We start from the raw sequence: 49658 nt of genomic DNA, 5'->3' as shown, positions 1-49658 counted from the left end.
TCAAATTCATCACTTAAAGCAATCAACCTAATCACAAGTAACTGTTTTTCAAAAAGTTTCTATCTGCATCACCGCCGATGGATGTGCATTATAGATGATTAAGATCCCTTTGCAACCCTTTTTTTAAATCAATATCATCAACTGGATACTTTTTAAGCTTTTTAGCATTTTATCTATATTATTTGATCAATTTTACATTGATAATAGGTTATCAATTTTGTATTAAAACATATCTCCACCCAACTGCACATTTAAGTATTAGCCTGGCTGGCGGTTAAGGAATTATATGAATTATTCTAATTTAATTTTACTAAGCGTATTATCTGTAGGTGTTTGTACCTCTTTATATGCTCAAGAAAATACTATAAGCGAATCTTCTGATGCTAGCTCATTAGAAGAAACAGCACCGACTCATACGCGCTCACAAATTATTAAAGATTTAAAAAATATTAAAGTTAAAGATTTAAAAATTAATGCGAATGCAGCACAACCAGATCCTGTAAAAGATCCATTACAGTCATTAAATCGTCCAATTTACTCATTTAACGACATGTTGGACCGAAACTTTTTACGTCCAGTTGCTGTGCAATATAGAGAAAAGACTCCAGAAGATGTACGTGGTTCTTATCGTCAGTTCCGCAAAAATCTTGGAGAACCTTGGAATGCTGTTAACCAGCTTATTCAAGGTCGCCCTGGTCGTGCGGCAAAAACCCTAGGTCGCTTTACAATTAATACGTTAACAACTCTTGGTTTAGCTGACCCTGCCAGCCGTTTAGGTTTACCGACTGAAGAAGAGAATTTTGGTGTAACTCTCGGTTACTATGGTGTTCCTTCTGGCCCATTCCTGATGTTGCCTTTTTTCGGTCCAAGTACCTTACGTGATGGTTTTGGTTTAGCAGTAGACGCCCAAGCACGTCCACAGAAATATGTTATGGATGATCAAGAGGGTCTTTATTGGTCAAGTAATATGTTACAAGCGGTTGATACACGCGCTCAATATCTGGACCTAGATCAGACCTTACAAGGTGATCAATACGCCATGATTCGAGATTTATATCTGCAACGTAAAGCATTCCAAATTGCAGAGAAAAAGGGCGACTCAGCTGATGTATCTTTCATTGATGATGACTCAGAAGATACGCCAGATGAGAATCAAAACCCTTAAAAGATGAAATCAAGGTATTGCTTGGATTAAGAGTGGGGCAATACCTTGATTTTGATCATACATACTCTATGATGAATAAAGTGATCATATAAAAGGACTACCATCTCTTCTATGTATTTTATTAAACCGACACGCTCTATCCCTTATTTAGAGCAAGCTTTGGATAAATTGCCAGGCTTACAAGTCATTAACATAGATGATTTAGATTTATATGATCCAACCATCATTGCAATAGCAGATGTACAAGATTTCCTGACATATAAATGGAATTTACCAACGATTGTCATTGCTTTTGAACATGAAGGTAGCGCTTTAGCTCAAGCTTGGGAAGCGGGTGCTCTTGCAGGTTGGGTATGGAATCAACTACCTAACGATTTAAATAAAGCATTATCAAGAATTGATGCTCAATATAAGCGTAACCAAGATAGTCGTGACTTACCTTCGGCTGCTGAACTGCAAAAACGATTACTGCCTAATCCAATTGATTTATTAAATTATCAAGTCGAAACTTTCTTCCAACCCTCAGCTTATCTCTCCGGTGATTGGTATGACTACTGGAAATTAAATGATAAGGAAGTTTTATTTTATCTTGCCGATGTTTCAGGACATGGTGTAACCAGTAGTTTATTAACATCATGGATGGCAGCTTTTCATGGCCGTTCTAAAACCCCAAGACAATTAATAAAAAAATTAAATGGGATGCTGGTTCAAGAGAATATTGAAAAGCACATTACGATTGTGGTGGGTATTTTAAACCTTGAAACACATACGCTTCGCTGGTCAAGTGCTGGGCACTACCCCCCTCCTATCATTTTTGAACCTAATCAAGCTCCAAAAATTTTAACAACAAGTAGCTTCCCATTAGGCTTAACTGATGAACTCGAAGTTGAAGAGCATGTTTGTACATTAAATCACCAAGCACGTTTCATTGTTTGCTCAGATGGAGCACTTGAACCTTTTGATGGCGGCTTAAATGATCAGTTCCAACAATTGGTTCATCATTTGCAAAATCAATCATTCCAAGCACCCGATCATGTGGCTGATGACATTGCCATCTTCAGTCTTTGTCGAATGAATTAATTTACGAATCAATTAATTACATAATATACGACTTAAGGACTCTTGAGTCTGCGATGGCACTATGTGATAATTTTTCTATCCTTCTCTGAAAATGGCATTTATATGTCAACAGGTCATGTTGAATATGCAAGTTTAAATGGAACGCATATTTTCAAACTTATTGGTGAAGTGCGAGCCCATTCTTGTATAAGTCTAGACAAACTTTTAAACAGAATTGAACAGCAAGAGAATGTTGTTGGTGCAATCGTTGATTTAACCCAAACAACATTTATTGATAGTACGGTGTTAGGCATCCTAGCTAAGCTAGGTTTAAAGCTTAAACAAACTCATCATATTCAAGCTGTGATGCTATCTACCAATCCAGATATCACAACCTTAGCCAACAGTATGGGGCTAGGGCAGGTTTTTGTCATTTTGAATTACTGTGGCGATCCTAACGTTTGCACATTAACGTTAACTGATGAACAGATCACTCATAATGCAATGCTAAGAACAGTTCTGGATGCACATAAGACATTGATGAAACTCAATGCAAACAATCAGAACATGTTTGAGCCACTTGTGAAGCAGTTACAGAAAGAACAGGATACGCTTGAACAGGTATCAGATAAGCAAAATGCCTGACTTTAATCATTAAGCCGGATTATTAGAATATGACCCTTATTTCTGTTGCTCAAATGAACTCTCAAGATGATATTGAAAATAATTTTCAAGTCATTGAGTCGTTGATTCAACAAAGTAAGGCGCAAAATGCTAGCCTGATTGTTTTCCCCGAAAACTTTGTATGTTTTGCTGCTGGAAAACAACGCGAAACAGCTGAGCAATTTGAGTCTATTCAACAACGGCTTGAGAAACTAGCACATCAATATCAAATCTGGATTGTGGCCGGTACCTTACCATGTCCATTTCGTCCAGATGGATCTACCATTCAAGATGGTCGAGTCCGGACGGTTAGTCTTTGTATTAGTCCTGAGCGTACAGAAGCACGTTATGACAAGATCCATTTATTTGATGTACAAGTGGGTGATGCTGTCGGTGGTTATCAAGAGTCTCGTTTCTTTGAACCTGGAACAGACGTAGTAGTCACATCTACCCCTTTTGGCAATATTGGCTTAATGGTATGTTATGACTTACGTTTTCCAGAGCTTGCTCTAACTCTGAGACAACAAGGCGCTCATCTTCTTACTGCTCCTGCTGCATTTACTTATACAACTGGACAAATGCACTGGCAGCTTTTGCTACAAGCTCGGGCAATGGATAGCCAATGTTATGTTTTAGGCGCAGCACAACAGGGCTGGCATGGTGAAAAACGACAAACCTGGGGACACTCTGGGGCAACAGATAGTCGTGGCCAAATTTTAAGTATGATTGGATATGAGGGGAGTGGTTTAATCACTGTACCCTTTGATTTAACAGCACAAGAACTCGTCCGCTCTTCAATGCCTCTGATGACTCACCGTAAATTGATTCATTATTAAAAGTTTAATTATTCATGTGGAAATACTTATTTAGCATTTTTTGCTTGGGGGCAAATATTCATTGTTATGCAGAGTTTGGTACAACAAACCATTTTGTTTCGCCTGCTGCACAGCTCAACTCAGATATTCTTCCAGCAACTCCTAAAAATATCCCCTTGCCCGCTTTTGGCCAAAGAATTATTGGCTGGGGTACAGGCGCAGAAGGTGCAAGACAACGTTTAGAAAATATTCAGCCAGCAGATGTTTCTGTGATTAAAAAACAAGGAACAACGCTTGAAATGATTACTGCATGGCAAGATTTTTATGAACAAGAGCAGCAACGCAATGCAAATAATCCTACTGCGAAGTATCGTGCGCGTTTAATGAAAAAGATTGCCGATTTGTGGTAAATACTTTCATCTAGAATATTTTTATCTTATGGAATAATTGATGTAATTATTCCATTTTTTATATCCGCTTAATTTACTTTATTCATAACCTATTCTTATGAACATTTAAGAAACTGAATAGAACGCGATATACTACAAAAGCAATATTAGTTTCTTTGAGGAAGATATGGACCAAGACTGTCAAAACTTAAAGCTTGAGAATCAATTATGTTTCCTCATTTATTCAACGAATTTAGCGCTTAATCAACTCTACAGAAAACTTCTAGCACCTTTGGGCATTACCTATCCCCAATATTTAGTTATGTTAGTGTTGTGGGAACAGGATGAAGTGACTGTTTCAGAAATTGGAGCTAAACTTTTTTTAGAATCATCTACACTCACCCCTATCTTGAAAAAGTTAGAAGCCTCGCATTTACTTCATCGTACCCGTTCAACTCAAGATGAGAGACAAGTGATTATTACGCTGAGTGATGAAGGAAAAAAATTAAAAGATCAAGCAATCCATATTCCAGCAGGCGTATTAGAAGCAAGTTCATGTGATATGACAACACTACTAGGCCTTAAAGATCAACTTACTAAACTCCGTACAAACTTAGTCAAATAAACAGCAATTTTTTTAAAAAATATACTTGTCAAAATAATTAAGTCGTGTACGATATATTTGTATTCAATTTATTTTAGGAATAAAAACGATGTCATTAGAAAAAGTTGTTTATCGTGCAAAAGCTAAAGCAACCGGTGGTCGTGATGGCCGTGCGACTTCATCAGACGGCGTATTAGATGTACAGCTTGGTGTACCTAAAGAAATGGGTGGTGCTGGTGGTGCTGTAACAAATCCAGAGCAACTATTCGCAGCTGGTTATTCAGCATGCTTTTTAGGTGCTTTAAAATTTGTTGCAAACCGCGATAAATTTAACATTAGCAAAGACGCTTATGTAGAAGGTGAAGTAGGTATTGGTCCAATTCCTACAGGTTTTAGCATCGAAGTAACTTTAAATGTTTACTTAGTGGGTATGGACCGTGAAGAAGCTGAAAAGTTAGTTGCAGCAGCTCATATTGTTTGCCCATATTCAAATGCAACTCGCAACAATATTGATGTAACCTTTAATATCGTGACTGAATAAGTTTTGATATTTAAAAAATGCCCGAATCAAATCGGGCATTTTTTACAACTTAAATATTATGCTTCACTTGCCTCATTGGTTACACGAAGTACTTCTTCGAGTGTAGTTTTACCTGCAAGTACTTTGCGCAAACCATCATCACGAATAGAACCGGAATACTCACGAGCATGATTTTCTAATTCATATTCAGCTGCATTACCATGAATTAGACGGCGCATAGGTTCATCAACTGGTACGATTTCATAAATCGCTGTACGTCCATTAAAACCTAAATGTGAGCAATGATCGCACCCTTTGGCTTCAGGTAACTGCAACAACGGTTCATTATTAATATGCTGAAAAACCTGTTTCTCAAAAGTATCGGCTTCACGCCATGTCATACAATGTGGACATAAAGTACGAACCAAACGTTGAGCAATCACCCCAATTAAAGAGCTTGATAACAAGAAGGGTTCAATCCCCATATCTTTAAGACGAGTAACTGCACCAATAGCTGTATTGGTATGTAGAGTTGATAAAACCAAATGTCCTGTTAAAGATGCTTGAACCGCAATTTCAGCAGTTTCCAGATCACGAATCTCCCCCACCATCACTACATCAGGATCTTGACGTAACATTGCTTTTAAAGCACGAGCAAATGTCATATCCACTTTGGTATTCACTTGGGTTTGACCAATGCCTTCGAGTTGATATTCGATTGGATCTTCGGCAGTTAAGATATTACGGGTATTGTCATTTAGATCAGATAGAGCTGCGTATAAGGTGGTCGTTTTCCCCGAACCGGTAGGCCCTGTGACCAAAATAATACCGTGTGGACGATGCACCAATTGAGTTAAACGTTCATAGTCACTTGCCATTAAACCCAAGTGAGTCATATTAAGACGACCCGCTTGTTTATCAAGCAAACGCATAACTACTCGCTCGCCATGAGACGAAGGCAAAGTTGATACACGCACATCCACTTCACGTCCAGCAAGACGTAAAGAAATACGTCCATCTTGCGGTACACGCTTTTCGGCAATATCGAGTTTTGCCATAACTTTAATACGTGAAACAAGTAACGGGGCCAGTTCACGGCGGGGCTGTACAATCTCGCGTAATTGACCATCTACCCGTAAACGTACAGATAATTTCTTTTCAAAAGCTTCAATATGAATATCTGAAGCACCTACACGGATTGCCTCAGAGAGAAGTGCATTGATCAGACGCACAATAGGCGCATCATCCTCTTGATCCATTAAGTCTTCTGTTTCAGGCACCTGATCTGCAAGGCTTAATAAATCCGGATGGTCTTCTAAGCCCGCAGCTACTTGTTGAGATTCGCCTGTATCCCCTGCATAACTCGTACTTAATAGGCTATTAAACTCTTGTTCAGTACATAACTGATAATGTGCAGGCTTCCCCAAAATTCGTCTTGCTTCCTGCAATGCAATTTTTTCTGTATTTTGACGTCTAACAATAAAAACTTGATCACCGTCATAACGAAATAAAACACCATGACGCTTGGCAAAACTATATGGAACTTGTATTTGTTTCAATATTTGCATCACAATTTATAATGATGAGTAAGATGATTTTGAGTGTACTCTAAGCAGATTACAGCGTGAAGTCTGTTTAACAACTCGGTAGAGGAATTTTGCGTCTTGTTTGAAAATAATGAATATCAGCCTCGCCCCCAGAATTCTTTAAAGTGGTGGGGTGAACAGCACTTTGAAATTAACCAGTCCAAAGCATGGCAATTCGGTTCAATGCTCTTTCGTTTAACACGTGGCATAAAAGAATGGCGCATCGAATATTATCGTCCATCTCTCCAAGATGATAATGAACAAGATTGGCACCCAATTGCCGATCCACATTTTGCCTTTCCGCATACGGTTCTAGTAGAACGTTACATGTTTCGAAAGACCAATCCAGAATTTTTACTGATGCCACGTCTGGCAGATCGTTCTGTGGTCATTAAACCTGTTGATCCTATTTACATTCCAGCAGGTCAACGTGGGACTCTATATATCAGCACACCATTATGGATTGCAGGCTTAGTTGAAAGTCAGCATGAACCTTTGTTTGAGATTCCTGTGATTCAGCCTAAAGATACGTGGTTTGGTCCAAATGCCCAGCAAGGTGAAATTTGTTATGCCACTTCCGTGGATGGCCGTACTGATTTGAATCTATTAACACCACGCGCTTTCCGTGCTGTTACTCCAATTGACTTTCACAACACAAGTAATCATCAATTACGCTTTGATCGTATGAATGTGCCAGTTACTGCTCTTCCTCTTTTTTATAGTGAAAGTACTGGTCGTTTATGGACTTCTCAAATTAAAGTTTATTATGAGGGTTCTGATCGTCCTGCACGTATTCGTATTGAAAATCGTACGCCACCTCTTGCTGGTGAAGTGACCTATGTTCACCCACCACGCTCACCTGGTGGAGCATTATTCAATATGTTTGATTCATTCTTTTAAGAGGTTTATATGGCTGATTCAAATATTCCAAAAGATATCGCTGATAGCCTCAAAAGTATATTTACCAATATCAATACTGAACGTATTAGTGAAATTTTAGTCGCTGTTGTACTGTGTTTCATTGGCTTTGTTCTTGCTCGTATTATTTCGAATACGTTTATTAGAACCATTGGCTCACGTTTTAATGCTCACCAACGTCTGGTATGGCGCCGTGGTATTTTTTATTTTATTTTTTTACTCTTCATCATGACGAGTTTGAAAGAAGCTGGGTTCAAACTTAGTGTATTCCTCGGTGCAGCCGGGATTTTAACTGTAGCACTCGGTTTTGCATCGCAAACATCTGCCAGTAACTTGATTAGTGGTTTATTTTTGATTGGTGAGGGTTCATTTGAAGTCGGTGATACGATCCAGATTACTCTCATTCGTGGTAATACAATTGAAGGCGAAGTCATCTCAATTGATTTGCTTTCGGTAAAATTACTTACACTCGACAATGTCTATATTCGTTTACCGAACGAACAACTCATTCGTGCGCCTGTACACAACTTATCTAAATATCCAATACGACGTATTCCAATTACTTTGGCAATTAACTTTCACGAAGACATTATTAAAGTCCGTGAGGTTCTACTGAATGTAGCAGCTCATTATCCACTTGTACTGGATGATCCAAAACCTGCAGTTACGGTTACCGCATTCAGGGAATCATCAATTGAGCTTTTATTCACGATGTGGTGTCGACAAGAGAACTCTTTAAAAGTTCGGGATGAAATGCAAGAACGAATCCGAAATGGATTTTTAGATAACCGAATTGAAATTCCTGTTCCTAAAATGGGCTTGATTGATCGACCGTCTATTGGTTTTGCTGAAGACGATATCGATCAATATAGCAATCAAAAAGAATTAAAACGAGAGCCTAAAGCTTAGGCTCTTGATTCTTCTGCGCGGTAGACGACGGGGGTAATGGCGCAAGATAAGCAATAATTAACATTACTCCACCTGCTCCAATAAACGAAATGACTCGGGTTAATGTCGCACTTTGTGATAGATCAAGCAAAATCAACTTTAATACCACAATACCTAAAAGTGCAGCACCTACAAACCAGAGTTGACGAATCATTTTACGGCTTGAGAATGTAGTTAGTACAAATGCCAAAATGACCCAAAGCAATGTCAAACTTAACTGCACTTCACCATTCGTCCAAATTGCTAAGCTCCATAGTGGTGTCCCCCAGTAATGATGTAAGCCCCTAACGACCACACTACTGAATACCAATAACCCAGCTAAAATTGTTGTAATTTTAAAAGTCCACTCTAGTGATTTATCTTGATCAAAAACATGTTGATAAATAATAAAGAGCAGACCTGCAAATACTACAATAGAAAGAAAATCAGTTAAGTTAAATAAAGGAACAAAATAAAGGTACTCAGCAGAGTGGCGATCAACGCTCACAACTAGCAACCAAATTAAGCTTAAACACCAAACCGGAATTTGATGTAACAATGCAGTTTTATGAGCCTTATACACCCAAAGCGAATAAACCACAGGGATAAAAGCCAGAGCAACAACTGGCATTTTTGGAAAGATCGCCAAACCAACTACTGCTAACGCCAACCAGCTGAAACCAGCCCAGACATTTAAGTACCCAGACTCATCCGACTGCGGTTGAGCCATAAGAAATAAGGCACTTAGAATAATGGTAGCGACCAAGAAAGTAGTTTGTTGTAATGAGTCTACCCATTTAAACAACGTAAACACTTGACTCGCAAACGCTTCACCCAAAACTAACAACAGTAACAGGCTAATTAAAATTAACTGCAAACTTTGCCATTGCACACGAAGTTTATAGTGAACAACTGCGCTAAATATTGCGATTAGAACTACGGCGAACATCAAATATGGACTCAAAGCATGATGATGCCATGCCATTATTTCTACACCAGCTACAGCACCCGCATACATCCCTAAACACAAGAAAATGCCACTAAACATACTTGCGCTAAAATAGCGTTGCTCTTTACTGTTGTATTGCAATAAATAAAAGGCAGAAATAAATTGGGCAATTGCATAGATGCTTGTGCTTAGCGTTGGGAACTCTTCATTTGCCCACACCTGATAAAACAGTGCAATAGAGCTAAGTAAAACTAAAACTACACCAATATATCGGCTTAAACGGTAGCGCTCAGTTACTCCCCACACAATTAAAGCCGTACCTTGAGCAACCCAACCAATTGCTGTCCAATGTGCTCCTTTTGCAAGCGGGAAAATTAAGGCAAAAAATGCAACCGCGAGAATGAAAAAGCTTTTTGCAAGGACCGAAAGCTGTGGATGAGTTTTTTTAATCCAGAAAGTTAATACTGCATAGGTACCTGCCAAGACGGCTGCACCAATCGTCAATGCTTGTGTAGACTCATGTACTAAGTAGGCATGAAGGGTAAAGCCCAGTACTGGCACACTAAAAATAAGACCAACATCTAAGAGTGGAGGTAAACGAATGCCTTCTTGTTTTTCACTTGCTGACGTCCGAGATATATTTTGGCTATAACGAACACTAAGCCAAATAAACAGTGCGATATGGCACCACAAAATCCAGTCTAATGTATTAAATTTTGCGGGTTCTGCATAAAATGCGATTGCACTACCACCAATAAACATTGTGGCAAAAAAAGCTATTTGATTTAAGATTTTCCAAGGCTGAATAAAATTAACCGCAGCAACTGCTAAGTTAATTACTAAGTAATAGCTAAATAAGAAGGTTACATCAGGGCGATATTGCGGAATAACTAAAGGAGCCGCATAAGCCATACCAAGTGCTAATATTGCCAAATAAATAGCTTGTTGTTTTAAGCTCAGGAATACCGTAATAGCTAATAAAATCGTAAACAGAATACTCGCTGTAGTTAGGTTGGCAATTACACCAAAATGATGTGAGAACACAAGTGTCAGGAATACAACAGCCAGCCCGACACCTTGCAATGCCACAGCAAAAAGCTGATTTTTCTTTTGCAATGTATACCCAAATGCCGTTAACACACCTCCAGCAATCGCAATAAATCCAAGTTTCACGCCTAAACTAAGTTGCCAATGCTCGCTTGCAAAACGCAATAGCAACACGACCCCAACCATAAGCACAGCAACAGCAACTCTTAAGATTGGATTGCCATGAATCATCCAATCCACGGCTGGTTGCCACCATGCAGTCTGTACATGGGCTGATTGTTCTGTTTGATTTAAAGGTGCCGTTTCTGCTGGGACTAGCGTGTCTGTATTATTGGAACTAACTTGTTCTATTACAGGATTTATAACTTCTGTTTGTATGGTCTCATTTACATGAACAGTTTGTTTTGCTGACTCGAGGTATAATAGTCGAGTATGAAATGCACTGATGGTTTGAATCAAACATAGCAATAAAACCAGTAAAGCCCCACCAGCAATCCACATCCAATGATTTATATAAGCAACTAATGCAACCAAGGCGGCTGCATAAATCACTGTTCTTTGCATGTGAATAGAATAAAGTGGCGTTTTCTGCCGAGAAAACTGCTGTTCTAAATGAGTTAAACGCTCATGCAGATTTGACAGTAATTGAACTAGAATGACAGTAAGTGCAATAGATAAAGCAATAACAGCACTCTGAAATTTAAAACCAATTGAAATGGCTAAAAACAAAGTCAAAGCGATCAAAACAATGATCATTCCCTGTTTGTCTTTTTTATACATGGGCTTAGCAATATGACACCTTCATTACAGGTCATCTTACTTCAAGCCAATACAAGCGTATATTTATACATACAAAATACTGCAAAAATCATAAACCTGCATTCATAGCCGTTTTCACGTAAAATACCCGTAATTCAGATTAAGGAATTGTTCAATGCCACCATTTGTCTTGGTTGATGGGTCCTATTTTTTATTTCGTGCATATCATGCATTACCACCATTGACGACCTCTACAGGGTTACATACCAATGCAATACGTGGGGCAATTTCTGCCATTCAAAAATTAATGCGCCGTATGCAGCCAACACATATGGCCGTCATTTTTGATACGCCTGAGCCAACTTTCCGCCACAAGCTTTCACCTATTTATAAAGGTGATCGCCCAACCATGCCGGAAGAGTTATCTCAACAGATTCCATATTTGCATGCATTGATTAAAGCTCAAGGAATTCCTTTATATAGTCTTCCGGGTGCAGAAGCAGATGATATTATCGGTACGCTCGCTAAACGTGCCGTACTCGAAGGCCATCATGTACTTATCTCAACCGGAGATAAAGACATGGCTCAGCTCGTCAATGACCATGTAAAATTAGAAGACAGCTTCAAAGACCGCGTAATGGATACCGACGGGGTATTTGAAAAATTTGGTGTTTGGCCAAATCAAATTATTGATTACTTAACCCTTATGGGCGATGCGTCTGATGGCATCATGGGTGTACCTGGCGTAGGTGCAAAAACAGCAGCTAAGTTACTAACTGAATATGGCACTTTAGACAATATTATTGCCAATGCAGACCAACTTAAAGGCAAACTTAGCCAAAATATTAAAGATAACTTAGACAATATTAAGCTTGACCACCAGTTAGCTAGTATCGTCTGTGATCTTCCTTTAGAACTCGATTGGCATGAGTTAAAACTTACCGATCCAAATGTAGAAGCTCTACGTAATCTTTATACTGAGCTTGAGTTTAGAAACCAATTACAGTCGCTTGATCATCCAAACAATCCAAATAGCTCAAGCTATAAACAACAAGCTTCACAGACTATTGTGCAAAATGAAGTTAGACCTGCTGAATCTATAGAAACTGAAGATCAAGCAAGCTTAACTAGCCAAGATGACCAGCTTGGAACTGCAAATTATCATACTGTTTTAACCCAAGAAGCATGGGATCAGCTCTGGCAACGTATGCAAAATGCCGATCATTTTGCTATTGATACAGAAACTACAAGTCTGGACTACCGTATTGCCGAGATGGTTGGTTTTTCAATCGCATTTGATGCGAAAGATGCCTACTATGTTCCATTAGCGCATGATTATGAAAATGCGCCGCAGCAACTGGATCGTGATCAAATTCTGGCTCAAATTAAGCCTGTGCTAGAAAATGAAGCACTTAAAAAAATTGGGCATCACCTTAAATATGATGCCCATATCTTTGCCAATCATGGCATAGAACTTAAAGGCTGGTATTTCGATAGCATGCTTGCATCTTATGTATTGAATGCAGCAGCCACTCGTCACGGCATGGATGACGTAGCTCGTGTCTACTTAAGCCACTTAACCACCACCTTTGAACAAATTGCTGGTAAGGGCGCCAAACAAAAGACTTTCAATCAAATTGAGATTGAAGTTGCTGCTCACTATGCTGCAGAAGATGCTCATGTGACTTATCGTCTGTATGAAGTGCTTTCAAACAAACTTAAGCCATTTCCTGAGCTAGAAAATATTTTATATAACATCGAAATGCCAGTTGCCCGTATTTTATCGGGTATGGAAGAAGATGGTATTCGTCTAGATCATGCCTTCTTAGATAAATTAAGCGTTGAATTTGCAAAAACAATGGAAGGGCTTGAAAATCAGGCGATGGAAATTGCAGATGAAACTTTTAATATTGCATCTCCTAAACAAGTAGGTGAAATCCTATTTGATAAATTAGGAATCAAAGGCGGTAAAAAAACTGCAACTGGACAATACAGCACCAGTGAAAGTGTTTTAGAAAAAATTGAACATCCTTTAGCGGAAATTATTCTAGAACATCGTGGTTTGGCAAAGCTAAAAAGTACCTATACAGACCGTCTAGTTGAGCAATCTCATAACGACACGCATCGTGTACATACGAGCTATCATCAAGCACTCACAGCGACAGGTCGCCTTTCCTCTTCTGATCCTAACTTACAAAATATTCCAATTCGTAGACAAATTGGGCGTCAAATTCGTAAAGCATTCATTGCGCCAGAAGACCGAGTACTATTGGCTGCCGATTACTCGCAAATTGAATTACGTTTAATGGCTCATTTTTCTCAAGATGAAGCATTAGTACACGCATTCCAGCATGGACAAGACGTTCACCGCCGTACTGCGGCAGAAGTATTGGGCATTGCAATTGAAGATGTGACCAATGATCAACGTCGTCAAGCGAAAGCAGTTAACTTTGGTCTACTGTATGGTATGTCTGAGTTTGGTTTAATTCGTCAATTAGGCTTTACGCGTCAAGAATCGCAAAACTATATTAAGCAATATTTCCAACGCTATCCTGGCATCTATGAATATATGCAACGCACACGTCAAGTTGCATCAGAGCAAGGTTTTGTTGAAACTATTTTAGGTCGTCGTCTTTATACACCTGATATTGATGCACGAAATGTAATGGTACGTAAGGCTGCCGAACGTGCTGCAATTAATGCACCGTTACAAGGTAGTGCTGCTGATATCATTAAACTCGCAATGATTGAAGTCGATAAAATCTTACCAAAAGATCAAGCCAAACTACTACTTCAAGTACACGATGAATTAGTATTTGAGGCAGATCAAAACATTGCCGAAGAGCTCTCTAAGCAAATCGCGACTGTCATGGAATCTGTAGTAAAAATTTCTGTGCCTTTAGTCGTTGAAGTTGGACAAGGGCAAAACTGGGATGATGCCCATTAATTAGTAGCAATAAAAAAGGGCTGTATTAACAGCCCTTTTTTATTGCGTTAGCTTAAAGTCCCGTTAAAAGAACTTTTGCAACTTCATTCATTAAGATCTCGGCAATATAAAGCGCTAAAAAGGCCAAAATTGGAGATAAATCAATCATCCCCATATTAGGCAATAAACGACGGAATGGTGCGAGTAATGGTTCAGCTAAATCTTGAATCACTTCAATATAAGGTGAACGCGATTGAGTGAACATAACCACCCAACTCAAAATAATTGTCGCGAAAATTAAATAACGGCAGAAACGAATTAGGTCCTGAATCATCGTCACAAATGTCAGAATCACCAAGTGAACTGGGCTATTTGGCATAGAACCGGAAAGATACATTACGCCAAAAATTTTCAGCAAATATAAAATAATTAAAAGAACCAACGCAGCCAAATTAAATCGGCCTTTTGCGACCGTCGGAAAAATTCGGCCAAAAATATCAACAATTTTAGTCGCCTTTACGGTCGATAAAACCACAGGATTATAAGGACTTACTGCCGCCAATTGCATTAAAAAACGGAAAAAGACCAATAAAATCGCGACATTAATTAAAATTCCAAAAATTAGCGCAGAATTTGCACCCATAGTTGTCTTATCCTATTTAAGCTATTTCGCACTGTCACTCAATTCTTGAGCCAATTCTTGACTACGCTTCTGTGCAGCAGCCAATGCAGATTGAATATTTTGGGAGATTTGTGCACGGTCAAAAACTTCAAGTGCAGCTTGAGTTGTGCCATTTGGCGATGTCACATTCTTACGAAGTTCAGAAGGAGTGTTTGAACTCGTAATTGCCATTTGAGCTGCACCTAATGCCGTTTGAAGAGTCAACGCAGTTGCAACTTTTTCATCAAGTCCTAAATTTTTACCCGCACGGATCATACTTTCCATGAGATAGAAGAAATATGCAGGACCTGAGCCAGAAACCGCTGTTACCGCATCAATTTGAGCTTCGGAGTTTACCCAAATTGTTAAGCCTGTGGCTGCTAAAATCTGACTTGTTAATTCACGATCCGAAGTACCTACTACATCATTTGCATAGATACCATGTGCACCCGTCTGAACTAGAGCTGGCGTATTTGGCATAACTCGAACAATTCGATTGCTATCAATTAAGTTTGATATCGTTTGGATTTCAGCACCAGCAATAATTGAAATAACCAATTTATCTGATAACAGTCCTTTTAGAGGACGTAAAACAGTCGCCAAAACTTGTGGTTTTACTGCCAGTACAACGACATCAGCATTTTTAATTGCAACTACATTATCTTGTGTCACATGGACTTCTTTTTCTTGCAATAATTGACGTATTTGCTCAACAGGATCTGAAACGGTAATACGTGTTGGCGGTAAACCTCTTGAAATGAGCCCACCAATCAAAGCTTGGGCCATATTACCACCACCAATAAAACAGATATTACTATTTACTGCACTTGTCATAACCATCTTCGCCATTTACCAGATTACAAGAATAAGAAATTAAATCTGGTTGCCATCCTCCTTGCTCACAATACGGAGACTGAGCCAACCAAAATCCTTTCGGTGTAAAAACCCCAAGCATAACATTATCTATGACTAATATTTGAATTGTATGACGAAGCCAAGGCAAAATATGTGCTTCTTGAATTGCTTTTTTTAGTGGCCATTGCCCAACACGACCATATAAATGGACCTTTTCACCACCTTGGCGTCGAATAATTTTTAATTTTTTATTTAATAAAGATGCAGACAAACCCATATTTTTTTGAGTAATTTGAAAATATCCTGAAGCGCATTCCACTATTTCCCCTAGTTGAAAATAATGCTCCCTCTCGGTTTCAACTGGGTTTAATTTTTCAGCAAGAAAAACTTGTCGACTCAACCTATAAAGATGATATTGATAACGGACATAGTAAAACTGGTTCCAGTGTAAGGCCGCTTGCGCATCAGATTTTGAATCAATTACTTCATTTTTTAAACGCTCAACCATTTCAAATGCAGGTCGATATTGCCCATCACCTTTCATCCAAACCGAAAGCAATTGACGCTGACGGGCAGAAGATAGTTTTAATAGCTGATTTAAGTCCAAACATTCGTCCGTACCACAATTTTGCAAATCAACTTTTAAAACTTCTTCTAAAATTTCAGAAGCATCTTGCATCAGATAGCTGGTACGACTAAGTGCTTGCTGCATTTTTGGAAAACGGTTTTGTAAGAAGGGCCAAAGTTCTTCACGCGACCACGCCCGATCATAATGGATATCGTAATTTGTAGGATCATCTATATACTCAATTTCAAGTTGAGTAGTCCACTCGGCAATCTGCTCACGGGTTAAATCCAAAAAAGGGCGCCAAATTGTCATATCTACACGATGATCAATAGACTGCATAGCAGCAAGCCCATCAACACCCGCACCCGACAATAAACGCAATATTACTGTTTCAGCTTGATCTTGCTGGTGATGAGCAAGCACTAAAATTTCGTTGGCTTGTAAATGTTGTAGATAAGCGTGATAACGTGCCTGACGTGCTTGAGCTTCCAAATTACCGTCAGTAACTTGAACTTTTTGAATGGTATAAGGAATATTTAAACGAGTCGCTTGTTTAGCAACGAGTTCGCCCCACTCTGCACTTTTTGATTGCAGTTGATGATCTATATAAATTATTCGGATCTTATGAGGAAAAATTTGAGACATCAAATGTAGTAGCAGCATTGAATCCATGCCGCCACTACATCCAATAAGAAAAGTACTATTTTCTGAAAACTTTTGAGCCTGTTTTAAGACGCAATGCCTAAATTTTCGCTGCCAAACTTCATTAAACGTTGATAACGTGCTTCGCATCGTTCATTTGCATCCATTGGTAGCAACTCATCCAAAGCTTGCTTCAAAACTACTTTTAGGTTTTGCATGACTTGCTCAGGGTCTAAATGAGCCCCCTCGCCTTCATCTACTACATATTCAACAATACCTAGAGATTGTAATTTATCTGCAGTCAAACCTAAAGCTTCACTTGCTTGAGCCGCTTTTTCAGCAGTTTTCCACAAAATAGATGCACAGCCTTCTGGTGAAATCACAGAATAAATACTATGCGACAACATAATTACTCGGTCAGCAACACCAATACCTAAAGCACCACCAGAACCGCCTTCACCAAGTACTGTTGCGACAACAGGAACTTTCAAACTTGAAAGCTGAGCAAGGCTAGTTGCAATTGCTTCAGCTTGTCCACGTTCTTCAGCACCAACACCTGGATAAGCACCCATAGTATCAATAAATGTGAAGACCGGAAGGTTAAAACGCTCTGCCATATCTAATAGGCGTTGAGATTTACGGTAACCTTCTGGGTTAGCCATACCGAAGTTGTGCTTTAATTTTTCACGGGTACTACGACCACGGTGTTGGCCAATAACCATCACAGGTTGACCATCAAAACGAGCAAGACCACCTACCATCGCACCATCGTCACCAAACAAACGATCACCATGCAAGGCATCAAACTCTGTAAAGATTTCACCGACATAATCTAGAAACTGCGGACGATCAGGATGACGTGCAATTTGAACCGTTGTCCACGCTTTGGACTGAGTAGCTTTTTTCATAGGTCGAATATTATCCCTTTAATCGATAAATTTTTCCGACTGAATATTCAATTCAATGTCCCAATGCTTAAACTGCTCTTGCTCATCATGCAAGTCGGCAACTAACAATGGCCATTGTTTGGCATCACCAGAAACACTAAGTTGCCATTGTTGATCATTTATGATGGTCAGTTCAATGGCAGGAAGCATCTGATCACTTCGACTATGGTTGAGTAAAACTGCTAGGCGAAGTAATAAACATAGATAAAGTAATTTATTACCACCAGTCTTCAAAATTTCATTTTTTACATCATTTCGCAATTTACGACGGTGGTGAGCGACTAAATGTGAAAGGTGATTTTGATCAATTTGTGAGAAGCCCGGAATATCAGAATGCTGCAATAAATAAGCACCATGACGGTGATAACCACCATGGCTAATTGCTAAACCAATTTCATGCAAATAGGCAGCTCGACGCAGTAAGTCGCTGTCTTCACTCGTTAAATTAAGGGACTCTGCAACACCATCAAATAATTGCTGTGCTGTATTTACAACTCGTTCTGCTTGTTTTGGATCTGCGTTATAACGTCCCATTAAGGCCTGTACACTACGATCACGGATATCTTCATGTTTAAAACGACCTAATAGGTCATACATGACTCCTTCACGTAATGCACCATCAGAATATGCCAAACGATCAATTTCTAAAACTTCAAAAACTGCGTACAAAATTGCCAATCCGGCTGGCAAAACTGCTCGTCGGTCTTCTCTTAACCCTTCAAAATCAATTTCAGAAATATTTTTAAACTTAAGTAATTTATCTTTGAGTTTATATAACCCTTCTCGAGTGACGTTTTCTTGTTCATCACTCAAGCCCATATTCACCATAATTTGGCGGCAAGCTTTAATCGTTCCACTAGAACCAACGACAGTATCCCAACCTTCCATTTTATACGTTGTTGCAATAGCTGAAAGTTCTTTACGGGCAGCAACTACTGCTTTATCAAAGGCTTTTTGTGTGATTTCGCCATCGGCAAAGTAGGCTTTTGTATAAGCCACACATCCCATTTGCAATGACTCTGTATAAATAGGCTCAAACTCTTCACCAATAATGAACTCAGTAGAACCACCACCAATATCTACAACTAAACGTCGACCACCATTTGCCATGGTATGCGATACACCAAGATAAATCAGACGCGCTTCTTCTCGCCCAGCAATAATTTCAATAGGTTTAGGCAAAATTTCTGCTGCTTTTTGAATAAATTCATGACCATTTTTTGCCTGACGCAAGGCATTGGTCGCCACAATTCGTAAGCGATTTGGTTGAACAGAACTTAATCTTCCTACAAAACGAGCCAAGCAGGCTAAGCCTCGTTGCTGAGCGGCTTCTGTTAGGTTTTTATTCTCATCTAAACCAGCTGCGAGCTGTACTTTTTCTGACATCGAAGCAACTTTTTTAACTTCGCCATGATCTACCCGTGCAATTGCAAGGTGAAAACTGTTCGACCCCATATCTATGGCGGCAAGTAATTCTTCATCAATCAGAAAATCAGACATTATTGAACTAAACCCATAACAATTCACGCCTAGAGTAATTCACAAGAATGCAATTGAAAAGCCATTTTCATCAACAATTAGCTGTGATTTAAATTTTTCTATTTATAAGTTGATTGTACAAGTCGATGATGAATATCGTGAGCATCCATTAGACAATTTTAGTTAAGCCTTGAATAATAGCATCAAACCCTTACATTGAACTAAGTAGCTATGTAATACTGATAGAGATAATTTTCTCCTGTAATAGCACTTTTTTCTAAAAATTGGAGCCGTACCATGTCTGCGACTATTGTAAATACAACTGATGATAACTTCCAAGCAGATGTTTTAGATGCTGAAACCCCTGTACTTGTTGACTTCTGGGCAGGATGGTGTGCACCTTGTAAAGCAATTGCACCTGTGCTTGAAGACCTATCAAGTGAATATGCTGGTAAAGTAAAAATTGTTAAAGTTGATGTGACTTCTTGCGAAGATACAGCAGTGAAATACAACATCCGTAACATTCCTGCTTTACTACTTTTCAAAAATGGTGAAGTTGTAGCTCAACAAATTGGTGCTGTACCTCGCTCTAAACTTGTTAGCTTTATTGATGAAAACGTTTAAGTCAAAATGCTAAAAAAGAAAATACGCTATACATTTTTATAGCGTATTTTTTTCGCCTATAAATTGACAAATTTGCTAGGCTGGCTTATATTGCATGCTCAAGAGGCACTGAAGGGAATCATCTTCGTCCGGCTTCTTACAAGACACAAACATAAAGATCGCCACTCGGCAACAGAAATTGTTTTTTCACATTTCTCTTCGAAACAATTAATCAGACTTCTGAATTGTTATTGTGTAAATACAATTGCGATAATCTTTTTTGTATGCGAGCGATTTTTCTTCTTTTTAAACCACACTCTACTCTTTCCTAATTCTGACCCTTATGAATTTAACTGAACTCAAGAAAAAACCAATCGGCGAACTAATTAAAATTGCTGAATTTATGGGCCTGGAAGGTATGGCTCGTAACAGAAAGCAAGATATTATTTTTGCCATTTTGAAACGCCATGCGATGAATGGCGAAGAAATTTTTGGTGATGGCGTTCTCGAAATTCTCTCTGATGGTTTTGGTTTTTTGCGTTCTGCCGCAGGTTCGTATTTAGCAGGTCCGGATGATATTTATGTGAGTCCTTCACAGATCCGACGCTTTAACTTGCGTACAGGTGATACCATCACAGGTACTATTCGCCCTCCAAAAGAAGGTGAGCGTTATTTTGCGTTGCTCAAAGTTAACCAGATTAACTATGACACGCCAGAAAATTCTCGAAATAAAATTTTATTTGAAAACTTAACTCCCCTTTTCCCGACCGAACAATTGGTTATGGAATTAGGTAATGGTACGACAGAAGACTTAACTGCTCGTGTCGTTGATTTAGTTGCGCCAATTGGTAAAGGCCAACGTTCTATTATTGTTGCACCGCCGAAAGCGGGTAAAACAATGTTACTTCAGAATATTGCTCAATCGATTGTTAGAAACAATCCCGAAGTATTCTTGATTGTTCTATTAATTGACGAACGTCCAGAAGAAGTAACCGAAATGGAGCGTACTGTTCGCGGTGAAGTTATTGCGTCAACATTTGATGAAGCACCAGCTCGCCATGTACAAGTTGCAGAAATGGTAATTGAAAAAGCTAAACGTCTTGTTGAGCATAAAAAAGATGTTGTGATTCTTCTTGACTCTATTACCCGCCTTGCACGTGCTTACAACACTGTTATTCCGTCATCAGGCAAAGTATTAACTGGTGGTGTAGACGCTCATGCATTAGAGCGCCCTAAGCGTTTCTTCGGTGCAGCACGTAATATCGAAGAAGGTGGCTCACTTACGATCATCTCTACTGCTTTGATTGAAACAGGCAGTAAAATGGATGATGTAATTTATGAAGAATTCAAAGGTACAGGTAACCAAGAGATCACTCTTGATCGCCGTATTGCTGAAAAACGTGTCTTCCCTGCTATGAATATCAAAAAATCTGGCACACGTCGTGAAGAGCGTTTAATGGATGAAGATAAATTACGCAAAGTATGGATCCTCCGTAAGCTACTTCACCCTATGGATGAATTGGCAGCAATGGAATTCTTACTTGACCGCATGAAAGAAACCAAAACAAATGATGATTTCTTTGATCAAATGAAACGTAAAGCTTCAACTTAAGTAATTAAGCCTTCAAAAAAGCCACTCCTTTGAGTGGTTTTTTATTTGGTTGACAAGCTTTACACAAAAATACATTTTGCTGATTTTTATGTAAAATTATTTATAAGCTTTTGATAATAAATATTTTTGCATAAAAAAGCTTAGTTTTTTTAGTAGCTTACCTCTACCTTTTCCAATATATACGAGCTGATTAATTGTTTTTTTCTGTTAAAAAACAGTCTGTTTTTCTCTTTTTCATACGTTTTTTTGATAGACGACAGTAGTATTTCAGCATTTGCAGTGATAGCATAGCGGCAGACCAGTTAGACTGCTCCATGCGTTGTTACCTAGCTACGTTTTAGGAATAATAAAAGCAAAACAGTCCAACTTAGGTTTTTTTAATCTCAAATCTTTTTTGTGAGAGTGATGCCATGTTATTCAAAAAATTTGCTGTTGCCGCTGCCGTTGCTGCTACTTTAGCTTTCGTTGGTTGTTCTAAGAAAGAAGAAGCTCCTGCTGCTGCTGCTTCTGAAGCTACTGCTGCTGCTTCTACTGCCGCTACTGCTGCTTCTGAAGCTGCTACTGCTGCTTCTCAAGCTGTTGATGCTGCCGCTGCTGCTTCTGCACCTGCTGCTTCTGCACCTGCTGCTTCTGAAGCTGCTGCTTCTGCACCTGCTTCTGCTGCACACTAATCTATATTTTAGATTAGATAAAAAAGAGGACATTTTGTCCTCTTTTTTTATGTGTAAATTTTGAGTTCTCAATATTAATTTCTTTTATTTATCAACATTGCCACCAATTAAAACTATATAAAGCTATTTAAAATATAAAAAAAAGCAGATCAATCGATCTGCTCATTTCCAACGCGTTGTCTAAACTTCTGACCCGCTCTAAAGGTCACTACCCTACGTGCTGAAATTGGAATTTCTTCACCTGTCTTAGGGTTACGTCCTGGACGTTCGCGTTTATCTCTTAATTCGAAATTACCAAAACCAGAAAGCTTAACCTGCTCCCCTGCAATAAGCGCTTGGCTAATCTCGTCGAAGAACAACTCGACCATTTGTTTTGCTTCACGGCGATTTAAGCTGGTTAACTCACTTAAATGATCAGCCATGTCTGCTTTAGTTAATGCTGTCATGAGGCCCTCAATGTCGCTTGATAAGTGTTTTCCAACACTTGGATTATATTGTCCATACCAGATTTAATTTCAGCATCTTCAAGCGTACGTGAAGGATGTTGCCATAATAATGCAAACGCCAATGAGCGCTTACCTTCTTCAACACCCTGCCCCGTATACACATCGAATAACCATGTAGAGTCTAAAAGCTCTCCACCAGTTTTTTCGATTAACTGCTGAATATCTCTAACATTTATATTATCAGAGATTAAAAGCGCAATATCACGTCTAATCGAAGGAAAACGTGATAATTCTGTAAAATTAGATACATAAGATTGCAAAATGGCTATTTGATCAAGTTCAGCAACCCAAGTTGTGCTTAAATCTAGCTCATTTTCTAAAGATGGGTGTAGACGGCCTAAGTAACCAATTGATTGCCCATCAACTAAAATTTCAGCAGACTGCCCTGGATGCAACCATTCACGCTCTGAACGTACATATTCAACTTTGACACGACCAGCAGCTAAAATCTCTTCAATCTCTCCCTTGAAGTCAAAGAAATCCATTGGTTGAGGCTTCACATGCCAAGATTCTGGTTGTTGCGAGCCAACGGCCACTAGAGCTAAAGTTGGAATCTGTTTTAGATCTTCAATACTCTTAGCATCTTGATAATCAAAACGAAGTCCTAATTCAAAGAAACGAACACGACTTTGTTGACGGTTGAGATTATATTGTACGCACGGGATTAAACTTGAAAGCAAAGTACTACGCATCGCAGCCAAATCACTTGAAATTGGATTTGCTAGCATTAACGGGTTTACTTGCGGGTTCAATTGTTTTTCAAGTTTTGCATCAGCAAAGCTAAAACTAATTGCTTCTTGATAGCCTAAAGTCACGATAGTTTGGCGTAACTCTGCAATTTCAAATCGGTCTTGATATTTAGCTAATTGAACATCCATGCTTGGTAAGCTAATTTGGATATTGTCATAACCATCAATACGTGCCACTTCTTCAATTAAGTCTTGATAAATAGCCATGTCATAGCGATGTGATGGAGGCACTACGCTCCACTCACCTTCAGCTTTAACGGTTACTTCACATCCTAGTCGAGTTAAAGCATCTGCAATGAAATCAGCCGTCACTTGATATCCCAACAATTGGTCTACCTGAGCTTGTTTCAGTTCAATTGCTTCACGCTTTGGTAAAATTTCAGTTTTTTCAGCTACAGTAACTGGGCCAAACTCACCGCCCGCCAATTCTTGAATAAGCTGAGAAGCACGATTCATTGCAATTAACGGTAATTCAAAATCCACACCGCGTTCATAACGCTGCGAAGAATCTGTGTGTAAACCAAAACGGCGAGCACGTCCAGCAATCGCAAGTGGCGCAAAGAAAGCACTTTCTAAGAAAATGTCAGTTGTATCATCGGTTACACTAGATGCTAGACCACCCATAATTCCGGCAATTGCCAAAGCTTTCTGGTCATCAGCAATAACCATAATATCTTCTTGCAATTCAACTTCTTGATCATTTAAAAGTTGTAATTTTTCCTGCAGCTTAGCTTGACGAACTTGTACATTTCCTTCGATTTTAGCTAAATCGAAAGCATGCATTGGCTGACCCAACTCCATGAGGACATAGTTCGTCACATCAACCAAAATACTGTGCGTGCGAATTCCTGAACGTGCTAAAGCCTGCTCCATCCACTCAGGAGTAGCAGCTTTTACATTAACATTTTTAATTACACGCCCTAAGTAGCGTGGCGCACCTTCAGTGCTGATCACTACTTTCTTCTCATCAGCAATTGTCGCATCAACTGATTTGATTTCAGGTTCATTCATTTGCAGTTTGTTAATTACTGCAATCTCACGTGCGATACCACGGATACTGAAACAATCACCACGGTTTGGAGTAATACTGATATCGATGACGTTATCATCAAGTTTTAAGTATTCACGGATGTTTACTCCTACTGGAGCATCAGCTGGTAGTTCGAGCAAACCATCGATCTTATCTTCAAGATCAATTTCAGAAGCACCACAAAGCATGCCTTGTGACTCAACTCCACGAAGTTTACCTTTTTTGATTTTAAAATCACCCGGTAATACAGCACCAATAGTTGCCACAGGCGCTTTCATTCCAGCGCGGACATTTGGTGCCCCACAAACAATTTGTAAAGGCTCACCTGAACCAATATTAACTGTTGTTACACGCAGACGGTCTGCATCAGGGTGTTGCTCAACTGTTAAAACTTCGCCGACCACAACGCCAGTAAATGGCTTAGCAACAGGTGCAAGTTCATCAACTTCAAGACCAAGCATAGTTAACTGATCAGACAATGTCTCACTATCAATTGCTGGGTTAACCCATGTGCGTAGCCAATTTTCGCTAATCTTCATCTTTATAAACCTTTTTTAATCCTGAAAAATTGTTAGGCAAATTGGCGTAAAAAACGCACATCATTTTGATAGAACATACGCAAATCATTAATGCCATAACGCAACATTGCAAAACGCTCTACCCCTAAACCAAAAGCAAAGCCTTTGTATTTATCAGGATCAATACCCGCAGCACGCAATACATTTGGATGCACCATGCCACAGCCTAATACTTCTAACCAACGTCCACGCTCATCCATGATATCTACTTCTGCACTAGGCTCTGTAAATGGGAAATATGAAGGGCGGAAACGTACTTTTAAATCTTTCTCAAAAAATTCATTCAGTAGGTTGATCAATAAACCTTTTAATTCAGCAAAGCTAGTGTTCTCAGCAACGTATAAACCTTCGATCTGATGGAACATTGGCGAATGCGTTTGATCTGAATCACAACGGTAAACACGGCCAGGGCACACGATACGAATTGGCGGCTCACTTGTCTCCATTGTACGAATCTGTACCCCAGAGGTATGCGTACGTAGCAAGTGAGTAGCATCAAAGTAGAAAGTATCGTGCATAGCACGTGCCGGATGGTGACCAGGAATATTTAATGCTTCGAAATTGTGATAGTCATCTTCAACTTCTGGACCGGTTGCAACTGTAAAACCAGCTTTAGTGAAGAACTGACAAATTCGCTCTTGTACCTGAGTAACAGGATGAACTGTACCAATACGTTGACCACGGCCCGGCAATGTAATATCGATCGTTTCACTTGCTAGCTTTTGTGCAAGTGCTGCCTGTTGTAGTGCCGCTTGACGCTCTGTTAATGCAGTATTAATTGTTTCTCGAACAGCATGAATCGCAGCACCTTGTACTTTGCGTTCTTCAGGGTCCATTTTCCCTAATGCTTTCGATTGTTCTGCAAGCTGGCTTTTTTTCCCTGTAAATTGCACACGCACCTGATCAAGTGCAACAAGGTCTTGAGCTGCTGCAATGGCAGCAAGCGCTTCTGTGGTCAGGGCTTCCAGTGACATATTAACTCTCAAAGCAACAAATTTAAAAAATATAATAAAACACTGCATTCTAGCAGTTTTTCATCGAATTGATGAAGTTTATCCATCATGAAAAATGTATTAGGCAACAAAAAGATAAAACGTATAAGATAGTAGCATCGTCAATGAGATCAACTATTATGGCGCTTAATCAGATTTGGAAACAACAACTTACGCTTGTGACATATGGTAATGAATACCTCCGTCAGAATTTAAGCTTTAACCAATGGCGACAACATCATATTTTCGACCATCATAGTTTTCAGTTTCGTGACTTAACTTCTCAACATTTGTTGGCCCAACACTTCCAAGTTTGGCTAGAAGCATTAAAAAAACAAGGTACCTCAAAGCTCAGCTTACATTTATCAAGCCTTCTCAATGAAGAACAAAATCCAAATAGCAATGTCGAGCTCTTACCTTATACTCATTTTATTGTGAGTCATCAAAATGATAAGAAATTTGCTTGGATTTTTGGCCATGAGCTTGCCGAATGGTATAACAATGATAATGAGTTTGAAGCCCCTGCCTTACAAACCTGTGAGCTTCGTTTAGAAACTTTCTGGCGTTTTGAACTCAATGAAAAATTATCAAAAAAAATTGAAGCTGATTTAAAAAGTCCGCCATGGCAAGAAATAGCTGACTTTATGGATAGTGAATTATTTCGTAGTAAATATGCAGCAGGCTTTGAGGAGCCAGAACTTCAAAATGCTCTTTTTGATGGTACAAATATTAAAAGCTTAGAGCCAAAACTTGCCTTAATTCCTGAGAGCTATCCCGCAGATTATGCCCATCAGCTTTTATCTCGTACTCAAGCATTAGCTGACTATTTAGAACAAAAGAAACGTATTGCAAATGATCCTTTGGGAGAAGAACTAGACCAGGAGCAACTCATCAATTTAAGAAACTTTACACAAAAAAATGATGATTTGTTTGCCAAGCTTATTGTAAAAGTTGCCAACCATTATCAGACAGCTCAGATGGTGCCTGTAGTTAAATCATCTCCATTTGAGCAATCAAATGAAAATCCACAGCATCTCAAGTCTCAGCATCATAAAGGCACTGGTTCAGGCGTTATTAAGCTGATTATTCTAACCATTATTATTTGTGCTCTGGCTTATTATTTTGGCCTTTAGATAAATAATAAAAAAGACCGCTAAAAAGCGGTCTTTCTTTGAATCTCTAAGCTTATGCAGCTAATGCGCCTTTAGCTTTTTCAGCTAAAGCAGCAAATGCTACTGCATCATGCATAGCGATGTCAGCTAATACGCGACGGTCGATGATCACTTGAGCTTTTTTCAAGCCATCGATCATACGGCTGTAAGACAAACCGTTTTGACGAGCACCAGCATTGATACGCGCAATCCATAGAGCACGGAATTGACGTTTCTTTTGACGGCGGTCACGGTAAGCGTATTGACCAGCTTTGATTACCGCTTGGAACGCTACGCGGTAAACGCGTGAACGAGCACCGTAGTAACCTTTAGCGCGAGCAAGAATTTTTTTGTGACGACGATGAGCCACTACACCACGTTTTACACGAGCCATTTATAATCTCCTTAGATGTATGGGCACATACGACGAACTGAATTCATGTCAGAAACATGAACCATTACACAGCCGCGTAATTGACGGATACGTTTAGCAGATTTTTTGGTCAAAATGTGGCGCTTGAATGCTTGTTTGCGCTTAAAACCGTTTGCAGTCGCTTTGAAGCGTTTAGCTGCACCACGGCGAGTTTTTAACTTAGCCATAGTAACCTCTTTTAGGCACCTGTTCGGCGCGATTGCACCATTGCAAAATCGACCTGCAGGTAAGGAAGCGCGTATTTTATAGCAACCTGAGCAAAATTAAAACTATTAGTTACTGTTTTTATGGTTGCAAGAAAGACTTTTCCAAATTCAACCGTGTCAGCAATATCAATAATAAATAAAGCGCCTGTGCTTTTTTCCATTTATAATACGATCAAATTATCAACATACGATATTCCTAATGCAGAAACATGATGCATTTGCTGCCTTACGCTACAGAGATTTCTCAATTGTTACGATTAATCAATTTTGCTTAACTTTAGCAATTCTGATTCAAGAAATTATTGTTGCCTACTCACTCTATCAAATCACCAAAGACCCTCTGACTCTAGGTTTAATTGGACTCGCAGAAGCCATTCCTTTTATTGCTCTTTCTCTTTGGGGTGGCTATTTTGCAGATAGATTTAATAAACAGATTATTATGAAAATCTGTTTATTTTTCTCGGTTCCTCTTCCTTTAGTGCTGTGGTCGTTGTTCCATCTGCATGGTTTAGGTCATATCAGCGTAAATTTCCTTTCTTGGGGTATTTATGCGGTTATTTTTGGCTTAGGTACAATTCGTGGTTTTTACAATCCTTCTGCAACATCTTTAAAACCATTTTTGATACCTCGTGAACTGTATGCAAATGGTGCAACATGGACGACAATCGGTTGGCAAAGTGGTGTAATTATCGGGCCAATGCTTGGTGGTTTCATGCTTGCCTATTTAGGCCGAGAAACAAGTCTATTTAGTGTTGCGGTTTTACTTGGTATTTGTTTCATCTTAATTAACCTATTGCATAAGCGTACTTTTCCTAAAATTGAAACTGCTAATGTTTTAGAAAGTTTAGGAGATGGTTTCCGTTTTATCTGGAAAACTAAAATTGTTCTTTGGGCAATTTCTCTTGATTTAGCTTCTGTTTTATTTGGTGGAGTCATCGCATTATTACCAATTTTTGCAGAAGATATCTTAAAAGTCGGTCCAGAAGGACTGGGATATTTACGTGCGGCGCCATCTATTGGAGCGCTCGTCACTATGATTGCTTTGACTCGCTTTCCACCAACTCAACATGCATGGCGTAACATGCTACTTGCTGTTGCAGGATTTGGTGTTTTCACGATTCTTTTCGCGTTCTCAAATAACATGTGGTTATCACTATTTGCGTTGGCTATGACAGGCGCTTGTGACAGTATTTCAGTTGTGGTTAGACAAACCATTTTGCAAATTTTTCCACCAGAAAATATGCGTGGTCGCGTTGCTGCTGTAAACGGAATGTTCGTTTCATCAAGTAATGAGCTTGGTGCATTTGAGTCAGGTTTAGCAGCCAAATATTTAGGAACAATTGCAGCCACTATTTTTGGGGGTTGTATGACACTTGCAGTGGTCACCTTCTGTTGGCTAAAAACCAATGATCTATTTAAAGTCGATATTACCAAAAGCTCAGAAGACTAGTTAGACCATTTTATTAAAAGCATCTTCGGATGCTTTTATTTTAAATAAAACCTGTAATTACCCAATAAATAAAAATATAACGCCCTGCTTTAGCAATCAAAACGATAATTAAAAAGCGCCAAAAATTTTCTTTGAATAAACCTGCAACTAAAGTAATTGGGTCACCAATCACAGGTGTCCAACTTAGCAACAGCGAATAAAACCCATACTTATGATAAAAGCTTTGAGCTTGCTCTAAACGCTTTTCAGAAACAGGAAACCACTTTTTGTGTTTAAAGTGCTCTATTTTTAAACCAAGCCACCAGTTCACACACGAGCCCAGTACGTTTCCGAAAGTGGCGAAAGAAATTAGAAGAAAAGCAGAATATTCTTTTTTTAATAATAAGGTGGCGAGTACAGCTTCTGATTGTAACGGTAATAATGTAGCCGCCCCAAACGCGCTCAAAAAAAGTAAAAAGTAACTTAGCATATTAAATTAGACCAAATCACCTTTCACTTTATTCATTACGCGACCAATAAAAGTTAGATGACTTTAATTGATAGTGCTTTTTGTACCGCAGGACGTGCCGTCAAGCGAACAATATATTCTTGTACATAAGGATAATCCTCTAGTTGAATACCTTGCCATTCATAGCGCAAAATCCAAGGTAAAATTGCCATATCAGCAATCGAGTATTCACCTGCAACAAACTTCTGGCCAATGAGCTGCTTATTCAGCACACCATATAAGCGCTTAGTCTCATTTACATAGCGGTCTATAGCGTATGGAATTTTTTCTGGTGCAAAACGGTTAAAATGATGGTTCTGCCCTAGCATAGGCCCTAGCCCACCCATTTGCCACATGAGCCATTGTTCAACTTCAACTCGCTCTTGCTCATCAGTTGGATAAAATAATCCAGTTTTTCGACCTAGATATTGCAAGATCGCGCCTGATTCAAATATTGAAATTGGCTCACCACGAGGTCCATCTTGGTCAACAATTGCCGGAATTTTATTATTTGGAGAAATTCTCAGAAAGTCTGGTTGAAATTGATCATTTTCTAAAATATTGATTGGGTAAAGAGTGTAGTCCAGTCCCATTTCTTCTAAGGCAATTGTGATTTTATGTCCATTGGGAGTTCCCCAATAATATAGATCAATCATTCTATTTTCCTATTCATCGTTATCATGACTGCGTCTTGCGTTATAGCATGTTTTAAGAGAGGCGATGAGATTTCCAACACTAAAAAATACATAAAATTCAAGAATTGAATTTCTTTTAAAAGATATAGCAATTGTCTTAAATAAAACTGAACAGAGAAAATTAAATCATCTTTTTTATTATGATAAGGATATAAAAAAGCACTGCTTTTGCAGTGCTTTTTTTGAGTATTACTTTTTCTTTTTAGGTCCAAGTAACATACCCATTTGACGGCCTTCCATTTTAGGTGCTTGTTCCACAACCCCAAACTCAGCAACATCAGCTTCAATTTTTTGTAATTGAGCTAAGCCAAGTTGTTGGTGAGCCATTTCACGACCACGGAAACGTAAAGTGATTTTCACTTTGTTTCCTTCTTCAAGGAATTTCAAAATAGCACGAAGCTTAACTTGATAATCACCAACATCAGTTGCAGGGCGCAGTTTGATTTCCTTCACTTGCACTTGATGCTGTTTTTTCTTCGCATCTTTTTGCTTCTGCTTAAGGTCAAACAAGTGCTTGTTGTAATCCATAATTTTACAAACAGGCGGCTCGGCGTTTGCAACGATCTCAACTAGGTCAAGATCTGCCTCTTCAGCAGCGCGCAGTGCTTCATTTAATGAAACAATTCCTTTTTGCTCACCGTCAGCACCAACGAGGCGTACTTCTTTTGCACGGATCTCGTCGTTAATTGCTGGACGGTTGCTTTTTGCACCTTGTTGTTGGTTACGGTCAGGCTGTTTAATCTTTCTTACTCCACAATATACCGGCCACGTTCGGCGACGGCAGACTTCACTAAGTCAATGAATGCATCTACTGACATAGTACCTAAATTTTTTCCTGAGCGGGTACGCACATTCACTGTACCTTCTTCAACTTCTCGATCACCAAGAACTAATAGGTAAGGAATACGCTCTAGAGTACGCTCACGAATCTTAAATCCGATTTTTTCATTTCTCAAGTCAGAAATAGCACGAAGGCCATTTTCTTTGAGTTTTGCTACGACTTTCTCACAAGCTTCAGCTTGAGAGTCGGTAATATTCATGACACATGCTTGTAACGGCGACAACCAAGGTGGCATGAAACCAGCGTAGTGTTCAATTAGTATACCAATAAAACGCTCAAAACTGCCAAGAATTGCACGATGCAACATCACAGGCTGATCACGATCATTGTCTTCAGTCACATAAGACGCATCTAAGCGTTCTGGCAAGTTGAAGTCACACTGAATAGTACCACACTGCCATACACGTCCGAGACAGTCTTTCAATGAGAATTCAATTTTCGGACCGTAGAACGCGCCTTCACCAGGTTGTAATTCCCATTCAAGACCCGCTGCATCTAAAGCATCTGCTAAAGATTTTTCAGCCATATCCCAAAGTGCATCATCACCCACACGTTTTTCTGGACGTGTAGAAAGTTTCATTTGCACTTCTTCAAAACCAAAATCTTTATAAACTTCTAAAGTCAGCTTAATAAAGTCAGCAACTTCTTGACCGATCTGTTCTTTAGTACAGAAGATGTGCGCGTCATCTTGTGTAAAGCCACGTACACGCATAATGCCGTGTAAAGAACCTGATGGTTCGTTACGATGACAAGAACCAAACTCTGCTAAACGAATCGGTAAATCACGGTAAGACTTCAAACCTTGGTTGAACACTTGCACGTGACATGGGCAGTTCATTGGCTTAACGGCATAGTTACGATTTTCAGAATGAGTCGTAAACATGTTGTCAGCATAGTTCGCCGCATGACCTGATTTTTCCCACAGTGTAAAATCTACAATTTGTGGTGTTTTAATCTCAAGGTAACCGTTGTCTTGCTGAACTTTACGCATGTATTGTTCAAGTACTTGGTAAATCGTCCAGCCATTTGGATGCCAGAACACCATACCCGGCGCTTCTTCTTGCATATGGAACAAGTCTAAAGCTTTACCAATTTTACGATGGTCACGCTTTTCAGCTTCTTCGATACGTTTGATGTATGCAGCGAGCTGTTTTTTGTCTGCCCAAGCTGTACCATAAATACGTTGAAGCTGTTCGTTCTTCGCATCACCACGCCAGTATGCACCAGAGATTTTAGTGAGCTTGAACGATTTTAAGAATTTGGTATTCGGTACGTGTGGACCACGACACATATCCAAATAATCTTGATGGTAGTACAAGCCCATTTGTGTTTCTTCAGGCATGTCTGCAATCAAGCGTAATTTATATTCTTCGCCACGCGCAGTAAATTCAGCAATAACTTCATCACGCGGTGTCATTTTTTTAACGACATCGTAATCTTGATCGATGAGCTTTTTCATACGCTCTTCGATAGCTGCCATATCATCCAAGGTAAAAGGACGTGGCATCCAGATGTCGTAGTAAAAACCTTCTTCAATGACTGGACCAATCACCATCTTGGCTTCCGGGAAAAGCTGTTTAACAGCATGCCCTACAAGGTGTGCACAAGAATGGCGAATAATTTCAAGACCTTCCTCATCTTTTGGAGTGATAATTTGTAAGGTCGAATCTTCGGTAATTAAGTCACATGCATCAACTAAGCGATCATTTACACGGCCAGCAACAGTATTTTTTGCTAGACCAGGCCCAATACTTTGGGCAACTTCCATAACAGATACAGCGTGATCAAAACTCTTTTGATCGCCATTTGGCAATGTGATAATTGGCATAAAAAAATCCTTAAGGAGTGATGCCCTATACGAAGGAGCATTTCACCGCGAGATTATGATCGAGGCGAACCTCAAAATATAAAAACGGTGTAAATCAAAGTTAAAAACCTGAAAGATTTTACACTTGTTCAAGCAATGTGAAAACCTTTGAGTCCATAAAATCATAAATACATTTTGCTTATCGCGTAAACAGCAATAAATGACTTAAAAATATATTGAGATGATTTTTAAACATGTTTAACACAAGTGGTTTAAGATGAAGAAAATAGCATTTCTGCTCATTTTTTGACTGGAGGGTATCGCTCTTTAAGACTAAAGCATAGATGCTTTGATTAATATTAAATCATATGTTCAAAGAATGAATTAAAAATAGAACACGGAGTTGTTTCACATGGTTAGTGCTTATGATGAGTTACCACGCACACCCGCAAACTTTGTTGCGTTATCACCTCTACGCTACCTAGAGCGTGCGGCTTATATTTACCCAGATCAAGCTTCAATTATTCATGGTAAGCGCCAAATTTCATGGAAAGAAACTTATCAGCGCTGCTGTCAATTTGCATCTCAGCTCAAGCAACTGGGAATTGAGAAAAATGATACGGTATCTGTCTTATTGCCAAATATTCCAGCCATGATTGAAGCACATTTTGCAGTTCCTATGGCGGGTGCGGTACTTAATACCCTCAATACACGTTTAGATGCAAAAACAATCGCTTTCATGTTGGAACATGCTGAAAGTAAAGTGCTGTTGGTTGATCCTGAATTTGTGAATTTGGCAAGAGAAGCCCTCTCACTTATTCCTAACCAGCACATTATTGTAATTGATGTAGCCGATACAGAATATGAAGGTGAAAATCAGTTTTTAGGTTCTTTTGAATATGAAGAATGGATCGCTCAAGGCGACATTAACTTCTCTTGGCATTTACCAGAAGATGAATGGGATGCGATTAGCTTAAATTACACATCTGGAACTACAGGTAATCCTAAAGGTGTGGTCTATCATCATCGCGGGGCTTATCTTAATGCTGCAAGCAATATCTTGGCTTGTGGAATGAAACCGCGTGCTGTGTATTTATGGACACTACCCCTCTTTCATTGCAATGGCTGGTGTTTTGCATGGAGCATAGCAGCAAGTGGTGGAACCAATATTTGTTTACGCAAAGTCGATCCAGAATTAGTCATGCAATTGATTGCAGCCCATAAAGTTGATTATTTCTGTGGTGCGCCTATTGTTCTTTCAATGATTCTTAACTTACCTCAAGAAAAACAAACGAACTTTGATCACCATGTTGAAGTCATGGTTGCCGGGGCAGCTCCACCTGTTGCCATTATTGAAGGGATGCGAAACATGGGGATTAACGTAAACCATGTATATGGCTTAACAGAAACTTATGGACCTTCTGCCCTATGTGCTTCTCAATCTGGATGGAATGAGCTATCAATTGCTGAACAAGCCCAACTTCATTCCCGTCAAGGCGTACCCTACCCGTTGCAAGACAGCATGCGTGTGTTAGATCCCGAGACTATGGAACCTGTGCCTAATGATGGTCAAACCATGGGAGAAATCATGTTCCGTGGCAATATTGTCATGAAAGGCTATTTAAAGAACCCTAAAGCAACTCAAGAAGCCTTTGCTGGCGGATGGTTTCACACGGGCGACCTAGCCGTTTGCCACCCAGATGGTTATGCAAAAATTACTGATCGTTCGAAGGACATCATTATTTCAGGTGGAGAAAACATTTCATCTTTAGAAGTAGAAGATGTTTTGTATAAACATCCTGCAGTATTAACCGCTGCGGTAGTCGCTAAACCCGATGCACGTTGGCAAGAAGTACCATGCGCGTTTATTGAGTTAAAGATGGGTACTACAGCAACACCTGAAGAGATTATTGCACATTGCCAAAAAGAGTTAGCGCGCTTTAAAGTGCCTAAAGATGTAGTTATTACTGAAATTCCAAAGACATCGACAGGTAAATTACAGAAATTCATTTTGCGCGAATGGGCAAAAGAACGAGCTGAAAATATATAAATAAAAAAAGCGACGCCTTGAGCGTCGCTTTTTACTATTGAAGAGCAATTAGCCTTGATCAGACAATAAGGCAATTTGCTGCACATAGTTAACAAATTTACCTTTTGATGCCTCAAGCTCTGCTTCACTCACTTCTTGAGTCTTATCACGCTTGATTCTCAACACATGCTGACGCAATGTGTGACGTTCCGATGCATTATAAATTTTACTAAATTCATTAATTGCAGGGTCACCTTGTTCGATCATACGATCAACCCAACGCATCAATTGAGCCTGTTTTTTTGCGCCTTGCTGCGGAGTTAAATAAGACAAAATAACTGTCTCATCTTCATTACGTAATAATTTACCAATACGTTGAAACTGACGACGACGAGCTTCAAAAGAACTAATATTCTGTACTTCCATTAACGCATCAATTAAACGTTCATCAACTGGGAGTTTTTGAATCTGTTTAATAGAAAGTTGTGCTAACTGCTCACCTAAAGCAGCCATACGTTGAACTGCTTTTTTCTGCTCTGTCTTACTTGCACGTCCTTCTAAAGAGCCAAAATCTTCTTCAGTATAACGTTGGGGACGACGTGCCACGATTAATCTGCCTCATAAAATTTTGCGGCGAATAACGCCTGTACTTCATTTAATGCCTGCTCTTCGTCGGTACCATCAATGACCAATCGCAAAGTGGTCCCTTTACCTGCACCTAACATCAGCAAAGACATAATATTTTTTGCATCTACTAAATGATCGCCTTTTCCAATTTGGATCGACGAACGAAATTTTGTAGTGACCTCTATCAGTTTTCCTGATGCACGAGCATGTAAACCGAGTTTATTAATTACATCAACAGTTGTGTCTATCATGACCAGTGCTTCATTTCTCTGTGTAAGACCTGAACAGACCATTCTGCCTCAAGTGCTTGTTTTAGTCTATCTACGATATAAACGGAACGATGTTGACCACCAGTACAACCAATAGAAATCGTCATATAGTGACGATGTCCTTCAGCAAATGCTGGAAGCCATTTTTTTAAGAAGTGAAGAATATCATCAAACATTTCGTTTGCTTGCGGACTTGCTTCTAAAAATAGTCTTACTGGCTCATCCAAACCAGAAAAACGTCTCAATTCTAAATCCCAATGCGGATTTGGTAAATGCCGTACATCAAAAACATAATCAGCATCTAAAGGAATGCCATGTTTATATCCAAATGACTGCAATATCACGATGAGCTTATCTGACTGCCCCAATTTAGACAGTAAAATATGCTTTAGATCATGAACACTTTTATCTGTTGTATCAATATGAACCGTAGCGCGGAACTGAATTGGGAGCAGTAACTGCTTTTCTTCATGAATACATTGCAACAGACTTTTAAAACGATTGGCCAATGGATGCGGACGACGTGATGCACTAAAACGTGCGATCAAATCCTGATCTTGCGTAGTCAGATAAATCACATCAACTGTGCCATGTTTTTGTAGTTGCTCAAAAACATGGTCGAACTCTTGCATATCTGCACGAGTGCTTCGAACATCCACACCTAATGCCAATTGCTCTAGGTTATTTTCATGATCTAGCTTTGCAACAATTTCGGGCAGCAATGCCAAAGGCAAATTATCAATACAGTAATAGCCCAAATCTTCTAACACTTGGAGAGCTGAAGATTTTCCTGAACCAGACTGTCCTGTCACGATAAGTATACGCTTCATGGCATGGCTGTCCTTTGATCTGTTTATTGGGGTGTAAAGGCAACTTCTAAATTATCAATCAAACGAGTTGCACCCAATTTTGCCGCGATGAACAACACAATATCACGATCAAACCGAGTAGCAGGTAACAGATTTGACTGACGAGCTTCGACATAATCCACAACAAACCCATTATCTGTCAACTGAGTTTTGATATCTTCTAAAACTTGTTGTAGATCTTTGCCTTGATGTAACTGCTGCTCAGCTTGCTTTAAACTTTGATAAATAACCGGAGCGACCTGACGTTGCTCTGGACTTAAATAACCATTTCTTGAACTAAGAGCTAAGCCATCTGCTGCACGAACAATTGGCACACCAATTACTTCTAGCGGGATATTTAAATCTTGTACAAACTGGCGAATCACTGCTAACTGTTGGTAATCTTTTTGACCAAAGAAAGCATAGTTAGGTTGCACAATATTAAAGAGTTTGGTGACCACCAAAGCTACGCCATCAAAATGCCCAGGACGTGAACTACCACATAAAGCATCAGTAATTTGGCTAACACTTATATTGGTTAAACGTGGCTGAGTACCGTACATTTGCTCGACTGATGGTGCAAAAATAATGTCACAACCAACATCGGCTAATAGACGACTATCTTGTTCTAAAGTACGAGGATAGTTGTCAAAATCTTCACCCGGTCCAAATTGAGTTGGATTTACGAAGATACTAACAACCACAACATCACATAACTTTTTCGCTTCACGAACAAGTGTGAGATGTCCTTCATGTAGATTTCCCATTGTTGGGACAAAACCAATAATTTTACGCGCAGCTCTAGCAGGATTTAAAGAAGCTGCAAGACCTTGTATGGTGGTTTCTGTTTTCATGAATTACAGCTCAACGTGGAAAGTATGTTCTTTGGCTGGAAATGACTGGTCCTGCACAGCAGCATGAAAAGCTTTAAAAGCATCTAGGATTGCTGTTTCACCAGATTGTTCTTTCATAAAGTTACGGACAAAACGCGCAACTCGACCAAAAGTTAAACCCAACATGTCCTGTACCACAAGTACCTGACCATCAGTCGCATTACCCGCACCAATACCAATCACAGGTGTATTTGGAAATAGTTCGGCAATTTCCTGTCCTAACTGAGCAGGAACACATTCAAGCAATAGAACTGCCGCACCCGCTTCAACCACTGCCGTACAGTCAGCAATAAGTTGATCAGCTGCTTCACGTGTTTTAGCTTGTAATTTGTAACCACCAAATACGTGTACAGATTGAGGAGTTAAACCTAAATGTACACATACAGGTACACCATTACGTGTTAACACTTGTACAGTTTCACTTAGCCAAGCGCCGCCTTCGATTTTGATCATCTGAGCACCAGCTTGCATAACTGTTCTTGCATTTTGCAAAGCATCATTTAAGGTGGCATAACTCATAAATGGTAAGTCAGTCATAATCAAAGCATGCTGGTTACCGCGACGCACCGCCGCCGTATGATAAGCCATGTCCTCAACAGTTACAGGTAAAGTTGAGTCACGACCTTGAATTGCCATTCCAAGAGAATCACCAATTAAGATTGTATCAATTTCAGCAAGTTCCATTGCTTTTGCCATACTCGCATCGTAACAAGTTAGACAAGAGAACTTACGTCCTTCGGCTTTAAATTTTCTTAAGTCACTTAGACTAATCATGATGGTATCCTCTACAGGAGTTTGCAGAACGTAATAAGTCAGGTTTTAAGCCCAAGACTCATCAGCAAGTACAGTCAGCGTGGGCTGCTGTATGAGTTCTAAATTTTTAAGTGGCTGATCATTAATATGTAAATCAGCGTCTAAATCTAATAAAGGAATTACAACGAAATCTCGCTCTAGAATTCCAATGTGTGGCACAGTTAAGCGCTCATTTTGAATTTTTTCATCACCATATATAAGCAAATCCAGATCTAAGGTACGCTCTCCCCAACGACGAACGCGTACACGACCAGCTTCTTGCTCAAATCGTTGTAACTGGTCTAACAAATCTAAAGGCATGAGATCTGTATTTAGCTCTGCAACTGCATTTAAATAATTTGGTTGATCTTGAGGCCCCATAGGTGGACTTTGATAAAGTTTAGAAACTTTCACTCCACCTAAAGTTTTAAGCTTAGCAATGGCTTCAGATAAGATTTGGCGCGAATCACCCAAATTACTTCCTAAACCAATATAGGTCTTCGTTGTCATTGCGTTGGCCCAAAAATAACTTGGCTTAAATCGCGTTGTACTCGCTTACGCTTCAAAATCGGATGGTCGCTCATCACCCCAGCTTCTGAAGCAGAGGCTTTTTCAACGAAACGACCCATCGATTGTTCTTGTCGAGCACGTTCTTTTTTCCCACGACGGCTGCGTGGTTCAGGAATATCAACCAAAGGTTCGATTTCCGTCTCAACTTTATTGTTTTCAACAGGTTCAGCAACAGCTTTACGACGGTTTCTAGCTTTCTGACGATTGTACTGGCTAATTGCAGCTTCTTTTTCGTCATTCGACATTTCTTGGTAGGCTTCCCACCAGCTTCCCATTCCTTGTGTTGTGTCATCACCTGACTTTTCACGAAGTAACAAGAAGTCAAAACCAGCACGGAAACGCGCATGTCCAGCCAATGCTTCAATTTGCTGTGGTTTCGGATTAAGCAAACGGGTCTGCATTTCCCAAACTTCACGAATAAAAGTTTCTGCAAAACGAGGAATCACAGTGCGTGTTGCCTGACGTTTTAAGACATCTAAACCAGCTTGTGCACGCGCTTCAGCTGGTACCACACCTTTAGATAAATAAAATTCACAACGCTCTAAAAATGGTTGCCACAATAAGACTGCATAGAAAAATGCAGGGTTAATTGTTTTACCCACTTGAATACGCTGATCTGTATTCTTTGCTGCTCTTAAAATAAATGGAGTGAGGTTAGGCTGAATATCGGCAAAGAGTTGTTTCCAAACACCAAACTCAATCAACATTGGCAAAACACGCGCCAAATGTCCCATTGTAAAGAGCTTCTGAGATTCATCATATAAACGATGAGGAGAAACATCACGCAATAGTTGCGTCATCTCTGCATCAAATATATCGAGAATATCTGAATCAATTTTGAAATTTAACTTGGCTGCAAAACGTAAAGTTCGCAGCATACGCACAGGGTCTTCTTCGAAGCGCTGTGCCGGATCGCCCAATAAACGTAGGGTTTTATTTTTTACATCGTCAATTGCTTTGCAGAAATCAAGCACAATACTCTTACGCGGTTGGTAATATAGCGTATTGATTGAAAAGTCACGGCGAGCAAAGTCTTGTTCGATGGTTCCCCAATTATTGTCACGTAAAATCATGCCTGAAGCACTAGTGACTGCTTTTTTTGGAGGAGCACGGAAAGTTGCAACTTCAATAAGCTCACGCCCTGAATAGACATGTGCTAATTCAAATCGACGGCCAATGATTCGACAACGTCGACCAAAAACTTCTTTAATCTGGGAAGGTGTTGCATTAGTGACTGCATCGAAATCTTTAGGATTAAGCCCTAGCATTAAATCACGGACACCACCCCCAACAATATAAGCTTCATAGCCAGCTTTAGTCAGGCTATCGATCACATCTAAAATCGAAGAAGGAAGTTGGGCTGTGGACAAACCACATTTTGACGCTCGCAAGGTTTGCAAAAGACGCTGTCTCCTACGTCAGGACGTAAATAACAAGTTGTCGCTAATCATAGCTCTAACGCACACAAAGGGCAATTTGATTCTCTGTAGTTTGCGCATGAAATGATAATTGACAGACAGATGATTTATAAAGTCAAACGCGTTTTATTCTTTTCAAAAATGGCTGGACCAATGCCCTTTACGTTTTTAAATTCATCAATATTTTTAAAGCCACCATTCTTTTGACGGTATTCCACAATTGCCTGAGCCTTTTTCTCACCAATACCTTTTAGCTTTTGGAGCTCATCAATATTGGCTTGATTCAAATGAACTTGTCCCGAAGAGTCAGTCATGGCTGAGCTTTTTGGAACACTAGAATGAGAAGCGTGTTGTATGCTCAACTTTTGATCATACATCTGCTGTTTCGCCTTCCACTCCTGAAAATTTTGATCAAAAGATTGAGCCTGAACAAAGTTTGAAGAAATCAGGCTCCAAAATAAAACAATGAAAATGTTGTGCTTATTCTTCCAAAGATTCATGCTGAGCTGCATGTGTTTTTTCCCCTAACTTTAACTGCCGCTTTGCCTGATTCCACAATTCATCCATTTCAGACAGGGTCATGTCCTCTAATGTTCTTTGCTGTTTTTGCGCTTGATCTTCAATAAAAGCAAAACGGCTTCTAAATTTATGTATTGTCGATAAAAGTGATGTTTCACTTGAAATCGCAAGTTTACGTCCAACATTGACTAATGAAAACAGGCAATCTCCAAATTCGTCTTGAATTTCATCAATATTTTGATTTTTTAGGGCCTGCTTAAACTCATCCAACTCTTCTTCTAGTTTTTCATAAGCATCTTCTACCGTTTCGAAATCAAACCCAACCTTAGCTACATTTGCTTGAATTTCTTGTGCCTGTAACAGGGCTGGCCCATGTTTAATTTCATCTAATCTTGATTGCGGCTTGCCTTGTTTTTCTTGTTGCTTAATTTGTTTCCAAAGCTCACTTACTTGTTCTGGTGTTAAAGTATTAAATTGATCTGCCTGAAAAACATGTGGATGGCGGCGTATTAACTTTTCACTTATTGCCTCAACAACATCTTGAAAGTTAAAAGCGCCTTGCTCACTAAACATTTGTGATTGAAACACAACTTGTAATAACAAATCGCCTAGTTCATTTCTAATTTCATTAATATCGCCATGGCGGATGGCCGCCTCGACTTCATACGCCTCTTCAATCGCATATTTAGTCAGTGACATTGGGGTTTGTTGTTGATCCCACGGACATTTTTCACGTAACTCTTGCATGATTTTAAGCAATTTATCCATGGTAACCCTCAAGTTTAAAAAGTCGGTCAGTCAAACTAAGATTTTAATTTGTTATGATCAAAATCAAAGCGATTAAATCAGTCGCACTATTGTACTGACAAAGAGAAAAAAGATGAGATACAGTATTCTGATTAGTGGTGCCGCTCAAGGTATTGGGGCTGAAATTGCACGCGTATTCTACAAACAAGGATATAAAGTAGGCATTTATGATATTAATGAATCGCTTGCTCAGGAACTAGCAAATGACTTAGGGCCAAATGCCCGTGCCGGCTATCTAGATGTAAGTGATTACAGCCAGTGGCAACACATATTAAAAGAATTTACCGAATGGGCTGGTGAACTTAATATTTTGGTAAATAATGCAGGTATTTTATATTCTGGCGCGTTTGAAACGACTGATATTAAAGCTCACCAAAGAACAATAAATATTAATGTAAACGGTGTAATCAATGGCTGTCACGCTGCTCTATCCTATTTAAAGCAAGCGTCTTTTGCACGTGTTATCAACCTCTCTTCAGCTTCTGCAATTTATGGTCAAGCTGATTTGATTTCTTATTCTGCTAGTAAATTTGCAGTTCGCGGAATTACTGAAGGTTTAGATGTGGAATGGAAAAAATATGGTATTCGTGTCTTAGATGTGATGCCGCTATTTGTGCAAACTGCAATGGTTAACAATATGGATGCAGGTACAATTCAAAATATGGGGATAGATTTAACCCCCAATGATATTGCTCAGCAGGTGCTTACGCTTGTAGAGAAAAAGGCTCATTTTTGGACGCCTACTCACACTCCAGTGGGTATAAAAACCAAACTACTTTATCAACTATCAACGTTGAGCCCTCAGTTTCTAAATCGACTCACCAATATTTATTTATCTAGAAAGTAATTTGCAATAAAAAGGCTGTCATTTGACAGCCTTTTTACTTAATTTATTAAACGCCTTGAATCATGCGTCGCGCACTAATGATTCCAGGTTGCTGCTCTAGGCGAGCCAATAAACGAGAAAGCTGCGCTAAACCTTTAACCTCAATGAGCAACTTCATATTAGCAATACCATCTGCCTCAGAAATTGTATTAACCTGACGAATATTGATTTGGTCAGAGAAAATCACTTGAGTTAAGTCTTTAAGAAGACCACGACGATCATAAGCTTCCACCACAATCTGAACGCTTTGACCCCGTGTTGGCTGCATTTCCCAATCAGCTTCAACAGCACGCTCTGGCTCTTGCTTAATCATCCGCTGATAGTCAGAACAAATGACTTTATGGATGCTGACACCACGGTTCAAAGTAATATATCCAGCGATTGATTCACCATGTACCGGCTGACAGCACTGAGCGATGTGCAGCTCTACATTATCTAAACCATCAATTAAAATGCCATGTGCTGATAGCGTATGGCTAGCACGCGGATTTAACGTTGGTTTAAGTACTAGTTCAGGCTCATCCTGATCTAGATGCATTTGGCGGTTCACCTGATTAATCAGGGCATGTAAGCTAATATCGCCACTGACCAAATTCACCAAAATGTCGTCGCCGGTCTTCACATTAAAATGTGATGAATAATCGTTTAGGTCGATACTTTTTGGGTGAATCGCAAGACGAGCCAACTCTTTATTAAGCAGTTCTCGGCCTACTTCAAGATTCTTACTCCGGTCTTGTTGTCTAAACCAATGACGCAACTTGTCACGTGCACGAGAGGTTTTGATATAACCCAGAGAGTTCACCAACCAGTCACGGTTTGGTTCACGATCTTTTTTAGTTAAAATTTCAACCTGCTCACCCGTTTTTAAAGTATAGGTAAGTGGCACATAACGCTGGTTGACCCGCGCTGCATAACACTTATTCCCTACTTCTGTATGCACATGATAGGCAAAATCTAAAACTGTTGAGCCACGCGGCAATTCCTTAATATCACCATCACGACTGAAAACATAAATCTTCTCAAAGCCTTCAAAGTCTTGTAACTGTTCAAAGCCTTCTGTTTCATCTTCGTTTTGATGTACCGTCGTTTCATTACGCTCTTGATAATGTTCTAAAACGGCACGTAATGAATGCAAACGATGGTTAAAAGAATGGTCGGTATTCTTTGAACCTTCTTTATAGTTAAAGTGTGAACATACGCCTAACTCTGCTTCATCATGCATCTCGTGAGTACGAATTTGCACTTCAAGAGATTTGTTTTCAGCAATTACAGCCGTATGCAAAGAACGATAACCATTGGCTTTCGGGTTTGTAATATAGTCATCAAACTGATGCGGAATATGACGCCAGATTTGATGTACGATACCTAAAGAGTGATAGCATTCTGGCACACTATTGACCAACACACGCAAAGCACGAATGTCATAAAGTTGGTCGAAGCTCAGGTTTTTGCTCTTCATTTTTCGATAAATCGAATAAATGTGTTTTGCACGACCTGTAATTTCAGCTTCAATACCGTAAGACGCTAACTCATTTTTCAAACGGTCAATGACGAACTGAATATAATGCTCACGCTCTAAACGCTTTTCGTTGAGTAATGAAGCAATCTCTTTATAGCGATCTGGAGCCAAATAGCGAAATGCTAGATCTTCGAGCTCCCATTTAAGCTGAGCAATACCAAGTCGATGTGCCAACGGCGAATAAATAGTAAGAATTTCACGCGCTACACGTTCTTGGCGTTCACGAGAGGAATTTGCAAGCTCTCGCAAAGAATAAGTACGTTCAGCAAGTTTAATTAAAACAACACGAACATCTTCTGTCACCGAAATCAGCATTTTATAAATGCCGCTTAGATGTTCTCGTTGATTATTATTAAAGTGATCTTCTAACCGTTTATTTTTCTCAATAAGTTCTGAGAGTTTACCCATTGCCAAAGTACCTTTGACAAGGTTGTAAACTTGCTCCCCGAATTTCTGTTTTACTTCTTCTATATCGGTAATGCCTTCACGTACACTACGATAAAGCATTGCTGCTGATAAAGTATCTTCATCTACATGGAGATGTGCCAGAATGTCGGCCATTCCAACGCCTGTAGCAAAAGTATTGGAACGATGATTAACCGTTGAATCTAACTCTTTTTGCAGGGTTAAATGAGCGACTTTTTCAAGTTGTTCAAGCTCCGCCCCATCTAATATTTCACGCACCCGATCCAACCATGAGGCTAAACCGATTTGCGTTTCGGCGGCATGCTCTACAGTCGTTTCCTCTGACAACTCGGTTAGTTGTTCAGGTAACTGTTCACGTACTGTGACCATACCATTCTCCTCAATATGTAACTCATGTTTTTAATCGTTTATCTCTTGAATTTTTTCAAATAGTGCAATGGATTCAACATGTTCGGTATGCGTAAACATGTCCATCACTGCTGCTTTTTTTAACTGGTAACCATATTGGACCAAAACACCCGCATCCCTTGCCAGTGTAGCTGGATTACATGATACATAAACGATTCTTTTTGCTCCAAAATTTGATACATACTGCATAATTTCATATGCACCAGCACGAGGAGGATCAATCAATAATGCATCAAATCCTTGATTTGCCCAAGAATGATGCGAAAAATCTTTTGTTAAATCTTGTGAAAAGAAGGTTGCTTGCACCAAACTATTGCATTCCGCATTAGCTGTTGCTCGCTGCACCATTTCTTCACTCCCTTCAACACCGACAACCTGACCACTCTCACCAACACATCGTGCTAACGGGAGTGAGAAATTGCCCAAACCGCAAAATAGATCAAGTACCTTTTCACCTGGTTGCAATTGAAGCAATTCACATGCCAATTGAACCATCTGTTCATTTACTGTGGCATTGACCTGAGTAAAATCCAATGGCGAAAAAGCAAAATTTACATTAAACCTTTCTAAGGCATAATGTAAACGTAAAGCACCTTGTTCATCATCAATACGACGAATGCTTTCAGGACCTTTAGGTTGCAAATACAACTGCCACCCTTTGTGTAACGCAAATTGCTTTAATTGGTTGACATCAGAATTGTTTAATTTTTCTACATGACGAACCAATAAAGAAATTTCATTATCACCTTTTGCTAATTCTACATGACCAATGTGCGCTTTGCCTTTTAGACTTTGGAGTAAAGTGCGTAACTCAGGCAGACTATTTGATAAGTTTTTATCCAAAACACTACAGCTATGGATCGAAGTTAAACGATTACTATGATGTTCGCGAAAACCCATGATTAAGCGATCTGGTTTTGGCAAATAGCGCACGCCTATTCGAGCACGACGACGATAATCACTTTGTAAAGATCGAATCGGTTCTAGCCACTGTTCAGGTTGAATACCTGCAAAATGCTGTAAATGTGACTGGAGTACATTTTGTTTTAAACGGATTTGTTCATCAGGATGAATATGCTGCATGCTACATCCACCACAGATACCATAATGAGGACAAATTGCCTCTATACGATGTGCTGAAGGTTCTCCTAACAACTGTAACATTTCAGCTTCTTCAAGACGCTTCGCTTGATGGGTAATCCGAGCTTTTACAGTTTCTCCTGGCAATGCATAACGAATAAAAACTTTTTTGCCATGCTTATCTGCAGGGTGCTCAGGATGAGAACCATAATGCGCAATTCCACGCCCCTCATGAGAAAGTGTTTCAACCTGAAAAATATATTCAGGCTGTTGAAGGTTGCGAGATTTGGCTTGTTGTTTCAAAGAATGAACCTAAAAATCTGAAGAATTAAAATAGTGAGAAGTAAATTCGGTATGTTTCGAAGTACGCTCCCATACTTCAAGGAAATCGGCTTGCTGTGGCATAGTCTGTAAATATTCAATACTCGAACTGATCCAATGGTTATGCTCATCTGCATTTAATTGGCCTTTTAGTACTAACCAACGCAAATAAATAAACCATGTATTGAGCACATCCCCTTCACAATAGCTCGTCAATTTTAACCACTGTTGATTACGAACATATTCAGGCACATGATAACCCGACTCACCACGCTTACCCGGTAAACCTAAAATACAGGCAATATCATCAAGCTTTTGAAAATTACGACCATTAAACATTGCCATCACGTCCATTAAATCTATATGGCGATGGTGATAACGGTTTTGGTAATTATTAAAACGCTTCTGGCTATCAATCTCACCTTGATCAAACAGACCGGGTGCAGAGAGCCCATGATACATAGCGCGAAATAGGATAACTGGTAAATCAAATTGTGAACCATTCCAACTTACTAGAGTCGGATGGCGCTTATCAAAAATAGATAGAAATTTCTGCAAAATTTCTGCTTCAGAATATTGTTCTCGACTAAAAGAAAATAATCGAAAACCAGACTCATCGATCCATAAGCCAGAAATACAAACAATTTCATGTAAAGGCAAACGCTGAAAATCCATACCAGATTCTTGGCGACGGATTTTCGTCAATGCTTGCTCTACATCGGCCTCAGGTAAATCAAGATGATATAAATGCGCACCCGCTTTTAAATCAGTTAAAGTTTCAATATCAAAAACTAAGGTAGGGAAACGCATTATTTCTCTCAATTATGAGTTATCGTCCTGTACTGAAAACAGACCTGTAGACAAGTAGCGATCGCCACGGTCACAGATAATGCAAACAATAACAGCATCTGGATTTTCTTCTGCAATTTTGATTGATGCCCAAACTGCACCGCCTGAAGATGTACCAGCACTAACACCTTCCATACGTGCTAATTTACGCATAGTTTTTTCAGCTTCAATTTGTGGAATATCAATAATACGATCCACACGGCTACTATCAAAAATAGTAGGCAAATATTCTTTTGGCCAACGGCGAATACCAGCAATACTTGATCCGTCTGCTGGCTGTAAACCAACAATTTGAATATCTGGGTTTTGTTGTTTTAAATATTTAGAAACGCCCATAATAGTACCGGTTGTACCCATTGAGCTTACAAAATGGGTAATCTTCCCACCTGTTTGCTTCCAGATTTCAGGGCCAGTTGTTAAATAATGTGCTTCAACATTATCAGGATTACCAAACTGATTTAAAACGTGACCTTTACCTTCTTTTTCCATTTGCAAGGCTAAATCTCGTGCACCTTCCATACCTTGCTGTGGTGTTACTTCAATCAGCTCTGCGCCATAAGCCAACATTGCGTCTTTACGCTCCTGGCTCATATTGTTCGGCATAATAAGTTTCATTTTATAGCCGCGCATTGCCGCAACCATAGCCAACGCAATACCTGTATTACCGCTAGTTGCTTCAATTAATGTATCACCCGGTTTAATTTGACCACGTTTTTCTGCCTGCATAATCATGTTATATGCAGGACGGTCTTTTACAGAACCTGCCGGATTATTACCTTCCAATTTTGCTAAAACTATCGCTTGCGTATGAGAAGCTAATCGCTGCAAACGAACTAGAGGTGTCTTACCTACATAGTGATCTAACAAAAATTCGTCAGCTAAAAAATCAGGTTGTGTATTACTCATGATCAACACCTATATCGAGGTGGGCCTATTGTATGAAAAAATGCTCGGTACTGCACCCATTTCAATATGCTTTTTCATGAAAGCGATTAAAGCTCGGTCATTTATAAAATGCCGTCTGTTTTAAAATAAAGCGTGATAAGATGCCGTACAGAGAGATAAATCTGATGTAGCCATGTCTAATTTCAATAAAACCTTATCGAAACGCTTACGTCTGAATCACGCATATGGGCAATTGATTGCTCTTATTTTTGTGCCCATTATGATTTTAACGTGTGTTGGTGCTTTTCTGGTTTTAACTGAAACCTCGCATTCAGTAAAACAACAACAGCTACATCATGCCTCAGCAATTTTAGCCCGCTATAATCAAATCGCACTAGATTTATACCACCTAGTTGAACTACAGCCCGATGAATATGACCATGCTCAGCACATCATGCAAAGCATGTTTAATGAAAAAAATCTAAAACGTGCTGCGTTAATTGATAGCAATGGTCAGACTTATTTAAGTATCGGTTATCGAGACAATCGTTATTGGCCAAACTTTACTGAAAAAAATAATTTTTTTGGTCCAATCTCTTATAACCACAACAATATTTATGGACAGCGGATTAGCGACACACCCGGAAAAGCACCTGTCTGGCTTGTGATTGAAATGGATAATCAGCCACTAGAATTGGCACGTTACCGTATTTTGATTGCCCTCGTCATTACTGGCTTAATGACCTTACTGTTACTTTTACTTTGCTTGAATTTTTATTCGCGTCGGTGGATTGCACCGATGTACGAAATTCGCATGCAGTTGCAACGTTTAAATGCAGACACGTTGGACCAGCATATGGTCATTAACAGTACGGGTGAATTGCGCTTATTACAGCGTGATATTGCAAACGTTGTTAAACGATTGCACTTTAGCTTTTTAGAGTTAAAAGAACACACCGAACAAACCGAAGAAGACTTACGCAGAACGCTAGATACCTTAGAAGTTCAAAACATTACCTATCGTCAAGCACGTGACCAAGCGATTTCTTCAAACCAAGCCAAATCGGTTTTTCTTGCCAATATTAGTCATGAGCTTCGAACGCCTTTAAACAGTATTGATGGCTTTATTCATTTATTACTTCGTCAACAAAACCTAAATAACGAACAAAATCTTTACCTGCAAACTATTCGCAAGTCATCAGCCCATTTATTGGCATTAATT

The 49658-nt window shown here is 39.4% G+C and carries 49 protein-coding genes (1 of these 49 cut by a window edge); 18 read left to right on the top strand and 31 right to left on the bottom strand.

Annotated elements, in window-relative coordinates:
* Positions 1-286 precede the first annotated feature (286 nt).
* From AW165_RS07115 to AW165_RS07085, 7 genes are all read left to right on the top strand, one after another.
* A complete protein-coding gene (locus tag AW165_RS07115) occupies positions 287-1165 on the top strand; it encodes a VacJ family lipoprotein (RefSeq protein ID WP_016803114.1) in 879 nt (292 codons plus the stop codon).
* A 111-nt stretch (positions 1166-1276) separates the two neighbouring features.
* Positions 1277-2245 carry an RsbU family protein phosphatase GigA gene (gigA, locus tag AW165_RS07110; protein ID WP_002117221.1) on the top strand — a complete coding sequence of 323 codons (969 nt, stop codon included), beginning with the start codon at positions 1277-1279 and terminating at the stop codon, positions 2243-2245.
* A 102-nt stretch (positions 2246-2347) separates the two neighbouring features.
* The gene (gigB, locus tag AW165_RS07105; protein ID WP_002117273.1) at positions 2348-2869 is read left to right on the top strand and encodes an anti-anti-sigma factor GigB; all 522 of its coding nucleotides are present in this window, start codon (positions 2348-2350) and stop codon (positions 2867-2869) included.
* A 29-nt stretch (positions 2870-2898) separates the two neighbouring features.
* On the top strand, positions 2899-3723 hold the full coding sequence (locus AW165_RS07100) for a carbon-nitrogen hydrolase family protein (protein WP_032005320.1): 825 nt from the start codon (positions 2899-2901) through the stop codon (positions 3721-3723).
* A gap of 14 nt (positions 3724-3737) precedes the next feature.
* Positions 3738-4112 carry a DUF4951 domain-containing protein gene (locus tag AW165_RS07095; protein WP_005804300.1) on the top strand — a complete coding sequence of 125 codons (375 nt, stop codon included), beginning with the start codon at positions 3738-3740 and terminating at the stop codon, positions 4110-4112.
* A gap of 166 nt (positions 4113-4278) precedes the next feature.
* Complete coding sequence (locus tag AW165_RS07090; protein WP_016803111.1) at positions 4279-4716, top strand: MarR family winged helix-turn-helix transcriptional regulator; 438 nt, start codon at positions 4279-4281, stop codon at positions 4714-4716.
* A gap of 88 nt (positions 4717-4804) precedes the next feature.
* Positions 4805-5236 (top strand): organic hydroperoxide resistance protein, encoded by a 432-nt coding sequence (locus tag AW165_RS07085; protein ID WP_002117290.1) that lies wholly within the window; start codon positions 4805-4807, stop codon positions 5234-5236.
* Positions 5237-5292: 56 nt separating this feature from the next.
* Here AW165_RS07085 and gspE read toward each other — a convergent pair whose 3' ends face one another.
* A complete protein-coding gene (gene gspE / locus AW165_RS07080; RefSeq protein ID WP_060465343.1) occupies positions 5293-6783 on the bottom strand; it encodes a type II secretion system ATPase GspE in 1491 nt (496 codons plus the stop codon).
* A gap of 96 nt (positions 6784-6879) precedes the next feature.
* Here gspE and AW165_RS07075 point away from each other — a divergent pair, with 96 nt between their 5' ends.
* Both AW165_RS07075 and AW165_RS07070 read left to right on the top strand, forming a co-directional pair.
* Positions 6880-7701 carry a hypothetical protein gene (locus AW165_RS07075; protein WP_060465342.1) on the top strand — a complete coding sequence of 274 codons (822 nt, stop codon included), beginning with the start codon at positions 6880-6882 and terminating at the stop codon, positions 7699-7701.
* Positions 7702-7710: 9 nt separating this feature from the next.
* Positions 7711-8628, top strand: a complete 918-nt coding sequence (locus AW165_RS07070) for a mechanosensitive ion channel family protein (RefSeq protein ID WP_060465341.1) — start codon at positions 7711-7713, stop codon at positions 8626-8628.
* On the opposite strand, the gene AW165_RS07065 is transcribed toward AW165_RS07070, so the two are convergent.
* Positions 8618-11422 (bottom strand): DUF2339 domain-containing protein, encoded by a 2805-nt coding sequence (locus AW165_RS07065; protein WP_060465340.1) that lies wholly within the window; start codon positions 11420-11422, stop codon positions 8618-8620. The two genes, AW165_RS07070 and AW165_RS07065, sit on opposite strands and share 11 nt — an antisense overlap.
* Positions 11423-11576: 154 nt before the next feature.
* On the opposite strand from AW165_RS07065, the gene polA reads away from it, so the two are divergent.
* Positions 11577-14348: a DNA polymerase I gene (polA, locus tag AW165_RS07060; RefSeq protein ID WP_060465339.1), complete on the top strand. Its 2772-nt coding sequence runs from the start codon at positions 11577-11579 to the stop codon at positions 14346-14348.
* 52 nt (positions 14349-14400) lie between these two features.
* On the opposite strand, the gene AW165_RS07055 is transcribed toward polA, so the two are convergent.
* Genes AW165_RS07055 through ppx form a run of 5 tightly spaced genes read right to left on the bottom strand, consistent with a single transcriptional unit; the run spans position 14401 to position 19500 of the window.
* The gene (locus tag AW165_RS07055; protein WP_000501183.1) at positions 14401-14970 is read right to left on the bottom strand and encodes a YggT family protein; all 570 of its coding nucleotides are present in this window, start codon (positions 14968-14970) and stop codon (positions 14401-14403) included.
* A 21-nt stretch (positions 14971-14991) separates the two neighbouring features.
* Positions 14992-15828 carry a pyrroline-5-carboxylate reductase gene (gene proC / locus AW165_RS07050; RefSeq protein WP_081410564.1) on the bottom strand — a complete coding sequence of 279 codons (837 nt, stop codon included), beginning with the start codon at positions 15826-15828 and terminating at the stop codon, positions 14992-14994.
* Positions 15803-17203 (bottom strand): tRNA lysidine(34) synthetase TilS, encoded by a 1401-nt coding sequence (gene tilS / locus AW165_RS07045; RefSeq protein WP_081410563.1) that lies wholly within the window; start codon positions 17201-17203, stop codon positions 15803-15805. The genes proC and tilS overlap by 26 nt, the downstream gene beginning before the upstream one ends.
* Complete coding sequence (locus tag AW165_RS07040) at positions 17140-17961, bottom strand: acetyl-CoA carboxylase carboxyltransferase subunit alpha (RefSeq protein ID WP_005066304.1); 822 nt, start codon at positions 17959-17961, stop codon at positions 17140-17142. Before AW165_RS07040 ends, tilS begins: the two co-directional genes overlap by 64 nt.
* A gap of 18 nt (positions 17962-17979) precedes the next feature.
* Positions 17980-19500, bottom strand: a complete 1521-nt coding sequence (ppx, locus tag AW165_RS07035) for an exopolyphosphatase (RefSeq protein WP_060465336.1) — start codon at positions 19498-19500, stop codon at positions 17980-17982.
* A gap of 276 nt (positions 19501-19776) precedes the next feature.
* Between ppx and trxA the strand changes: the two genes are divergently transcribed.
* A complete protein-coding gene (trxA, locus tag AW165_RS07030; protein WP_002054512.1) occupies positions 19777-20103 on the top strand; it encodes a thioredoxin in 327 nt (108 codons plus the stop codon).
* A 322-nt stretch (positions 20104-20425) separates the two neighbouring features.
* Positions 20426-21694 carry a transcription termination factor Rho gene (gene rho, locus AW165_RS07025; protein WP_002117304.1) on the top strand — a complete coding sequence of 423 codons (1269 nt, stop codon included), beginning with the start codon at positions 20426-20428 and terminating at the stop codon, positions 21692-21694.
* A 190-nt stretch (positions 21695-21884) separates the two neighbouring features.
* Here the strand turns inward: rho and AW165_RS19100 are convergent, their stop codons facing one another.
* Positions 21885-22010 carry a hypothetical protein gene (locus AW165_RS19100; RefSeq protein WP_002117184.1) on the bottom strand — a complete coding sequence of 42 codons (126 nt, stop codon included), beginning with the start codon at positions 22008-22010 and terminating at the stop codon, positions 21885-21887.
* Positions 22011-22104: 94 nt separating this feature from the next.
* Between AW165_RS19100 and AW165_RS07020 the strand changes: the two genes are divergently transcribed.
* Positions 22105-22365: a hypothetical protein gene (locus AW165_RS07020; protein ID WP_060465335.1), complete on the top strand. Its 261-nt coding sequence runs from the start codon at positions 22105-22107 to the stop codon at positions 22363-22365.
* Positions 22366-22514: 149 nt separating this feature from the next.
* On the opposite strand, the gene AW165_RS07015 is transcribed toward AW165_RS07020, so the two are convergent.
* From AW165_RS07015 to pheS, 3 genes are read right to left on the bottom strand one after another with little or no spacing between them, the layout of a single operon-like run.
* Entirely contained in the window at positions 22515-22811 is a 297-nt protein-coding gene (locus tag AW165_RS07015) for an integration host factor subunit alpha (protein WP_000126166.1), read from the bottom strand.
* Entirely contained in the window at positions 22808-25189 is a 2382-nt protein-coding gene (gene pheT, locus AW165_RS07010) for a phenylalanine--tRNA ligase subunit beta (RefSeq protein ID WP_060465334.1), read from the bottom strand. The genes AW165_RS07015 and pheT overlap by 4 nt, the downstream gene beginning before the upstream one ends.
* A gap of 32 nt (positions 25190-25221) precedes the next feature.
* Positions 25222-26202, bottom strand: a complete 981-nt coding sequence (gene pheS, locus AW165_RS07005; RefSeq protein WP_002117277.1) for a phenylalanine--tRNA ligase subunit alpha — start codon at positions 26200-26202, stop codon at positions 25222-25224.
* A gap of 158 nt (positions 26203-26360) precedes the next feature.
* Between pheS and AW165_RS07000 the strand changes: the two genes are divergently transcribed.
* A complete protein-coding gene (locus AW165_RS07000; protein ID WP_060465333.1) occupies positions 26361-27353 on the top strand; it encodes a hypothetical protein in 993 nt (330 codons plus the stop codon).
* A gap of 52 nt (positions 27354-27405) precedes the next feature.
* On the opposite strand, the gene rplT is transcribed toward AW165_RS07000, so the two are convergent.
* The 3 genes from rplT to AW165_RS06985 are packed head-to-tail and all read right to left on the bottom strand — an operon-like array spanning position 27406 to position 28171.
* On the bottom strand, positions 27406-27765 hold the full coding sequence (gene rplT / locus AW165_RS06995; RefSeq protein WP_000124858.1) for a 50S ribosomal protein L20: 360 nt from the start codon (positions 27763-27765) through the stop codon (positions 27406-27408).
* 11 nt (positions 27766-27776) lie between these two features.
* On the bottom strand, positions 27777-27971 hold the full coding sequence (gene rpmI, locus AW165_RS06990) for a 50S ribosomal protein L35 (RefSeq protein WP_002054552.1): 195 nt from the start codon (positions 27969-27971) through the stop codon (positions 27777-27779).
* Between the two features lie 11 nt (positions 27972-27982).
* Positions 27983-28171 carry a hypothetical protein gene (locus AW165_RS06985; protein WP_014208405.1) on the bottom strand — a complete coding sequence of 63 codons (189 nt, stop codon included), beginning with the start codon at positions 28169-28171 and terminating at the stop codon, positions 27983-27985.
* A gap of 38 nt (positions 28172-28209) precedes the next feature.
* Between AW165_RS06985 and nreB the strand changes: the two genes are divergently transcribed.
* Positions 28210-29460, top strand: coding sequence for a nickel resistance MFS transporter NreB (nreB, locus tag AW165_RS06980; RefSeq protein ID WP_002117292.1), 1251 nt, complete (start codon positions 28210-28212; stop codon positions 29458-29460).
* Positions 29461-29500: 40 nt separating this feature from the next.
* Here the strand turns inward: nreB and AW165_RS06975 are convergent, their stop codons facing one another.
* From AW165_RS06975 to thrS, 4 genes are all read right to left on the bottom strand, one after another.
* On the bottom strand, positions 29501-29929 hold the full coding sequence (locus AW165_RS06975; protein ID WP_019767966.1) for a YqaA family protein: 429 nt from the start codon (positions 29927-29929) through the stop codon (positions 29501-29503).
* Positions 29930-29982: 53 nt separating this feature from the next.
* A complete protein-coding gene (locus AW165_RS06970) occupies positions 29983-30603 on the bottom strand; it encodes a glutathione S-transferase N-terminal domain-containing protein (RefSeq protein WP_002117212.1) in 621 nt (206 codons plus the stop codon).
* 228 nt (positions 30604-30831) lie between these two features.
* A complete protein-coding gene (infC, locus tag AW165_RS06960) occupies positions 30832-31383 on the bottom strand; it encodes a translation initiation factor IF-3 (protein ID WP_075383312.1) in 552 nt (183 codons plus the stop codon).
* A gap of 5 nt (positions 31384-31388) precedes the next feature.
* Positions 31389-33311, bottom strand: a complete 1923-nt coding sequence (gene thrS / locus AW165_RS06955) for a threonine--tRNA ligase (protein ID WP_002117224.1) — start codon at positions 33309-33311, stop codon at positions 31389-31391.
* A 391-nt stretch (positions 33312-33702) separates the two neighbouring features.
* On the opposite strand from thrS, the gene AW165_RS06950 reads away from it, so the two are divergent.
* Positions 33703-35340: an acyl-CoA synthetase gene (locus AW165_RS06950; RefSeq protein ID WP_060465332.1), complete on the top strand. Its 1638-nt coding sequence runs from the start codon at positions 33703-33705 to the stop codon at positions 35338-35340.
* A gap of 48 nt (positions 35341-35388) precedes the next feature.
* Here the strand turns inward: AW165_RS06950 and yjgA are convergent, their stop codons facing one another.
* The 9 genes from yjgA to mazG form a co-directional block, all read right to left on the bottom strand.
* The gene (gene yjgA, locus AW165_RS06945; protein WP_019767969.1) at positions 35389-35925 is read right to left on the bottom strand and encodes a ribosome biogenesis factor YjgA; all 537 of its coding nucleotides are present in this window, start codon (positions 35923-35925) and stop codon (positions 35389-35391) included.
* A 2-nt stretch (positions 35926-35927) separates the two neighbouring features.
* The gene (locus tag AW165_RS06940; RefSeq protein ID WP_000567533.1) at positions 35928-36197 is read right to left on the bottom strand and encodes an HPr family phosphocarrier protein; all 270 of its coding nucleotides are present in this window, start codon (positions 36195-36197) and stop codon (positions 35928-35930) included.
* Positions 36194-37045, bottom strand: coding sequence for an RNase adapter RapZ (rapZ, locus tag AW165_RS06935; protein ID WP_002117179.1), 852 nt, complete (start codon positions 37043-37045; stop codon positions 36194-36196). The genes AW165_RS06940 and rapZ overlap by 4 nt, the downstream gene beginning before the upstream one ends.
* 23 nt (positions 37046-37068) lie before the next feature.
* Positions 37069-37917 (bottom strand): pantoate--beta-alanine ligase, encoded by an 849-nt coding sequence (gene panC / locus AW165_RS06930; protein WP_057069916.1) that lies wholly within the window; start codon positions 37915-37917, stop codon positions 37069-37071.
* 3 nt (positions 37918-37920) lie between these two features.
* Positions 37921-38730 carry a 3-methyl-2-oxobutanoate hydroxymethyltransferase gene (panB, locus tag AW165_RS06925; protein ID WP_002117298.1) on the bottom strand — a complete coding sequence of 270 codons (810 nt, stop codon included), beginning with the start codon at positions 38728-38730 and terminating at the stop codon, positions 37921-37923.
* 45 nt (positions 38731-38775) lie between these two features.
* Positions 38776-39258 carry a 2-amino-4-hydroxy-6-hydroxymethyldihydropteridine diphosphokinase gene (gene folK / locus AW165_RS06920; protein WP_002117282.1) on the bottom strand — a complete coding sequence of 161 codons (483 nt, stop codon included), beginning with the start codon at positions 39256-39258 and terminating at the stop codon, positions 38776-38778.
* Positions 39255-40718: a polynucleotide adenylyltransferase PcnB gene (gene pcnB, locus AW165_RS06915; protein WP_002117192.1), complete on the bottom strand. Its 1464-nt coding sequence runs from the start codon at positions 40716-40718 to the stop codon at positions 39255-39257. Before pcnB ends, folK begins: the two co-directional genes overlap by 4 nt.
* 125 nt (positions 40719-40843) lie before the next feature.
* The gene (locus AW165_RS06910; RefSeq protein ID WP_060465331.1) at positions 40844-41248 is read right to left on the bottom strand and encodes a ComEA family DNA-binding protein; all 405 of its coding nucleotides are present in this window, start codon (positions 41246-41248) and stop codon (positions 40844-40846) included.
* Positions 41217-42023: a nucleoside triphosphate pyrophosphohydrolase gene (mazG, locus tag AW165_RS06905; RefSeq protein ID WP_060465330.1), complete on the bottom strand. Its 807-nt coding sequence runs from the start codon at positions 42021-42023 to the stop codon at positions 41217-41219. Before mazG ends, AW165_RS06910 begins: the two co-directional genes overlap by 32 nt.
* 112 nt (positions 42024-42135) lie before the next feature.
* Here mazG and AW165_RS06900 point away from each other — a divergent pair, with 112 nt between their 5' ends.
* Complete coding sequence (locus AW165_RS06900) at positions 42136-42909, top strand: SDR family oxidoreductase (RefSeq protein ID WP_005079004.1); 774 nt, start codon at positions 42136-42138, stop codon at positions 42907-42909.
* Between the two features lie 46 nt (positions 42910-42955).
* Here AW165_RS06900 and AW165_RS06895 read toward each other — a convergent pair whose 3' ends face one another.
* Genes AW165_RS06895 through cysM form a run of 4 tightly spaced genes read right to left on the bottom strand, consistent with a single transcriptional unit; the run spans position 42956 to position 48457 of the window.
* Complete coding sequence (locus AW165_RS06895) at positions 42956-45262, bottom strand: RelA/SpoT family protein (protein WP_002117181.1); 2307 nt, start codon at positions 45260-45262, stop codon at positions 42956-42958.
* Between the two features lie 30 nt (positions 45263-45292).
* A complete protein-coding gene (gene rlmD, locus AW165_RS06890; protein WP_060465329.1) occupies positions 45293-46684 on the bottom strand; it encodes a 23S rRNA (uracil(1939)-C(5))-methyltransferase RlmD in 1392 nt (463 codons plus the stop codon).
* Between the two features lie 9 nt (positions 46685-46693).
* A complete protein-coding gene (locus AW165_RS06885) occupies positions 46694-47512 on the bottom strand; it encodes a 3'-5' exonuclease (protein WP_005066255.1) in 819 nt (272 codons plus the stop codon).
* Between the two features lie 12 nt (positions 47513-47524).
* The gene (gene cysM / locus AW165_RS06880; RefSeq protein WP_019767976.1) at positions 47525-48457 is read right to left on the bottom strand and encodes a cysteine synthase CysM; all 933 of its coding nucleotides are present in this window, start codon (positions 48455-48457) and stop codon (positions 47525-47527) included.
* A 172-nt stretch (positions 48458-48629) separates the two neighbouring features.
* Between cysM and AW165_RS06875 the strand changes: the two genes are divergently transcribed.
* On the top strand, positions 48630-49658 hold the beginning of the coding sequence (locus AW165_RS06875) for an ATP-binding protein (RefSeq protein WP_060465328.1). 1779 nt of this gene lie beyond the right edge of the window; 1029 of the gene's 2808 nt are visible here — the first part of the coding sequence; it begins with the start codon at positions 48630-48632; the stop codon falls past the right edge of the window.

The organism is Acinetobacter sp. LMB-5 (genome assembly GCF_001541635.1).
Lineage (GTDB): Bacteria > Pseudomonadota > Gammaproteobacteria > Pseudomonadales > Moraxellaceae > Acinetobacter > Acinetobacter pittii.
This window is presented reverse-complemented; position numbering and strand designations above follow the sequence as displayed.

What these genes read in the sequence shown, in the direction of transcription:
- AW165_RS06985 (WP_014208405.1), bottom strand. Translation starts at nt 28,171, where the DNA reads ATGGAAAAAAGCACAGGCGCTTTATTTATTATTGATATTGCTGACACG.
- rapZ (WP_002117179.1), bottom strand. Translation starts at nt 37,045, where the DNA reads ATGAAGCGTATACTTATCGTGACAGGACAGTCTGGTTCAGGAAAATCT.
- AW165_RS07015 (WP_000126166.1), bottom strand. Translation starts at nt 22,811, where the DNA reads ATGACAGCATTAACTAAAGCAGACATGGCTGATCATTTAAGTGAGTTA.
- AW165_RS07055 (WP_000501183.1), bottom strand. Translation starts at nt 14,970, where the DNA reads ATGGGTGCAAATTCTGCGCTAATTTTTGGAATTTTAATTAATGTCGCG.
- AW165_RS06970 (WP_002117212.1), bottom strand. Translation starts at nt 30,603, where the DNA reads ATGATTGATCTATATTATTGGGGAACTCCCAATGGACATAAAATCACA.
- folK (WP_002117282.1), bottom strand. Translation starts at nt 39,258, where the DNA reads ATGACAACGAAGACCTATATTGGTTTAGGAAGTAATTTGGGTGATTCG.
- pheT (WP_060465334.1), bottom strand. Translation starts at nt 25,189, where the DNA reads ATGAAGATTAGCGAAAATTGGCTACGCACATGGGTTAACCCAGCAATT.
- AW165_RS06910 (WP_060465331.1), bottom strand. Translation starts at nt 41,248, where the DNA reads ATGCAGCTCAGCATGAATCTTTGGAAGAATAAGCACAACATTTTCATT.
- AW165_RS07115 (WP_016803114.1), top strand. Translation starts at nt 287, where the DNA reads ATGAATTATTCTAATTTAATTTTACTAAGCGTATTATCTGTAGGTGTT.
- ppx (WP_060465336.1), bottom strand. Translation starts at nt 19,500, where the DNA reads ATGTCTGATTTTCTGATTGATGAAGAATTACTTGCCGCCATAGATATG.
- rpmI (WP_002054552.1), bottom strand. Translation starts at nt 27,971, where the DNA reads ATGGCTAAGTTAAAAACTCGCCGTGGTGCAGCTAAACGCTTCAAAGCG.
- nreB (WP_002117292.1), top strand. Translation starts at nt 28,210, where the DNA reads ATGCAGAAACATGATGCATTTGCTGCCTTACGCTACAGAGATTTCTCA.
- AW165_RS06940 (WP_000567533.1), bottom strand. Translation starts at nt 36,197, where the DNA reads ATGATAGACACAACTGTTGATGTAATTAATAAACTCGGTTTACATGCT.
- AW165_RS06895 (WP_002117181.1), bottom strand. Translation starts at nt 45,262, where the DNA reads ATGGTCACAGTACGTGAACAGTTACCTGAACAACTAACCGAGTTGTCA.
- gigA (WP_002117221.1), top strand. Translation starts at nt 1,277, where the DNA reads ATGTATTTTATTAAACCGACACGCTCTATCCCTTATTTAGAGCAAGCT.
- rplT (WP_000124858.1), bottom strand. Translation starts at nt 27,765, where the DNA reads ATGGCTCGTGTAAAACGTGGTGTAGTGGCTCATCGTCGTCACAAAAAA.
- AW165_RS06885 (WP_005066255.1), bottom strand. Translation starts at nt 47,512, where the DNA reads ATGCGTTTCCCTACCTTAGTTTTTGATATTGAAACTTTAACTGATTTA.
- proC (WP_081410564.1), bottom strand. Translation starts at nt 15,828, where the DNA reads ATGGTTATGACAAGTGCAGTAAATAGTAATATCTGTTTTATTGGTGGT.
- gspE (WP_060465343.1), bottom strand. Translation starts at nt 6,783, where the DNA reads ATGCAAATATTGAAACAAATACAAGTTCCATATAGTTTTGCCAAGCGT.
- mazG (WP_060465330.1), bottom strand. Translation starts at nt 42,023, where the DNA reads ATGGATAAATTGCTTAAAATCATGCAAGAGTTACGTGAAAAATGTCCG.
- tilS (WP_081410563.1), bottom strand. Translation starts at nt 17,203, where the DNA reads ATGCGAAGCACGTTATCAACGTTTAATGAAGTTTGGCAGCGAAAATTT.
- AW165_RS07095 (WP_005804300.1), top strand. Translation starts at nt 3,738, where the DNA reads ATGTGGAAATACTTATTTAGCATTTTTTGCTTGGGGGCAAATATTCAT.
- trxA (WP_002054512.1), top strand. Translation starts at nt 19,777, where the DNA reads ATGTCTGCGACTATTGTAAATACAACTGATGATAACTTCCAAGCAGAT.
- AW165_RS06975 (WP_019767966.1), bottom strand. Translation starts at nt 29,929, where the DNA reads ATGCTAAGTTACTTTTTACTTTTTTTGAGCGCGTTTGGGGCGGCTACA.
- AW165_RS07100 (WP_032005320.1), top strand. Translation starts at nt 2,899, where the DNA reads ATGACCCTTATTTCTGTTGCTCAAATGAACTCTCAAGATGATATTGAA.
- pheS (WP_002117277.1), bottom strand. Translation starts at nt 26,202, where the DNA reads ATGTCACTGGAAGCCCTGACCACAGAAGCGCTTGCTGCCATTGCAGCA.
- polA (WP_060465339.1), top strand. Translation starts at nt 11,577, where the DNA reads ATGCCACCATTTGTCTTGGTTGATGGGTCCTATTTTTTATTTCGTGCA.
- panC (WP_057069916.1), bottom strand. Translation starts at nt 37,917, where the DNA reads ATGAAAACAGAAACCACCATACAAGGTCTTGCAGCTTCTTTAAATCCT.
- AW165_RS07065 (WP_060465340.1), bottom strand. Translation starts at nt 11,422, where the DNA reads ATGTATAAAAAAGACAAACAGGGAATGATCATTGTTTTGATCGCTTTG.
- AW165_RS19100 (WP_002117184.1), bottom strand. Translation starts at nt 22,010, where the DNA reads ATGGAGCAGTCTAACTGGTCTGCCGCTATGCTATCACTGCAAATGCTG.
- panB (WP_002117298.1), bottom strand. Translation starts at nt 38,730, where the DNA reads ATGATTAGTCTAAGTGACTTAAGAAAATTTAAAGCCGAAGGACGTAAG.
- AW165_RS07020 (WP_060465335.1), top strand. Translation starts at nt 22,105, where the DNA reads ATGTTATTCAAAAAATTTGCTGTTGCCGCTGCCGTTGCTGCTACTTTA.
- gigB (WP_002117273.1), top strand. Translation starts at nt 2,348, where the DNA reads ATGTCAACAGGTCATGTTGAATATGCAAGTTTAAATGGAACGCATATT.
- AW165_RS06900 (WP_005079004.1), top strand. Translation starts at nt 42,136, where the DNA reads ATGAGATACAGTATTCTGATTAGTGGTGCCGCTCAAGGTATTGGGGCT.
- cysM (WP_019767976.1), bottom strand. Translation starts at nt 48,457, where the DNA reads ATGAGTAATACACAACCTGATTTTTTAGCTGACGAATTTTTGTTAGAT.
- AW165_RS07085 (WP_002117290.1), top strand. Translation starts at nt 4,805, where the DNA reads ATGTCATTAGAAAAAGTTGTTTATCGTGCAAAAGCTAAAGCAACCGGT.
- AW165_RS07040 (WP_005066304.1), bottom strand. Translation starts at nt 17,961, where the DNA reads ATGAAAAAAGCTACTCAGTCCAAAGCGTGGACAACGGTTCAAATTGCA.
- AW165_RS06950 (WP_060465332.1), top strand. Translation starts at nt 33,703, where the DNA reads ATGGTTAGTGCTTATGATGAGTTACCACGCACACCCGCAAACTTTGTT.
- AW165_RS07000 (WP_060465333.1), top strand. Translation starts at nt 26,361, where the DNA reads ATGGCGCTTAATCAGATTTGGAAACAACAACTTACGCTTGTGACATAT.
- AW165_RS07070 (WP_060465341.1), top strand. Translation starts at nt 7,711, where the DNA reads ATGGCTGATTCAAATATTCCAAAAGATATCGCTGATAGCCTCAAAAGT.
- rho (WP_002117304.1), top strand. Translation starts at nt 20,426, where the DNA reads ATGAATTTAACTGAACTCAAGAAAAAACCAATCGGCGAACTAATTAAA.
- AW165_RS07090 (WP_016803111.1), top strand. Translation starts at nt 4,279, where the DNA reads ATGGACCAAGACTGTCAAAACTTAAAGCTTGAGAATCAATTATGTTTC.
- thrS (WP_002117224.1), bottom strand. Translation starts at nt 33,311, where the DNA reads ATGCCAATTATCACATTGCCAAATGGCGATCAAAAGAGTTTTGATCAC.